The sequence below is a fragment of the Kitasatospora sp. NPDC057015 genome, from assembly GCF_042673745.1.
Lineage (GTDB): Bacteria > Actinomycetota > Actinomycetes > Streptomycetales > Streptomycetaceae > Kitasatospora.
In genome coordinates this window covers 1-44,360 of the sequence record NZ_JBHUSG010000068.1, presented here as the reverse complement: position 1 = coordinate 44,360, position 44,360 = coordinate 1, and the positions used below count along the sequence as shown (strand labels likewise).

Sequence of the window (44,360 nt, the reverse complement as noted above, 5' to 3'; positions counted from 1 at the left end):
CCACTTCCCACAATCCATCAGGAACGATCCATCCCCACTCAGCACTCCCCATGACCCATACAACGAGACCACCACCACGTAGGACACGGTCTAAGTCCGGCTACTGGAGGACAACGATGCCACGATGTCGCCAGTGACCAAGGGGTACCCATCGGACTGGGATGACGAGGGCCGTTCAGAGAGCTACGAGTCAGCGAAGCGCCGGTCGAAGCTCATCGCCGAAGTAGAGGCCCTGGCATCAGCGGCTGTTCACGAGCTCTGGCTCCAAGCCATCGATGCCGACCAGGAAGTCGTCGAGCTCATCAGCAGTCTCCCGTTGTCCCCCGAAGACGTCGCCCGGGAGATCGATAGGTCGTCCCAGGCCCAGCATCGGCAGCAGGCCCGGGAAGCCCTCATAGATCAAGTGCGCCTCGAACTTGGACGTGAGCCGCTCGTCGATCGAGCACGCCCAGACGACGCCCCCTAGGTGTACTGACCACGGAGGTTGGTGACAGGGCTCACGGCGTGGTGATCTTGAAATGAGTGAGGGCCTTCTGGCTCGGTGTGGATTGCGACATCTGCACCGACTTCAGAAAGGCCCTCATGCCACACCGTAATGCACCGCTGACCGAGACCGGCCGTCTGCGCCTGGCCCGCTGCGTGGTCGAGGACGGATGGCCGCTGCGCCGGGCCGCCGAGCGCTTCCAGGTATCGCCCACCACGGCCAAACGCTGGACGGACCGCTACCGCGCGCTCGGCGAGGCCGGAATGAGCGACCTGCCCAGCCGCCCGCACCACAGCCCGCGCCGGACCCCGACTCGTACCGAGCGCAGGATCATCAAGGTCCGCGTCCTGCGACGCTGGGGACCGGCCCGCATCGCCTACCTGCTGCAGCTCAACCCGGCCACCGGCCACCGCGTCCTGACCCGCTACCGCCTCGCCCGTCTCGCCCACCTCGACCGCGCCACCGGACGCGCAATCCGACGCTACGAGCACAACGCCCCGAGCGAGTTGGGATGGTGTCCCGCTGTGTGGTGTAGCCGATCACTGATGAGGCGTGGGCGGGCTCGCGCCCGGGGCGCACACCCACAGGGGCCTCACGCTCCCTGAGCACAGGTCGGCCACCCTGCAACTCTTCGAATTGAATGGCCAGTTCAACGAATTGAGCCGCACGGTGGCCCTGTCCCAGTCTGAACCTACGCCTGCCGGAGTCGGTACGTTCGTCGGACGGGCTCGAGCTCGTCCGCGGGGTAGCCGAGCGGCTGCTCCAGGAGTTGATCGAGGCCGAGGCCACAGCTCGGATCGGCGGCCAGTGGAACGAGCACACCGACACCCGCACCACGTTTCGCAACGGGCACCGCGACAAGACCCTGGCCACCGCAGCTGGCGACCTGGACCTGGCCATCCCCAAACTGCGAGCCGGCAGCTTCTTGCCCGCCCTGCTGGAGCGGCGCCGCCGCATCGGCCAGGCCCTCTACGCAGTCATCACGGAGGCCTATGTCCACGGCGGATCACGCGACTCGGGTGAGTTCACCGGCGCGGCTGGCGAGGATCATTCGGGCGCCGCTGGTGGCCGCGTCGCCGGTGTCTGCGGCGGGGCTGACGGCGAGGCAAGCTGCACAGACAGGCCGAGGGTTTCGGCGGCTGCTCGGTAGGTGTTGGTGCCGGCGGCGAGGTGCCCGGCTGTCGGTAGGGTTGCGGACGAGGTCGTGGTCGAGTACAGGGGCGAGCAGGACGCACGGGATCGACAGGGAGCGTGCCCGGTGCAGCACACGCAGCACCGGCGCCGGCACGTTCGGGGCGCCGGTGACTCCGGTCGCGAGCAGGGTGGGAGGTGCTGGAGAGTGCGGTGCGCGGCAGGTCGGTGAGCGCCTCGAGATCGACCAGAACAGCGGTGCGGCCCCGCGGGAAGACGTCCAGCTCCCGCGTTCCGGTGGAGGACAGGGGCTTCTGCCGGTCGCCTTGGGGAGTGCCGTCGGCGGTGGGCGGGGAGGTGGGTCGGGGTTCGGCGTTCATCAGCCCTCTTGATTGGTGGTCGGGTGAGGCCCTGGCCCGGACGGCCGCCATGGGGGCTTGCTGCGGTGGTGCTCCTGCCCGCCCGCAGCTTCAACGGGACCAGCAGGAGGTGGATCCACCCGTCGCGGAGCGATGTCGAGGGCCGCATACATGTGAGGAACCGTCAGTCGATAGGCGGTCGCCGGCCGGCGGAGGTGGCGGCGGCCCTCAGCCGAGTGCGCTGCTTCAGGAGGCGGTCGGCGGTGATGAGGGCGGCGAACGACGCGGTGGCGAGGATCCCCAGGTAGAGGGGGTGGTTCATCTCAGCGCGGTGTTGGAGGAGGTACATGGCGGCACCACCGACCTGGACTCCGAGCAAGATGCACAGCGCTCGGGATCGGTCTCTGCCGGGCATTCGGCCGGCGCTCAACGACCGAGCCTGTTCTGCCTGTTGTCGCGAGCGAGCGGCTCGGCGGTCCAGGCCGGGTCGATGTCGCTCAGGAGAGTGAGGCCGCAGAGGACCCCGACGACGGCGGCCTGGGGCTGGCTGTCGACACCCAATTGGGTGAGCAGCATCTTGGTGTAGGTGCGCATCGTGCCCGGGGCGATTCCCCATTCGGTGGTCAGCTCGGTTGTACTTCGGCCGGCGGACCAGCCGCGCAAGATCTGGGACAGACGAGGCATGAGTTGGGGCTTGACGGTGAGAGCCCCGGTCGAGTGGACCGGGGCGGTGACGATGCGCTGGGCGGTGGCCCAGGCGGCGAGGTGCAGCACGGTGCTTGTGCGGGTCCTGGCGAGGAGCCTCTTGATGGCGGCGCGGACATCGTCCGCGGCCACAGCGGCGCCGGGGCCGGCGGCGATCTGGGGGTGGCGGGCGCCGGAGGCGACGAGGGCGGCCGCATGGCCACGGCTGGCCCGGTTACCCATCATCACGGTGGAGTTGCCGAACGTCATATTTCTCCATGAATATGGATGCCTCGGGAGTTGAGGGCCGAACCCCTGGACCAAAGCCGCGCCTGAGCAATACCTCCCAATGAAGAGATTTGCGGTTCCGGAAGATGCGGTGCCATGTGCCTGGCGGGCGACCCCGGGCCCGCGGTCGAGCGAGCTGATACAACGATCACGGCAAGTGATGGCGGCCAAGGAGTTCTGACCGTGACCAGCACCGCATCGCCGCAGGGGTCCTCGACACGACGGCATCCGGCGCGGGGCGCTGCCTCGCGCCGGCGTTCGTGCGTTGGCAGACGGAGAACTCACTCGCCGATCTCGGCCACGCGGACCTCGTCTTCGTGCGCAACCCCGAACACATCGGTCAGCACCGGCCGCAGATTCACACCGCGCTGCGGGAAACCTTCGTCGTCCTGGAGGAACTGGCTCACGAAGGACGGATCGGCGGGTACGGAGTGGCGACCTGGTCCGGGCTGGAGGCCGGTGCCTTCACCGTTCCCGACCTCGTCCGCCTTGCGCAAGATGCCGCTGGGTCCGTCGATCACCACCTCACTGGCCTGCCACTCCCGGTGAGCCTCGTCATGGTTGATCCGATCACCCAGGCCCTCGACGGCAGAGCAGGGCCGCTCGCCCAGGCCGGCGGTGAGGGGATCACCACCTTCGGCTCCGCGCCCCTGTGCGGGGGAGGGCTGCCGGGCCTGATGACGTCCGAACTGGTGAACCTCGTCAGGCCGGGGTTGACCGCCGCCACGGCCGCCCTGCTGGTAGCCGCTTCCTGCCCCGGCCTGGACGTCGTGCTTCTGTCCGCGAGCAGCAGGGCGTACTGGCAGGATGCACTGGCGGCCGTCGCCAGCCCGTTGGACACCGATCGACTCAGGAGCGTGATTCGTGCAGTCGCCCCCCCGATGAGCCCACGCGCATCCGGATGGAGGCCGCGCACAGCACGGCAGCCACCCTCATGGACCTCACCTGCACCGGAAGCCCCGTATGGGGGTTTGCCGGTCACACGGTCGGCCGCCAGGCCGGCGACCGGTGGCTTCGCGTTGCCTGCTCCGCCTCGGCCCGCGCCCGCCGGCAGGGGGAAGGCATCGTCGGGGCGGAGGCTCTCGTGCCGGACGAGGTCCCTCGGCCGCGACTCCACGGAATCCTCGACTGGACGGACGAAGAGCACGCCTACCGGGCCGACCTGATCGACTACATCACCGACCCAGTCATCTCCTCCCGCCCCGACCTCGTGACCGACCCAGACATCCCCGACACCTGGTGGCAGGCCCTGCGGACGGCGACGGAGCATCTGAGCGCCGCCGAGACAACCAAGATCACCGTCCGGGACGTCTGGATCCGGGCAGCGTTCCCCCAGTACCTCGGTATCCCCGCACCCGCGAAGGTGGAACGGGTCGCCGGACACGGCGACTACCACTGGGGAAACCTCGCCGGGCCCACGCTGACCATCCTCGACTGGGAACGCTGGGGCCTCGTACCCGTCGGGTTCGACCCCGGCATGCTCCACGCGAACAGCCTGTTCGTGCAGGCCGTCGCTGCCCGGGTCCGCCACGAATTCGCTGCAGTCCTGAACAGCCCGGAAGGTCGCATCGGTGAGCTGGTGGCCATCGCCGAGATGCTCCAGGCCGTCGCGCGCGGCTGGTACCCGGAACTCGCAGTCCCCCTTGCCGACCGGGCACGGGAACTGACCGGCATCACACCGGCGGGCGATGCCGCCCCCGAACTCGTTCGATAGCAGTGGATCTTCAGCCTGCAGAGGATCACGGATGTACTCGGAACCTGAGCCCGACACCGCCGGTACTGGGTCGTCCCGCCATGGCGCAGATGGCGGGCGTCAGTAGCTGCGGAAGCAGTGGACGTTCACGGCTCGCATCCCTGCGGCATGGGCCGCTTGCATGCCTTCGGGTGAGTCTTCGTAGACGAGGCAGCGTGAGGGGTCGACGCCGAGGAGGTTCGCTGACAGGAGGAAGAGGCCCGGGTCGGGCTTGCCTCGTGGGGCGTCTTCACCGGTGATGACGTGCTCGAAGAGGTGCCGCAGACCGGTGGAGGCGAGGCCGGCGTGGACCGCTCTGTGGGCGCCGCCCGAGGCGATGGCCAGGGGTAGGCGGCCGTACAGGGACTCGGCGAGTTGGACCACCGGCGGGTAGGGGCGCAGGCCCGAGATGTTGTCGAGGATGGTTTGCAGGCACCGGGCAACAACGTCCTCGACCGGTACTGTGACTCCCGCCGCTGTGGCGAGTTCCTTGATCAGCTCAGCGCCCGAGGTGCCTATCCGGGCCGCGTAGAACGGCTCGTCCATAGTCAGGCCCCAGTGAGCGCAAGCATGCGACAGGCCGTGGTAGTTGAGTGGGTGGCTGTCGACGAGCGTTCCGTCCCAGTCGAAGAGCACCGCTTCGTAGCGGTCCAGGTCTGACGGCAGGTCGCCGTGGTCGCAGGTTCCTGATGAGGGACAGTCGCTGTCCGGCGACGCGGCGGCGAGGAGTGCCTCGCGCACAGCGTCTCCGGCTGGCTGATCATGGTTGGTCGGTGTGTTGGTGTGGTCCCGGTGGGGATGTGCCTGCATGTGAGTCTCACTGTCGTGTCGTCAGGTGTTCGCGGTCAGGTCGCGCGCGTGGCGTTGGGCGGCGGTGGGGTCGGGCGGGGTTGCGGTGACCGCGGACATGAGGCGGCCGAGGAGATGCACGGACCGGTAGACAGCCAGGTTTGCCTCGGAGTGGGGGATGCCGTGGTCGGCGAGGACGCGGACCATACGGGCGGGGCGGATGCCGAGGGCGTGAGCGGTTCGTGCGTAGTCGAGGCCGGGGTCGCCGTAGATCGCGAGTTCCCAGTCGAGGCCGGCGGTCCCGGTGGCGCTGAGCAGGAAGTTGCCAGGCTCGGGATCGTTGTGCAGGAGGCGAGGAACGGCCGGTTCGGGCAGGGGCGAGTGCGCGAGCGCCTTGGCCGTGTCGGCGGCCTCGTAGAATCCGTGGCGGGCGAGCGCATCCTGGTAGGAGACCAGGCGCGCGCGCAGGTACTCTCCCCAGCTCGCCGCCGACGGCTCGCTGAGTCGGCCGAAGCCGGGACCGGTGAGGTGGTGGACGGTCTGCAGGTAGGTGATGACGTGTCGGGCCGCCTCCTCGCCGACTCCTGCCGGCGATCCGTGCAGTCGGCGCAGGACCAGGAGTCGGCGGCCTCGGATGCGGCCGGCTCCGAGAACGGTCGGGGCCGGTATCCGTGCTTCAGCAAGCCGTTGCAGCGCGGCCTTCTCTGTGTGCGCGCGCCAGGGTTCGCGGTAGATCTTGATCACGGCGCCGGGAAGTTGGAGGAGCCGGTTGGTCGGCGGGATCGCGGCGCCGCTCATGTCCGCGGTGTCTGGTCGTCGAGGCTCGCGCGCAAGGCTGCGGTGACTGCGGCGTACGGGGTGCGAGTGCCGAAGCGCAGGCTAACGGCTGGCCGGCCGGCCAGCGCGTCGAGGACGCGGGCTCCGTGGTCGGCGAGGCGCTCGGTGCTGCTGGTGCGGATGCTGAGCCAGTCATGCACGTAGATGTCGTCGCCTGGCGACATGCACTGGGCCGCCAGCAGTTCCCGCGCAGGCCCCGATCGCGCCACCTGGAGATGGAGCTCCTCGGCGTCCTGGACGATCTGCGGGAAGACGATGAGGTCCACGGTCGCGTCCGGTGTCAGCGGGGTGCCGGTGCGTTCGTGCCATTCGGCGGGCAGGATGTGCAGCTTGCTGGCGCCGTGGAAGGTCTGCCAGTCGGTGTCGGTCGCGGGCTTGGGCCGAGTGAGGTCCCACTGCCGGGCGCCCGCGAAACCGAGTGCTTGCAGGGTGCCGCCGTTGAGCCGGATGGGGCCGGGCATGGCGACAGCCCGGGGTGCGGCATCCGACTCTGTGGTGATCATGGTGCGGTCGTTGGAGAGGAACGCGCCGCCCTGGGCTGCGGCCAGGGCCAGGGCCAGGCTGGACTTGCCGGCGCCGGAGTCGCCGACGATGAGGATGCCTCGGCCGTCGAGGGTGGCCGCCGAGGCGTGCAGGCATACCCAGCCGTCGTCTTCGGCCCGGCGGTAGCCGATCTCCCGCAGGTGCCGGGCGGCGTTCATCGTCGCGTCGGTGTCGTCGCACGTGATCACGGTGTAGCCGTCCGGGTGGCGGACGATGACCTGCGGTGCGATGCCCACGCCCGGGTCGGTCAGGAGCACCGGACCAGGGGACAGTTGGTGCCAGGCGGCGGGGGCGTGGACGTGCATCAGCACGGGGCTCGGGGAGCCGGTGGCGCGGTGGCGGACGCGCTTCGCGAGTGCGGCAACCTGGGCGTACGGCAGGGTGAGGCAGCGCATCGTCGCGGCCGGGCCGGCGGTTGTGGCGGGGCTGGGGTTCCAAAGTGGGCTAGCCGGGGTGAACAGGCTCCGTACGTAGGCCGTTGCCGCGCTGGTCGCGAGCACGTCGACGCTCAAGGCTCCGAGTTGGACGGTGGTCTTCTGGCCGCACCACGGGTCGAGGGTGGTGGCCTCGGCGTTGCCGTCGAGGAGTGCTTCGATTGCCGGTATGGCCTGGTCAGTGGCGGGCATCGGCGTCTCCGGTGGCGAGGAAGTGTTCGATCTTGCTCTGGCCGTTGCGGGTGTGCGGGATGTGGTGGTCTGTCAGTGCGGCGGCGACGGTGTCGGCGGCGTCGGCCACGGCCCGCTGGATGCGGGCGGCGGAGGGCGTGGCGGTGTCGGCGGTGAAGCAGGCCCCGTATTCGATCTCGACCTGCTGGAGGGCGCCGGGGTGCGGGGCGAGGGTGGTGGTGTCCACGGTGACGGTGGACCAGTGGCCGTCCTGGTCGGTCGGCGTGGGGAGGTCCCAGGTGGTGCGGTGGAGCCGGCCCGCGTGGATGAGGCGGGGGTGGCCGAGGGCTTCGCTGACCAGGGCGAGGGCCTGGTCGCGGGTGGCGGCGGGGCGGATGCTCTTGTGGAGCCTCCCGTCCTTGAGGACCTTGGCCTTGGCCCACCAGGTCCCGTCGGGGCGTGGGGTCAGGGCGGCGTACTCGCGTCTGCCGCCGGGTGGCAGGTAGATGTCCGAGCGCAGGATCCGCCGGTGGACGGTAGGGCCGAAGACCGGCACGCCGGTGGCGGGCAGGTGGTCGCGCAGGAGTCGGGCGACGGTGAGCGGGTTGACCGGGCCGGTGAGGGTGATCTTCGCTTCCGCCTCTGGGCCTTCGGAGGAGCGCTGGCCGGGGCGTGGGACGGGGAAGTTGACCAGCGCGCTCTGCTGGACGACTTCAGCGGCCCACGAGGCGACGCCGGCGGGATCGACGGCGGGCGGCGTAGTGCGGTGGAAGCCTGCCAGGACTGCGGCGTCCGGGTGCCACTGCACGGTGGCGAAGAAGGCGGCCTCGCCCGTCGCGTCGTCGAAGTGGCAGGCCCACAGCGGAACGCGGACCGATCCTTGCGCGGCGTTCGGCTGCGGGCTGCCGTCGGGCCGGTGCCACGCGAGGCCGCGCAGGGTGTGTTCGGCGAGGACGAGGGCGGGTCCGGGCGTCGGGTCGGCGAGCTGGGTGAAGGCGACGTCCCGGTTGTTGGGAGTGTCGGTGGTGGCTGCGACGAGGAGCACGGTGATTCCTTCCGCGCGGCTATGGTCGGGTGAGGGTGGCGCGCCACACGGAGCGCTTCCCGGGATCGCCCGGGCTGAGGTACTGAACGGCCTGCTCGCGCGGGGACAGGCCCGCGGCGTGGGTCAGGGCGAGCAGGTCTGCGGGGTCGAGGAGCGTCATGTGCTGGCCGTTGGGCAGGGCGTACACGTCGTCGCCGAGCGGGCTCAGGCACGGGTCGAGGTGGCCGGCGGTGAAGGTGTTCAGCGAGAGCGTGCCGCCGGGGGCGAGGATGCGGTGCAGCTCGAGCAGTGCGGCGGCGAGGTCCTGTCGGTGGTGGAGGTTGTGCAGGACGCCGTGGCAGAGGACGAGGTGCGCCTGCCGGTCGGCCAGGGGCAGGCTGGTGACGTTCGCTTCCGCGAAGGTGATCCGGGGCCCGGCATGCTCCTTGCGGGCCTGTTCCAGCATGCCCGGGTGCAGGTCGACGGCCAGGACCCGGTAGCCGGCGGCGGCGAGGGCGGGCAGGTTGCGGCCCGCGCCGCAGCCCGCGTCCAGCGCCCATGCGCCGTCGGGGGCCGGGTCCGCGAGAAGTTCGGCCAGGTAGGCGGGCGGGGCGAGGGCGGTGAACGTGGCGACGGTGGCCTGGTCGTTCCAGTAGGCGCCGGTGCGGGCCGGGCGTTCGCGCATCACCGCTCCTCCCGGGCGCTCAGGGTGTAGCCGGTGTGATGGGGGCGGCAGCGCAGGCTGTTCAGGCCGGCGTCGGCGAACGCCTGCTCGCACGCCTCGGGGGTACGGGTGAGGGCGGCGAAGGTGGGGCCGACCGAGGAGAGGGTGAGGACTTCGGCGAGCCGGTCGGTGAAGATGTGCTCGACCTTCTCTCCGGTGGCCAGCAGGTCCGGGTGGGAGAACGCGCAGTTGGCGAGGCTTCCCATGCGGAAGCGGTAGTCGAACAGCAGGCTGCCCAGCGGGCGCAGGTCGCCGTCGGCGAGGGCGGGCCAGGCGTCGTGCAGGAGCCGGTAGGCGATCTCGGGGCCGTAGGTGCGGCCGGTCGTAGTGAAGGCGTCGAAGTGGACGGCTTCGGCGGCGAGGCTCGCCCGCGCGTCCCAGATCACTGGGTCGTTCGGCATGCCGAGCACGATGTGGACGTCCTGGGGCAGGCCGGCTTGCAGGAGCGGCACGTGGGCTCCGGCGATGACCTGGACCGCGCCGGGTATGAGGCCGGCGGCGGCGGATCCGCCCAGGCACTGGACGGGCAGGAGGCGGTGGTCCTCGCCGTCGATCTCCTCGCCGTGGTTGAGGGCCAGAAACTTGACGAGCCGGTGGGCCGAGACGGGGCGGCCGTAGAGCTCGTTGACGGCAGCGGCCACCGCGGCGATCTGGCCGCTGCTGGATCCCAGGCCCAGGTGGGCGGGCAGGTCCGGGGCGGTGACCCGCACGCGCAGGCGCTCGCGGATGCCCAGTGCCGAGCGCATCAGCAGCGCGGCGTGCCGGGCCAGGACCGGGTGGTCGCAGTCGGGGGCGGTCTGTACGGCGGGGCCGTCCTCGACGATGACGATCTCGACGTCGCGCACGAGGTCGCAGGCGAAGAGGAGTTCGCCGGCGAGGTAGGCCCCCTGACTGGGGACGATCTTGCTGGAGTCCAGGGCCATGGCGTTGATCCGGCTCGGGTAGACCAGGCGCACCCGGGCGGTGACGGGCTCGGGCGGCGCGGTCAGGTCGTGGACAAGTGCGGAGCGTTGGGCGCCGAGGGGGAACGGCGGGAAGTCGGTGTCGATGGTGGAGGTGGTGCTCACACGGGGCTCCCGGGGTTGAGGAGGGCGCGGGCGCTTTCGGTGACGGCCAGCAGCTGGTCGAGCGCGTCGGCGGTGTAGCCGCCGCTGCCGAGGGAGCCGTCGTCGCGCACGGCCATGTTGGCTCGGGCGAGTTGGCGGTGCGGGAGGCGGAACCGCAGGAGGTCGCCGATCAGCAGGGCGGCGGCGGGCCGCAGGTGCGGGTGCTGCTGGGCGAGGCGGGCGAGTCCCGGTGCGTGCCGCGCCTTTTCGATGAGGGCGCGGTGGTGCGGGGGCAGGTAGAGGGCGTTGTCGTCGAGGTACTGCTCGTACCAGGTGGCGAGCTCGCCGGTGGCCGCCTGGCTCAGCAGCATGACGTCGAGGACGAGCAGGGGCATCTGGGCGCCGCCGGGTGCGTAGTAGGTGTGCCCGGCGATGTCCAGTGGCGGGTAGTACGGCCGCAGTTGGCCGGTGAAGTACTGCGGTGTCAGGTTGCGCTTGACGGTCAGAAGGTGGGCGGCGAAAGCTTGGAGGTGCTGGTGGACGAGGTCGGCGAGGGTGTCGGCGGCGTGCTGGTCGCGGGCCTCGGCGAGGTGGGAGCCGTGGAGGATGGCGGCGTCGAGGGCGTGGCTGGCGGCGGTGACCTCGTCGATGAACAGGTGCTCGCCGGGGGTGTCGGTGAAGGAGCGCCGCCGGGGCCCGCGGGGGTTGCGGGTGGCGTAGGAGTAGACGCTCTCGCGGGGGACCTCGTCGGCGACGGCGCCGAGGTGGCGCAGGGCCGCCTCGACGCTGCGGGGCGGGACGGTCCGGCCGGTGTGGCGGGCGAGGGAGGCGGTGAGCATGCCCAGGTCCCGCAACGCCGCCCGGGCGGGGGCGACGTCGCGGATCCGGGCGGCGTGCTGGGAGAGACGCATCGCTCGGGTGCGGAGCCAGGTGGTGTCGGCCGCGATGTTGGCCTGGGGAAGGGCCCGCATCACCGCGTCGGCGCCGAGCGGGTCGAGCGCGGCTATGGACGAGTCGAGGTCGCGGGTGAGCGTCATGGGTTCTCCCAGCGGCCCGGGGCGAGCTGCCCCGGGCGCGGTCAGTCGGAGGGCTGGTCGTCGCGGTAGGACCACACGCGGCCGGCGACGGAGCCGTCGAGGTAGTCCAGCAGGGGTTCGATCTCGGGGCGGGAGGCGGTGGAGGAGGCCAGGACCTTCCTGGCTTCGTCCAGCAGCAGAAGGACGGCGCCGGTGACCTTGCCGTCCGGGTCGTGGACGGCGATCTCCCCGTCCCAGTCGGTGCAGTCGAAGGTGAGGACCACCGTGGAGGGGTAGCGGGTGGTGGTGGTGTTGACGAGGTAGGCCAGCGGGCCGACCGTCGACAGGCGCAGGCCGGTCTCTTCGAGGACCTCGCGGATGAGGGCCTCGCCGAGGAGTTCGCCTCGTTCTACCCCGCCGCCGGGGATGGACCACATCTCCTGGCCGTCGCGCTGTTCCTGGACGAGGACGATCTGGTCGCCGCGTCGCAGCAGGGCTGCGACGACCTGGACGCCGGGGCCGGCGACGGGCGCGGGGGCCGGGGTGGTGGGCTGGGTTGCGGTCATGGCTCACTCCAGTTCGTCTTGCAGGGCTGCTGTGCACCCGGGGATCTGGGTGGGGTCGCGGCCGTGCCAGTACAGGAAGTACGAGAGGTGGATGACCAGGCGGTGGAAGGCGAGGCGCTGCTCGAACATCGGGTCCACCGGCTGGGCGCGCTGCTGCCAGTAGGCGTCCAGCAGCGTTCGGCGGTCCTCGGGTGAGGTGAGGCACCAGCGATCGATCTTGACGAAGTCGCTGGCGTCCTCCGCCGCGGTGGCGTGGTCGAAGTCGAGCAGGGCGATCTGGCCGCCGGGTCGGATGAGGATGTTATCGGGGTAAATATCCTGATGGGTATTCACCATCTGGCGTTCACACAGTCGTTCGGCCAGCAGGGTGCCGCGCAGGCGCGCGGCGTCCGCCAGGTCGTCGGGTATCAGAGCGTGTTCGCCGAGGCGGGCGAGGAGGTCGGACAGCTGGCGGCTGCGCGAAGCCGGTGTCGCCGTCGCGCCGGGGATCGGCTCGGTGTGCAGGAGCGCGATCTGGCGGCCGAGTGCCGGCCACACGTCCGGGTCGATGCCGCCGGCCTCGCGGGCTTCGGCGAACGTCCTGCCCTCGATCCACTCCTGGAGCAGGTAGGGGCCGAGGTACGGATCGTGGCCGACGTCGAGGACGCGGGGGACGGCGACGCCGCGTCCTGCGGCGTCGGTCATCGCGTCGGCCATGCGACGCAGGTGCTGTTCGCCCTCGCGGTGGTTGAGCTTGAGGAGGTAGGAGCGGCCGGAGCCGGCCAGGTGCCAGCAGGTGTTGAAGCGGCCCTGGGGCAGCGGCCGGGCGCTGAGGGTGCCGGTGCCGGGGATGAGACGGCTGGCTGCGGCGTGGTCGAGCAGGGGCGTGGTCACGGGCGGGCCCCCGCGATGGCGAGGCCGGCGGGCAGTCCGTCGCGGGTGAACACCTCGTGGACGCTCTCGGCGAAGTCGACGACCTGCTCGATGCTGAGCCGGGTCGGGTCCTGGACGTCCAGGCGGGGCAGGGCGTCGTGCAGGCGACGGCCGAGGTCCCAGGTGGCGGTCATTTCGAGGGCGTCGGTGCGGGGCTCGGCCAGCGGGGTGAGCGCCAGGTGCAGGCCGGTGTCGGTGATGCGGCCGTCGACGGTGCACAGTCCGGCGGTGGCGGAGCGGGCCGCCAGGACGGTGCCGACGGGGGTGGGGGCGAGGAGTTCGGGCAGGTAGGCGGCGCCGGTCCAGGTCCGGCCGGCCTCGATGTCGACCTCGGTGTCGAAGAACCGGTTGGGGAAGCGGCGGAACTGCTCGCGGCGCAGGTGCGGGCGGCGCGGCAGCAGCACATCGGCGTTGTGCCGGGCGGTGACCACCGTGGGCGGTGCGGCGCCGTCGGTGAGGCGGACGGTGATCTCGGCGGAGGTGTCGATGGAGAAGGAGTAGTCGTCGCTGCGGGGGCGGCGGAACCCTGCCGCCTGCTTGCCGATCTTGGCGGTGATCGCGTCGGGGAAGACCTGTAGTTCGTCGGCGCCGTGCTCGCCCAGGGCCTTGTACTCGGCGGAGCGGAAGGCGCCGTCGGGCTCGAAGTTCAGCAGGACGCGCAGCGTGCCGGGCAGCAGGATCGTGGCGTGCATCGCGCCGACCAGGGACAGCTGCTGCTGGTGGCGGTCGAGGACTTCCAGGAAGTAGTGGTCGGTGCGCACGCCGAGGAGCTCGTTGGCGAACGGGTCCTTCAGGTCGGGGGCGTAGACCCACAGGGGGCCGCCGGCCCGCGCCTTCCCGAAGGGTGCGTCCTGGATCTGCTCGTCGGTGGCCCGCCGTTGGGTGAAGGTGTGGAAGGAGTATCCGGGGACGTCGGGGTCGCGCCGGTCTTCGGGGTGGACGACGAAGTGGCGGAAGCAGTCGGTGTGGGTGCGGGTGTCGGCGACCACGTCGGAGGTGATGCTCCGGCCCGTCCCGTCTGCTGGACCTGCGGTGAGGGCTGCCGCGGTGGCGTCGGCCAGGTGCTCGGCGAAGGCGGCGATCTGCTGATCCGTCAGGGAAGCGGAGGCGTAGAAGTGGTAGAAGAGGCGCCGCTCGCCGTCCTTCTCGGGGTCGGGCAGGATGAGGGGGACGAGCCGGTAGCGCTCGCACAGTTCGGGCGGCAGCTGCCCGCCGGGGTGGCTGAAGGCGGCCGAGACGACGGGAGCATTCGGCGCAGGCACAAGTAAGGCATTGGGGTCGGCCGCTTGGATGGCGGCGGCGAGCTGGTCGCGACGTTCCAGGCAGCGGGCAGCGAGGGTGGTGTAGCCGGTGCGGCCCAGGGTGTGCAGGGTGGCCCACAGGGCTGCGGCGGTCGCACCGGGGCGTGAGCCGAGGACGGTCTCGTCCGGGATGCGGGTGTGCGGGTCGATCCGGGTGACGTGTTCGAGCAGTCCCTTGCGGACGAGGAGGGCTCCGCAGGCGTACGGCATGAGGCCGGCCTTGTGCGGGTCGACGGCCATGGAGTGCACGCCGGGGTTGCGGAAGTCGAAGGGCAGGTCGGGGGCGGTGAACGGGAAGACGAAGCCTCCGTGGGCGGCGTCCACATGGAGGAAGAAGCGGACCCGGTCGGGGTGCTGGAAGGCGAGATCGCGAAGTTGGGCGGCGATGGCGTCGACGGGGTCGGCGAAGCCGCTGTTGTAGTACCCGGCGGTGGCGACCACGATGATGCCGGTGGCGCTTTCGGCGATGGCGTCGGCGGCGGCCTGGCGGACCTGGTCAGGGGTCAGGGTCCAGGTGGGTCCGGCGGGCAGGCGCACCAGCTCCAGGTCGAGGATCTCGGCGGCCTTGCCGACCGAGGCGTGGCACAGGTCCGAGGTGATCACGTGCACCCGGTGACCCGCGCTCCGCAGCAGGTTTCGGGCGATGCGCAGGGCGGCGAGGGTGGCCTCGCTCGCGCCGCTGGTCAGGTGCCCGTCGAGGGCTCCCGCCCGGTAGAGGCCGGCGAGGGCGGCCAGGGCTTCCTTCTCCAGGCGGCGGGTGCCGGTCTTGCCCTCGCCGAAGCGGGTGTGGACGCCGACGTTGTTGGTGTTGACCGCCGACCAGTCGCCGAGCGTGCGAACGGCCTGCGGGTGCGGGGCGGCCATGGCGAAGCCGAGCCGGGTCTGTTGGGGGTCGTCCCAGGCCGGTATCTCGGAGCGGGCCTGCGCGAGGTGATGGTCGATGGATTCGGGGGTCCAGCCGGTTTCGGGGAAGTCGCTGGGCACGGCCCAGCCGGTGTCGAGATCGCCCATGGAAGGGGTCCTCCTCACAGCTCAGTGGGCGATCTCGCCCAGGTGCTCGGTCTTGGTGAAGCGCAGGTTGCGGCCGGTGAGTTGGGCGGCGCTCGCGCGCAGGGCCAGCAGCCACGGGCCGAGCGCGCTGACCGCGGGCTGCAGCAGGCTGGTGGCGACGGCCGGGGCGGGGGCGGGCTGCTGCCAGGCGGCGTCGGTCTTGCCGGGTGAGCGGAAGTCCGCCAGGAGCCGGCCGCGCAGCCGGTACGCCACGACCGGCTCGACGATCCCGGCGAGCAGGGCGGCCGCGGCCAGCGGCCGGTGTTCGCGCCTGACCGCCAGGTGGGCTGCGGCGGCGGTCATGACGACCGGTCCCAGCGCCCAGGCGGCGCCGTCGGCCAGGGCTCGGGCGGCCAGCAGCCGCTGTCCGGTGCGCGAGAGGCGGGTGGGCCGGGCAACGGCGAAGCGGTAGTCGTGGCGGGTGGCGGCGTTGGCGAAGGCGACGCTGCTGAACGCGCGGGCCATGCTCGCCACGCTCTGGTACGGCTCGACGATGTTGACCGAGGGCAGCACCGCGATCGGCTCGCCGGCCATGCTCAGACGGTGCCCGACCGCGAGGTCGTCGTGCGGCTCCTGGAAGAACCCGATGTCCTCGATCTTGTCGCGGCGCACGATCAGCCCGGAGCCAACGCCGTAGACCATCGGCCGCGCGAGCGCGGCCAGCAGGCCGCCGCCCCGGCCGGGCGCGCACCAGCGGGCCACCTTGATCCGGCGGTACTCGATGCCGACGGTGCGGCGGAAGGCCGCCAGGTCCTGGCCGGACATCACGGCGGAGCGGCGCCCGCCGGAGCCGGCGGGGAACGCGGGGAGCATCGGCTGCTGGATCATCGCGGGCCGCTCGGTCGCGGCCTGGGCGAAGTGGGCGCGCAGGCGGGCGTCGGGGACCGCGTCGGCGTCGAAGACTGCGATGTAGTCGTCGCTCGGCGGGAACAGGGTGTCCAGCGCGGCGACGGCGTGGTTGAGCTGGGAGGCCCGCCGTCCCTGGCCCGGGTAGGACACGACGTGGAACGCCTCCCGTCCCAGCAGGTCGTTGTGCGTCTTCGCCAGGTCCCGGCAGAGCTCTTCGGTGGTCTGCTGTCCGTCGGGGGTCTCGGCTGCCTCCCGCGCGGCGGTGACGACCACGATCCGCAGCTGCGGCCAATCGGCGGCCAGATCGGCGAAGTGCGCGAGCGAGCGCGGCATCACCTTCTGCTCGCGCAGCGCGGGGACGATGACTGTCAGGGCGGGCGCCCGGCCGGTCGGAGTGTGCTCGGCGCGGGCGGCCTCGGCCCGCATGGAGCGCGAGGACAGGGCCATGGACGCGGTGACGTACAGGGACCGGGCGGTGTAGGCGGCGACGAGCAGTCGGCTGGCACGGATCACGATGTCTCCTGTTCTGCGATGCCCAGTTCGCGCAGGCACCGGTCGGCGTCCTCGAAATAGCGGGGGTGTGCTTGCGGGCGGCGGGTCAGGATGCGGGCCCGGGCGGTTGGCGGCGCCCAGCCCTGCCCGCGCAGGATGGCGTAGGCGGCGGCCGGCGAGCGGTTGACCCCGGCCGCGCAGTGGCAGTACAGCCGGGCCCCGTCCTCGCGCAGCGCGAGCTCGGCGAAGGCCAGGCAGGCGGCGTACCAGGCGGCGCCCCGCGAGGCGCCGTCGTCCTCGGTGGGCGCGGAGTGCCACACGAGGTCGGGGCAGGTGGCGGCCAGCGGTGGCGCCGGGCGCGGGGTTCGGCAGTCCAGCACGTGCGTGACGCCCAGGGCGAGGAGCTCGCCGACGGCTGTGGGGCTGTCCGGTGCGGCGCCGAGCAGCAGGCCCCCGGTCACGGTGTGGGCGTCCAGGAGGAGTTCACCGGGCATGGCCGGCCCCGACGGTGGCGCGGGCGGGTGCGGTGTAGATCCGCTCGGGCGTGCCGTTGACGATCCGTCGGGCGATGTCCTGGCCCATGGTGACGGCGTGGTCCATGTTGCCGATCTCGTAGCGCCAGGTGCCGAACCGGCCGCGGGAGTAGATCCGGTGCTCCTCGAGCCACGGCTGGATGAGCGCGAGCGCCGCGTCCCTGCCGATGGTCGGTACGGGGTAGGCGTATGGGATCAGTTCCACGTGCCCGCTGATGCGCTCCGCCGTATCGGGAACGAGGCCGCAGTGGCGCAGGGCCGCGTCGCACTCCTCGACCAGGCCCGTCCGCTCCAGCAGACTGCCCGCGGGCAGGGAGGTCTCCGTCATCCAGGCCGAGTACTGGCCGGGGTCGGCGCCGGGGACGTTTGCCGGCGCGTACGCTGAGAAGTTCGTCGCGCGGTAGAACGGTGCTTCGCTGCCTGGGAAGTACAGCCACGAGCGTCGGTCGGTCGTTGGGGAGCGGTAGCCGAGGCCGACCATGGCGACGGTGGTGTGGCGCAGGGCGCGTGCCGCCTGTCGTACGTCGTCGGGTGCTCCGGCGGTCATCGCGATCAGTCTGTCGAGCGCCCCGGTGGCTACCAGCTTTCCGTAGGAGATGAGGGCGCCGTCGGCCGTCAGCAGGGTGTGGGAGGCCGCGTCGATGTGGACCACGGCCTTGCCGGTGCGGACGTCGCCGTTCAGCCGGTCGGCGAGCCGTCGCCAGATCGCGCCCGTCCCGCCGGATGCCGGGAACGCGAACTGCGCATTGGGGCCCCACGGCTGTACGAGCGAGGGACCTGCGTCCAGTGCTCGCCGCAGCTCGTCCGTGTCGCAGGGGGCGATCCGCTCGGCGATCCACGAGGCGGACATCTGGGCCAGGTCGGTGGCCCAGATCTTGTGGTTGTACGGGCCGAAGAACTCCTCCACCAGGCCGGGCCCGTAGGTCCCCGCCAGCCACGAGGCGAAATCGGCCTCAGCCGGGGCGGGGCCGTCGGCCTGGGCGGCGGCGAGATCGTCCAGGCACTCTCGGGCCCGCGCTGCGGGCAGGTGGTGCAGATGCTGCTGAAACGGGTAAGGCACCCAGCTCTCGGCGTGCCGGACGAACGAGGAGCGGTCGTGGTGAAGTAGCTCCTGCGGCGCGAACAGCTCGCCCATCAGCTCGTCGAAGCTCCGCAGCTTCGAGAACACGACGTGACCGCCCAGGTCCCAGGTGAAGCCTACCTCGTCGATCACGGAGGAGCCCAGGCCGCCGACCTCGGGCGCGGCCTCCAGCAGCAGCCAGTCGCGGTGGCCCAGCCGTTGAAGCTCGTACGCGCACGCCAGGCCGCAGGGACCACCGCCGAGGATCACCACGGGTGATGCGGGATGTTCTCGGGATCTGCTGTTGCTCACGATTCCCTCCCTGGCCGCGGACTGCTGCGGGACCGGCCTGTGCCGTCCACCCGCAGGATCAGCGGATCGCGATACGTCAGTTACATTGCGTGATGGTCTTGGGGTGGGACTGAGCCCCGGCGCCGCACTGTTGCGGGTGTTGGACTCAGATCCGCGGCAGTTGCAGCCGGTACACCTGACGCGAGCCGCCCTCGTTGAGCTGTGCGGTCGGCTCGAAGCCGAGTTCCTCGTAGAAGAGGCGGGCGCCCCGGCCGGGGTGGTCCGGCCCGAAGGTCGTCACGTCGACCGTGCACGGGGGCGAGGTGAAGGCCCGTAGGGCGGAGTCCACCAGGAGCCGACCGATGCCCTGCCCCCTGGACCTTCCGCCGACGGCCAGCCAGGTGATCTCGTAGTGCGGGTGGCGGGCCGAGAACAGCAGGCCGCCGGCGAGCGCCGATCCGGTACGTCCTTCGCCCGAACGAGCGCACAGGGCGGTGCCGCGTTCGATGTTGCGCATCAGCGCCGCCTGGAACTCCGGGGCGTCGACCAGCGGGCCGAACAGCTCCTCGACCTCTGCGGCGAGCGACATCCAGGGCGGGATGTCGGCACGGACGGCGGTCACGATCTGCATGTGCGCGGCTCCTGGTCGGCGAAGGGGCAGTGATCGAGGCCGTGCTCTGAGGAGTCCGTCCAGGTGGCGCCGCCTCGCGCCGTGGTCCTTGCCCGGGAAGGGACCGTCAGCACGCAGGGTCGCTCGTTCTTCGGCTGTCGACAGACGGATCGCCGAGTCTGAACCAGACCTGCTTACCGTGCGGCAGAGGCTTCACGTCCAGTTCGGTGGCGACGTCGGCAAGCAGGAACAGCCCCCAGCCGCCGGTCTGGCCGTCCGACGGCTGCCGCACCGTCGGCAGGCTGTCCGCGGAGTCGGTGACACCTACGAAGACCCCATCCGGCGTCTCGCGCATCTGCAGCTCGCAGTCTCCCGGGGCATGCTTGAGGACGTTGGTCAGCAGTTCGGTCACTCCCAGGACCGCGAGGTCGCTCAGCTCACTCTTGCGCCACAGCCGCAGATGAGCGCGGACGATCTCGCGCACAGGACCCATTACTTCAGGGTGAACCTCGGGCAGCACCAACCGGTACTGCGGGATTGCACGGACCGCCATGGCAGGCATCGGCCCCTCCGATCGGCAGGGTGAAGCACAGCGAACGAGGTAGCGCTCCGTACTCGCCAGAGCACCCTCCGCATGTCGAGCTCCGATGATGGACCCCCGTGGCCCGGCCGGGCAACCCCATCGGACAGGAAAGTCTTTCCTGTCAGGGATTTGGCGTATGCCGGAACTGTCCTGAGCGCTACGCTTCCTGACGACGAAGGAGGTGGTTATGTCTGTCGAGCCGACACCGCGTCGCCGGCGCCTGGGGTCTGAGTTCAGGCGTCTGCGCGAGGCGCTGGGATGGACGCAGGAAGAGGCGGCCAGCCGCCTCGGATACCGAGCGCTGTCAACGGTCAGCAAGATCGAAAAGGGCACCCAAGGGGTGACCATCCAGCAGCTGCCGCACTTCTTCGAGGTGTTCGGCGTCACCGACGAAGTCGTTCGCCAGGAACTACGGGACTTGGCGCGCAAGGCCGGCGAGCCCGACTGGTGGCAGCAGTACGAGGGCATCGTCGATGACCCACTGGGCGACTACCTCTCCCAGATCGAGACCGCCAGCAGCCTGTTCACCTTTAACCCCCTGGCGGTCCACGGCCTCCTGCAGACCCCGGACTACGCGCGGGCCGTCATCGAAGGGAGCCGGGCATGGAAGACCACCGGCGATATCGACGGCTTCATGACCGTGCGCGAGAAGCACCAGACGGCCATGCTCGAGCGCACACCTCCGTTGAGGATATGGGCGGTCCTCACCGAAGGCCTGCTCCGCCAGGAGGTCGGCGACCGCAGCGTCATGCGCACTCAGATTGAGCACCTCGCCGAACTGGCGCGCACCGACCCCAACATCACCATCCAGGTCCTGCCCTACACGGCGGGCGCACACGCGGGCATGGACGGTCCGTTCATGCTCATGTCCTTCTCCGCTGGGCGCGACATCGTCTGTATCGAGTCGATGCGCACGTCGTTGCACCTCAACCGGCCGGAGACGGTCGAGGTCTACCGCACGACCAGCGACCTCCTGAAGTCCGACGCCCTCTCACCGAAGGCGTCGCTGCCCTTCCTCGCCATGCTCGCCAAGGAAATGTCATGAACAAGAACAACCTTGACCCAACCTGGATCGAGAGCCAGCTTGCCGACGCCGAGTGGCAGACCGCCAGCAGCGGTGGGACCACCTGCATCGAGGTGGCCTTCCTCGAACAGAACTTCGTCGCCCTGCGCGATTCCAAGAACCCCCACAAGCCCCCTCACCTCTTCGACGACGCGGAATACGACGCCTTCGTCGCCGGGATCATGCGCGGCGAACTGCGGCGCCGTTGATCCACGAGCGGAGCCCATTGGCCTGACGCGGTGACCCAATACGGGGCCCTGCCGGGCCGGTGGGGTCCCCATAGCCCTGCACAGGTCACATACCGCCGCCCCTGGCTGCCTTCGCAGGGCACCTCACCATCCCGCCCGCGCGGAACCCGCTGCAGTGCTACGTGCCTGTCCCGGATTGGCGACCGCTGGCAGTTCGCCATCCACGACGCCCTGAGCGCCCTGTATGGCGGGCCCGAGGGCTGCCGCGGGGGTCCTGCACACCCCATTCGGCCGGACAGTACGTGATCAAGGTCGCTCGAACTGGGCTTCCAGCCTTGGGGCTTGCCTGTGCTACGTTCCGTAGTCCAATCGAAGACAGGTGACCCCGGCGGTGCGTCAACACCCCGGGGTCCGGCAACAGGAGTTGCAACTCCCTTGCAGGTACATCGTAGCGCCCACGCGCGCAACTTCATCGTGCTGCCCAACGCCGCCGTGCAGGACCGGCAGCTGAGCCTCGCCGCTCGCGGGCTCCTTGCCGATCTGCTGTCCCGGCCGGAGCGCTGGCGCGAGGATGCGCGGCAGATCGCCGACTCCAGCATCGACAGCCGCGCCGCGGTGCGGAAGGCTCTCAAGGAGCTGATCGCGGCGGGGTACTACCGGGTCGAGAAGGTCCGGATGCCGGACGGCACGATCCGGTCGGAAGCCCACGTCTACGACACCCCGCAGCTGCCGGGCCTGCAGGCCGCCGAGGAGCTGCTGGGCGCGGTAAAGCCGCAGGCGACACCGAGTGTGGCCCATCCGGCGTCCGGTGCGGCGGACTCCGGTGATGCTGGCGTCCATGTAGTAAAGAACCTGGACAAAGAACCCTCTCCCCCTGCCCCCGACCGTGGCGACGTGCACAGCCTTGGGTGTACCGCGCCGTCGGCGCGGCGCCCGAGGCCGGCGGGTGGGCGGGCGACACCCTCGATGGAGGACTTGGCGGGACCGCCGCGAGCGGCGGCCCTGGCGCTGTACCGGGCGCTGAAGGACCAGCCGCGCCTGCGGCTCGGGGAGGCGGAGATGGTGGAGCTGGTGCCGCTGGTGGAGCGCTGGCTGGCGGCGGGGTGCGGCCCGGCGGAACTTGCCGCCGCGCTGCTGTCCGGCCTGCCTTCGGAGATCTTCTCGCCGGTCGCCGTGGTCCGGGACCGCCTCGTGCGCAAGCTGCCGCCCGCACCTCCGCAGACGCGGTCGATCTGCGCCGGTCAGCAGCACGAATGCGTGGAGTGCCGGGTGCCGATGAGCACGCTTGGGCTGTGCAGGCGATGCTCGGGGCTCCCGGACCTGGCAGCCGCAGGCATCGGCTGCGGTGAGCCGATCACGGCAGCCGGAGCGGCGAGGGTACGGGCCGCGATGCGCGGGGCGGCCCGGGCACGGTAGACCTGCTCAGGCCGCCCGCCGCGCGGGTGCGGCGGGCGGCCTGCTGCGCCGCTTGGGCAGGTCGAGCACGCGCAGTCCGACCCGATGTGCTGATGGTCCCCCAGCGGTTTCAGGCTGTCATGTACGAGGTGTCGAGGAGTCCCTTCCAGGCGAGCGCCATGCTGAACAGGGAGCCTGCTTGCAGTTTCTCCTTGATGAGGGCGACGTCACTGGCCACGGTCCGCTGCGTCACGCCGAGGCTGCGGGCGATGGCCTCGTAGGACTTGTCAGCCGCAAGATGGCGCAGGATCAGATCCTCGCGGTCGGTGAGGAGGCCGGTTGGACCCGTGCGGTGCCAGGGATCCGCCCGTGCCCAGTCGCGGCAGAAGACCTCGGCCAGGAAGGACGCCACCCCTGGGTCCTTCACCACGTAGGCGGTCGCGCTCTCACTGGCGGTGAGGATCGAGTCCCCCGGGATGACTGCGGTGGTGCGATCGATGATCATCATGCGCTGGAAGTCCTCGTCGAGGGTCCGCACCTCCGCGCCATGCTCCGTCATCTGGCTCACCCAGTCCTGCAGCGCCGTTCCCGAGCGTGCCTCCGCGTGGTACAGGTGCCTCACCGAAACGCCGGTGCGTACGAGGTTGAGGTCGCGGCTGCGAGATTCGTCCAGGGCGTCCCTGGTCCTGCTCCTGGACGGTTGGCAGACAAGGAATTCCTCCTTGCATGTGCCGATGATCTGGTCCAGGCGTGCGTTGATGGTCCGGCTTCCCCGCAGGAACTCCAGGACGCCGGCCGCCTGGCTGTCCCGCCGGGCGTGGAAGGCCGTCCGTAGCTCGTCGAGAGCCGTACGGACCTCGGCGGCCTGGTGCATGACCGCGGCGGCGCTGGAGTAGAGCGATGCCTCCCAACGTGCCCCCACGAAGCCCGGGTCGACGAGGACGTGACCGAGATCCGCGTCCTTGCGTACCAGGCCGAGGTCGAGAAGCACCCACAGCGCTTCCTGGTCGTCACCGGTCGGCTGCCTGCCAGTTGACGCGAGCCGCATGTACAGATCTCGCGCTGTGGGATCAATTTCGACGCGAGGGGCCGAGATGCCTGACATGTCCGAATTCCAGCTTCCACTTCATGTAATTGCACCCGCACGCAGCCGGTCGGGCCTTGTAATGGCTCGGTTACGCAGCGATCCTGATCAGACGCCCCCGAACCGAGCTCGTCAAGCGTAAGCCAGATCCGGCCATGCATCTCGCTTCGGGGGAGAGAGGAACGACGCATGATCAGGCCCGGAAAAATTATCGCCGCGCTGGCCCTGATGGCCGCCGCCCTCCTGTCCGGCCCCCCCGTTGCTGCAGCACAGGCAGCAGCGACGTCTACGCAGGAAAAAATCACGGTCGAGCAGGCGGCGGTTTACCGGATGCAGGACAGCACCTGGGGCTGACCTGCATCTCCGCCCGGATGGCCGGCCACCTGCGACTGGTGGTGCGGCGGCCGCCGTCCGGGCGCATAGAGCGGCCAAGGTGCCATACCCACCCCTGCCGTCACCCCCAGTGACAGGAGGAGGGTGCGGCCCCGCCTGGCCCAGCAGTTTGGAGAACTTCACCGGATTCGTTGCCCGGTATCCGTTGAGGTCTTTAGGGTGATCACTAAATCCGTGAGAACGCTGGCGACAGGAAACGCTTGGCGAAATTTCAACGCCCTGACCCATGTTCTCTGGAGCGGATCCGAGGCTCGCCAAGAGGGGAATAACGCATGAAAATCAGCCCATCCTTCGGTGCGCGCGGAAGAGGCAAACATCCGTTGCGCCGCCGGGCGTCCAGCATGCGTACGCGTTGCGACAGCGCGCCGTGGGCCCTGCCCGACAGCCCTTGAAGCCCTTACGAGCGGGCAGAAAACGACAAAGCGCCTGGAGCGGGAACTCCAGACGCTTGCCGTGCACCGTGTTATGCGTGCAATAAAGCACCAGAGCTTGACGGCCTTGCCCTTGGACGAGTCGGGCCGACCAGCTCCTACACAGAGGAAGCTAACCATGACCCTGCTCATGAGTACAGGCCAGGAGCCGCCCGGGATCGTCGATGGTCCCGTCCGGATGTCCGACAGGACCCTCCGGGGGGATCGTCACGGAGAGTCTCCGCTCAGTGGCCCCGACCACCCGGGTCGTGCGGGTCTCCGTCTCCGAGCCCGAGAGCCTGTGGGCGGCCCGCGCGTACGGACAGGACGGGGCAGCCAGCTTCCGGCCGGACTCGACGAGGCACTGGCGCGATGGGTGGCCTACGACCAGCCTGGCCGGGACTGGCGCCTCCAGCACGACGTCGACCTCAGCACCGGAATCGTCCCCACCGGGGGCAGCATCCGCGCTCTCGCCACGGCTGGGTGCTGACATGCGAGGACGTATCCGTACGATCAAGCCGGAGATGGCCCGCTCGCGACGCCTGGCCAAGGTGTCGCTGACCGCCGAGCGCACGTTCACTCAGCTCCTGCCCTACGCCGACGACCAAGGCCGCCACCTCGACCACGCCGGCCTCATCCAGGGCGCCCTGTGGTCGCGACGCATGGGCGTGGACGACCTGCTCCACACCCCCGAGGACGTCGAGGAGGACCTGCGCCAGCTCGCGGAGGTCGGTCTCATCTGCCGCTACGCGAACCCCGAGGACGACGGCGACCTGCTGCTGCACATCCCCACCTTCCGCAAGCACCAGGTGATCAATCGGCCGACTGTCTCCCGGCTCGCCGCCTGCCCCATCCACCAAGGCGACGCCACGGCGCAGGCACAGGAGAAGCCAGCGGCGAAGACACGCAAGAAGGTCGCTGCGGTAACCAGCCTGGCCAGCCCCGCCCCGGTGAACCTGCCCCTGCCTGAGGTCACAGCCGACGAGCACGGCACCCCGGTCACCGACGCGGCTGGCGAGCCGAGCAGCGAACAACTCACTGAGCACTCCGTGCGTGGATCCAGGATCCCGGATCCTGGATCCAGTACCCCTCCGGGGGACGGCTGCGCCGAGCCCTCCCCACGTGTCGGGGACCAGCCACCCGGATGGCCCGCGGCCTCGGAGATGCACCCGCATGCCACCGGTGCCAAGGCGCTGGTCGCCGAGTACGTCGCGTCCTGCCCGTACCGGCCCACCGACCGGTTCCTGGGCCACCTCGGTGCCGAGGTCCGCCGACTGCTGGCCGCAGGCTTCCGGACCGAGCAGATCCGCTCCGGCCTGCATCTCTTCGCCGCGAACCCCAAGAGCCCAGGGGCGCTGGAGTCCTTCGTCCACGAGTCCCACCAGGCCCGCAAACGCCAAATCGCCAGGCAGTACAAGGCCTGGACGAACCCGGTCGCCGGGGCCGCCGCCTACACCGGGGAGCTGTGATGGCCGGCCGCGAACCGCGCCGCGCAGGCGGCGGCCTCCAGCAGCTCGTCGAGCGATTCGCCCGCCTCGGAGTCGATCCGTCCGTGATCGGCGTGCCCGAGCACACCGCCACGCACCGCCCCCAGCACGACGCGCTGGAGCTGGCCGCCGCCCGCATCCCGGTCCTGTTCCAGGACGCCGAGGCCGACCACCCCGAGGTCCTCGCATGGGTGGAGCACGTCACTCAGGCCGCCCGACGCGGCCCCGAGGGCATGCTCGGCATCGCCCACGCCCGTTCCCTGCTCCTGCTCGGGGAGACCGGCACCGGCAAGACGCACCAGGCGTACGGCGCGATCCGTACGCTGCTCGGCGCCGGCGTCCGGCTGCGGTGGCGCGCGGTCTCTTCCGTGTCGTTCCACGCGATGATGCGCCCCCGGCCGGGCGTCGACACCGAGCGCGAGATGCGCGCCCTGGAGACCACCCCGCTGCTGCTCCTGGACGACCTCGGCGCCGCCAAGGCGAGCGAGTTCACCGAGGAGATCACGTACCGGCTGGTCGACTACCGGTACCAGCACCGGCTGCCGACGCTGATCACCAGCAACATCACCCCCGGCGAGCTGGCCGGCTTCCTCGGCGACCGCAGCGCCAGCCGCCTGCGCCAGATGTGCCACAAGGCCATCCTCGGCGGCCCCGACCGCCGCCACGCCCCCCTTCATCACTGAACCAGCGCTCCTTCTGCGGGCCGGCATCGACGCCGAGCCCGGGAGCGCCCCTGCCCGCGCCCGCTGCCTACCTGCGGCGCGATGGAGACATCCCGAATGAACACGATCATCCGCGAGCTGGAGCTCGTCCACATCATCGGCCTCGACCGCGGGAACCAGCAATGGCGCCAGAAGGCCCTCTGCGCCGGGCACCCCCAGCCGGACGCCTGGTTTGCGCCTCCACGATTCGCCGCCCACCACCAGGCGCTCGCGCTCTGCCAGCGCTGCCCCGTCCGCAGGGAGTGCCTGGAAGACGCTGTTGAGTGCCGCGTTACTGAGGGCATCCGCGGTGGCCTGACCAGCGAAGAGATCGGCAAGCGCATCACGTTCCGTCAGGACCGGCCCGACTTCGCCCGTATCCGCGCCGTCCTGCTCGGCCAGCGGATACCGCTCACGGACCCGGAGAAGCGCGTCACCGTCCGGGTCGCCCAGATGGTCGGCATCCCCTGGGAGGTCTGGTCCCCTGCCTTGGGCATCGGCTACAAGGCCGCGCTCAAGCGCCGCCGGCATGCCGATCGTGAACTTGCGATCATTCCCGAGCACGAGCGGGGGGAGGAGTCCGCACTCGCCGACGAGTTGCGGCAGATGATCGCTGACTCGATGGCGGTGGCGGCTTGAAGTCCCGCCGCCCCAAGGTCTCACCCTGGGACATCGCGGCTGTCGCCCTGCTCGGCGCGGCCGGGTTCGCCCTCAGCTACGACGCACTGCAGCAGATGGCCCAGGCCATCCACGTCCGTGGCCAGTTGTCGTACTTGTTCCCGGTCGTGGTCGACGGCTTCATCGCCTACGGCGTCCGCGCCCTGGTCCTGCTGCGGGAGGCACCCGCGACCGCCCGCGCCTACACCTGGTCCCTCTTCGCCGGTGCCACCGGTACCAGCGTCTGGGCCAATGCCCTCCACGCCATCCGCCTGAACGACCAAGTACCCGGTCAGGCCGACACCCTACGACTCGGCGACCTCGCAGTGGGATCCCTGAGCACCATCGCACCGCTTGCCCTCGCCGGCGCAGTCCACCTCGGCATCATCGTTACCCGGCACGGAGGACAGCCGACCACAGCCGGCCCGGCCGAACCCGAGCCCACAGCCACAGCGCTCGGAACGCTCACGCGCCAACGACCCCTGCACCACGACAGGGGCGCCGCGTGGGAGCCAAGTCAGACGCCCGAGCTGGCAAGCGCAACCACTCGGACCGCTGCGGCGGAGCTGAGCGCCGGACCGGACCACGCACTAACCCAACGGTCCGCCGAGGAGAAGATCCGGCTGCACCATCAGGGAGCCCGCAGGCGCGACCGCATCCTCGCCCGGCTCCACCGCCAGCAGGTCCGGACCGCCGGTCCGTCCGCAACAACCACCCGGTCCGCACCACCACCCGGCCCCGCCGGCCCCGCCGGTCCGTCCGGTCCGGACCGCCGGTCCGCCGCCGGTCCACCCGGACCGCAGACCAACCCCGCCGGTCCGTCCGTTCCGTCCGCACCAACCACCCAAGCCACCAACCCGTCCGGTCCGTCCGGACCACCCGCCGGGCCGCCCGACCGGTCCGGACCACCCGATCCGTCCGGTCCGTCCACCGGTCTGCAGACCAACCCCACCGGACCGTCCGGACCACCCAACCGGTCCGGTCCGTCCGATCCGTCCGGCGCGACCGCACCACCACCCGGCCCCACCGGTCCGTCCGGTCCGGACCGCCGGTCCGTCGCTGGTCCACCCGGACCACGGACCAATCCCACCGGTCCGTCCGCAGCAACCGCCCGGTCCGCCGCCGGTCCAGCCGACCCCACCGGTCCGTCCGGTCCGGATCCGCAGCTGCTGGAGATCGGCCGTGCGGCAGCGAAGCTGGCCGGCCGGACCTCCCGGACCGTGGTGGCCACCGCCATCCGCCAGGCAGGCCATAGCGCTTCGAACGAGCGGGTCGGGGAAATCCTGCAGATCCTGCGCACCGACAAACCGCCGCCACGCTCTCACTGACGTTTCCTCGCCCGAACCCCCCTCCCGTCGACCACCAGGAGTACCCGTGAGCACCGCCGTTCTCGCCGACCGCGACATCGTCAGCGACTTCATGACCGTCCTCACCAGCCACCGCCACCTGCACACCGCCGAGCAGGTTGGCGACGGTCGGTGGAGGGTCCGTCGTACGGGGAGCAGTCCGACCGAACTCCTCTCCGGCGACCAGGTCGAGGAGCTGGTGATGGACCACCTGATCGCCGCATTCGCCGCCCATGGACTGGCCGACGACAGCCTCGACTTCTAGCCGGCACCGAGCACGCCCCGAGCACGAAGCACCGGCCAACCCGTTTTCTTCTCAGACGTGTTGCCACCTACGGCGGAGCGAGCTATCCCCTTGGACCGTCCTATCGGACGGTCCAAGGGCTCGCCCCCGGCCAGGGGCCGGGGGAGGTACGGAGTCGAGCCGAGCGGGGGCGCTCGACTCGACTCCGAACCTCCGGAGCCAGGGGGCTCCGGAGGCAGGAACCGACAGGAAGAACACTGATGAACGCCGCCGTCGACGCCGACGACGAGAACGTCGAGCGCCGTCCGCGCCGCCGTTACCACCAGCCACAGCAGCGCCAGCGCAAGCTCACCGTGCGATTCAGCGCCGACGAAGAAGCCGAGATCCAGCGCGCTGCCGCCGACCGCGCGCTGACCGTCGCCCGCCTCATCGCCACGAGCAGCCTGAACGCCGCCCGCAGCCTCTCCCTCGACCAAGACCCCGAAGACCGCCGTGACCGAGCCCTCGACGAACTCGCCGCCGCCCGCCACCAAGTCGCTCGCTGCGGCAACAACTTGAACCAGATCGCGCGGGAGCTCAACAGCGGCGGCCTGCCGAACCCCGCCGACCTGGTCGCCGCGCTGGCGGCCGTCCGCAGCACCATCGCCGCCATCGACACCGCCTCAGCCAAGATCGTGAAGGAGAAGTAGACGCCGTGGTGCCGAACATCGTGTGCGGCTCACGGACGTACGGACTCCTCGCCTACCTCTACGGGCCGGGCCGGCGCGACGAGCACGTCGACCCCCACTTGATCGCGTCCTGGGACGGATACGCCCCCGACCCGGGCCGCGACCCCGCCGCCAGCCTCAAGCAGCTCCAGACCGCCCTGGACATGCGCGTGGACCAGCGCGGGAAGCGCCGCGCCCTGAAGAAGCACGTCTGGCACTGCTCGCTGCGGACCTCCCCGGAGGACCGGGCGCTCAGCACCGAGGAGTGGGCCGAGGCGGCGCGCAGGGTCGTCGCCGCCGCCGGGATCGCACCGGACGGAGACCCGGACGGCTGCCGCTGGGTGGCCGTCCGCCATGCCGAGGACCACGTCCACATCGCCGCCACCATCGTGCGCGGCGACCTGCTGAAGGCGGACATCGAGAACGACTTCCGCAGAGCCCAGGCCGAGTGCCGCAAGATCGAGAAGGAGTGGGGACTACGCCAGCTCAACCCTGGCGACGGCACCGCGGCGAAGGAGCCGACCAACGCCGAGAAGCACAAGGCCGCCCGGCTGGGCCAACCGGACACCAGCCGCCAGCTGCTGCGCGACGCCGTCCGCCAGGCCCTGGCCGGCGCGTCCGACGAGGGCGAGTTCTTCGCTCGGCTGGAGACGGCCGGGGTACTGGTCAACCGCAAGGTCGGCCCGTCCGGCGACGTCCTCGGCTACAGCGTCGCCGCCGTCGGCGAACGCGACGCCGCCGGTAAGCCGGTGTTCTTCGGCGGCTACAAGCTCGGGCCGGACCTCACCCTGCCGAGGATCCGCCAGCGGCTCGCGGTGCCGCTCGGCGAACGCGCCGACGAGGAGCGCCAGCCGCAGGGCATCGACCGTACGCCAGGGCGCCGTTCGGCTCCGGCGCGCGCCCGCCTCGCCGCCTCGACGGCGATCGACGAGGCGATCGACGTGCTGGACGGCGAGGACGACGCCGCTGCCGCCGGGATCATCACCGACACCGGTGAGGTGCTCGACGCCCTCGCGGGCACCGCCATGCCCGCGCAGAAGACCCAGCTGCTGGCCGCGGCACGGGCGTACGAGCGGGCATCCCGCTCGCACATCCGTGCCGCCTCCGCCGAGACCCGCAGCGTCCGGTCGGCCGCCCGGCAGATCCTGGCCGGCGGCTACACCACCAACAAGGCGCCGGACGCCACCGCGGCGGCCACCCTGCTCGCCGCTCTGCTCCTGCTGGTGATCGCCAGCAGCCGCTGGCACGCCGAGCGCGGCCACCGCCAGCAGGCCGCCGCCGCCCGCGCCACCGCCGAGCACCTGCGGGCCGCCTACCGCCAGGCCGCGACCCGGCCGATGGCCGCACTGCGCCAGCGCGGCCGGCAGCTGCCGAGGCCGGTACGCGAGCGCCAGGAGCAGGCCGTGGCCCGGGTCGTCCCCGGCGAGGCCGGACGCAGGCTGCTGGCCGAGCCGGAGTTCGACGCGCTCGCCGCCGTCCTGGCCGAGGCCGAGGCGGCCGGGCACGACCCGGAGGCTCTCCTGGAGCAGGCCCGCTCCTGGCGGGAGCTGGGCACCGCCGACTCGGTCAGCGCCGTACTGACCTGGCGCGTACGGCGGCTGGCCGACCTTCCGGTCCCCGCCCGCTCGCAACCGCCGACCCGCGCCGCCGGTCCCGCACGGGCCGAAGCCGGATCACCTCCGGCCACGGCGACGGCCACCGCGACCAGCACCACCACCTCCGACGCACCGCGTCGCCGCTGACCCGGCCGCCGACGGACGCCACCTGGGCTCCGTCGGCGGCCGACCAACCGCCAACCCTTCACCCCGCCCCGCCCGATCCCGGAGACCGCCATGCCCAAGCCGCCCGCCATCGCACGAGCACGCCGCAGAAGCGCCGGCCGCTACCGCGCCCAGCCCGCCGCAGAGCGGGACTGGCTGCTGCGCTGCTACGTGCTGCGCGCGGCCGACGCCCTCGCCGGAGCCGTGGTGATGTACGCGGTACCGCTGCTCGTCCTCACCCTCACCAACTCCCCCGGCTGGGCAGGGCTCGCGTTCCTCCTGGAGTGGGCACCCCGGCTGGCCGCCATCGCCGGGACCGGCCCGATCATCGACCGGCGCAGCCCGCAGAGCGCCATCCTCGGCACCAGCCTGCTGCGCGCGGCCGTCGCCCTGGCCACGCTCGTCGGCCTCTCGGTCGGCGCCGGTCCGTGGCTGGTCCTGGCGTTCGGCGTGGTCTGCGGGATGCTCGCCGAGACCTCCTTCCTGGCCAACGAATCGCTCGGCGGCGAGGCCAGCCGCCGGGCCGGCGACCGGGCACACCGGGTGCAGGCCGTCCTGACCGGCATCGACCAGGCCGCCCTGTTGCTGGGCCCGCTGATCGGCGGGCTGCTGCTGCTCGCCGGTCCGGCCCTGCTGCTGGCCACCGTCGCCATCCTGTCCGCCGTCGCCGCCACCGTCGCGGCCACCGTCCGCTCGGAGCGCCCCCACCTGTACGCGGTCACCAACCCGGTGGCGGCCGGTCCGCTCACCAGCCTGACCACCGGCCTGGGCGTGCTGCGCCGCACCCCCGCGCTCGCCTGGCTCGTCGGAGCCCTGGCCAGCGTCAACCTGGCCAGCGGCCTGGTGCAGGTGTCCGCGCCGATCACGGTGACGCGCGACCTCCACCACTCCAGCGCCGCCGTCGGCCTGGTGTGGAGCATCGCCGCAGCGCTCTCACTCGCCGCGGTCGCCGTCGCACACCGAGGAATCGAACGCCACGGCCTGCTGCGCGTCGGCGCCGTCTCCGTCGCCCTGATGTGCGGCGCGACGCTGGTCAGCGCCGTGGCGCCCAACCTCGCCCTCTACGCGGGCGCAGTCGCCGTACTGATGGCCGGCGAGGGCGCCGCCACCGTCGTCCTGCGCACCGCCCGCGCTCGGCTCATCCCCCCGCGGGCCTTCGCCTCCACCCTCGCCGCCACCGTGCTGCTGGCCCTTGCGCCCCTGCCGCTGGCCGGCCTGCTCGTCGCCGTATGGCCCGCAGGCCATCTCCCGGCCCTAGTTCTCGCCACCGCCATCGCCGTCAACCTCGCCACCGGCCTCTGCTTCCGCGGGCTGCGCCGGCACCGCGACGCATGGGAGGTCACCGACGCCGACAGCGACGACCACCTCGCCACCGCTGCCTGACCGAGAACGGAAGCCTCTTGCCCTCCAACGACACCACCACCTACATCGACCACGCCGGACTGGCCCCCGCCGACTTCGCCGCCTTCGAGCAGCTGCTCGCCGCGCGACGCGAGTCTCGCCACCACGCCGATCCCCACTGGCACATGATCCTTTCCCAGCAAAGCTCATGGGGACCGCAGTGGACGTCGAGTTACGCCCTGTTCGTTCCCGCAGCCACGGCCGACCACGACAAGTCGCCGGTTGCCAAGGTGTACTTCGACGAGGAAGGCCGGGCCCTGCCCGACCATCCCGAACGCGCCGTTCGCCGTTCGCCGATCACCTCGCGGAGCAGCTGCCCGGGTGGACCGTGCGGCCCTGCCCTCTCAACCCCGGCCGGGACCTCGATGAACTCGCGGAAATGGCCTGGGGCTGGGGCAGAACCTCGTGGACCACCACCACCGCTCCGGACACCGCAGTCGCCCTCACCGGCCCGGAAGGCGAGTACCTCCTCGCGGTGCGGACCACCGCGGACGCCCCGCTGCTCGTCGGCGCCGCCCGGTTCGACGACATCCCCCCGTTCGCCTTCGGCGAGGTGGCACCGCCCGCGCCCGTGGCCGTCGCGGCCGGGGCGGGCCCGGCAGCGGCAGCGGCCACCATCAGGGACCTCGCGCCACGCTGCCGACAGGCCGAGTGGAGCACCCGCTCGGCTGCCGTCACCCACGCCGTCGAGTGCGTCCGGGACCTGGAAGCGCACGGGGTCGCCGCACCCGGCCGCCGTGGCCACGGCGGTGGCCACCGCCCGGAAGAAGCTCGCAACCGCGCCGCCTGGCGCCACGTCGAGACACTTCTCGCCCAGGCAGGACAGGTCACCGCGGGCATCCGTGCCTCGACCGGAATCGAGGACCACCTCAACCCGGTCATAGGCCCGGAGCTCAGGCGGCTCTACGCCGTCGACGCCGCCCGCCTGCAGCTCCAGGAGATCCGGACGGGCTGGAACGAAGCGATGGCGGACATCACCAAGGCCGCCACCGCCAAGGGCACGGACCCACTCCCGGTCCTGCGCCGCGCCGAGCACCTGCGCAACCACGAGGCGTGGCCGCACGTGGCGCGCCTGGCCGCCGGACCGCTGCCCGTCCTGACCGCGCACGTCGCCCCCAGGATCGGCACGCCGACGGCCAGCCGGGCAGCACGGGCCCAGGCGGCACGGGCGGGCGCCGTCGCCCGACCCGACCGGCCCCCGGCGCTCCCGGCGACGCCTGGACCGGTACAGCAGCCAGGCCCCCGGCGCCCCGCCCGCTGACCGCGAGTCCCCGACCGGACCGCCCACCGACCGATCACCACTCACCCACCGGAGAAGCCCCATCACCCCCGCCAACCTCGACTCCGACCACGGGCGCGCCGACGCCATCGGCGTCTGGTACGACACCGTCACCGACGCTCCCCACGACAGCCACCCGGCGCCGCACCCCTCCCGCAGCCGTGCCTGGAGCACGGCATGGGAAGGCGTCACCACCGAGCAGGTCCAGGCCCACCGGCACCTGCATGCCACCGACTTCGCGGCCGGCCGCACCGAGACGGTGCCGTACTTCCTCGTCCCGGCCCGCGGATGCCCGTACTGGAGCAGCCAGGAAACCGACGCGGGCGTACCGCCGGCGTGGCTGGGGCCCGTCCTGTACTCCGGCAGCCCGCACGGCCAGTACGGCGGCGCCGGGACCTCCAGCGCCCCGCTCGCCTCCCTGACCGCGAGGGCGGGCTTGGACCTCGCCGACGAACTCGGTGCCCACGCCGTCGTCTACCCGGGTCTCACCGCCGAGCAGGCCGCGAGCCTCACCGTCGCCGGCCGCCACCAGGGCGCCGCCCGGGTCCTCGACCTGGCCACCGACGTCGCGCACGTCCGCGACCTCGGAGGCGACCTGGACCTCTGGTGGAACGGGACACCCGCCGGCCACAGGCGCGACATCCGCCGCCAGTGGCGCCGCGCCACCGAGGCCGGACTTACCCTCGTCCCCCTCACCGGACAGCAGATGCTGCCCCACCTGCCCGCCTTCACCGACCTGGCCGTCGGCACTGCCGAGCGCCACGGGACCGCCCTCTACGGGCGCGATCTGTTCGAGCGCCTCGCCGAGGTACCCGGTGCGGTCCTGCTGGCCGCCCGCCACGACGGGTACCTCGTCGGCGGCCTGTACTGCTGGCTGCACTCCGGATGCCTCTACCTGTGGGCCAGCGGCATCGACTACCGGCACCCGCTGGGCCGCCACGCCTACACCTGGCTGATGACCGAGGCGCCCCGCTGGGCGATCGAGCAGGGCGCCCGCCGCATCGACGCCGGCCGCGCCAACTACCAGGCCAAGAAGCGCCTCGGCTACCAGCCGCACGTCCTGCGCACCGTCATCCACCTGCCCACCAACGCCGACACCACCGCCGACGCCCTGACCGCCCTCTCGCGCCGCCTCGGCGAACAGGCCCGCCGCCAGCACCCGGACCTGCCCTGGTGAACGCCCAGTCCCGCACCTCCCCATCTACCGAAGGAACGACTCTGACCAGCTCGCTACTTGTGATCAACTCCGGCGACCGCGCGTACCGGGAGTATTCGCTCGCCCAGATCGCCGCTCACCACCAGGTCGTCCTGATCGGCCGCAGCGGGCCGAGCTGGGAAGGCCCGTACATCGCCGACCACGAGGTCGCCGACCTGGACGACCTGGACGACCTGGTCGGTGCGGTCGACGACCTCCTCGTCAACGACGTCCGGGGCGTTCTCACCTGGGACGAGTTCTCCCAGTTCGGCGCCGCTCACGTCGCCGCCCTGCTGGGGACGCCCGGCAACTCCACCGCCACCGCCATGGCCTGCCGGGACAAGGCCGCCAGCCGGGAAGCGTTCGCCGCCTGCGTTGTGCCGTCGGCGAGGAGCACCCTGGTCACCACCCTGGAGGAGGCCGAGCAGGCCGCGGCGGCCACCGGGTACCCGCTCGTCCTCAAGCCCGCCCGCCAGGCCGGCAGCCTCGGCGTCATCAAGGCCGCGGGCCCCGGCGACCTCGCCGCCGCGTACGCCCACGCCGCCCAGGCCGCCCAGGACGACGAGGGCGCCGACGTCCTGGTGGAGGAGTACCTGGACGGACCGGAGATCTCGGTGGAGTGCGTCACCGTCCAGGGCGTCACCACCCCGGTGGCGGTCACCCGCAAGCAGCTCGGTCCGGAGCCGTTCTTCGAGGAGGTCGGCCACTCCGTCGAGGCGGGCGACCCGCTCCTGGCCATCGCCGGTCCCGTCGCCGTCGCGGCGCTGAACGCCCTCGGCTTCACCACCGGTGTCAGCCACGTCGAGATGCGCCTGACCGACACCGGCCCGCGTCTGATCGAGGTGAACGGCCGGTTGGGCGGAGACCTGATCCCGCACCTGGTACGGGAGGCCACCGGCATCGACCTGCCGCTCGCCGCCGCCGACATCGCCCTCGGCCTGGAGCCGGACCTCGTTCCGACCCGGCGCCGGGCAGCGGCGATCAGCCTGGTCTACGCCCCCGCCACCGGCCGCCTGACCCGCGCCGACGCCGACCCCGCGCTCGGCAGCGAGCCCTGGCTGGAGCGCCTGGTGTGGGAGAAGCAGGCCGGCGACCACGTGGCACTGCCGCCCGACGGCGACCTCGGCACCGCCCGCGTCGCGCACATCGTCGCCACCGGCACCACCGCCGAGATCTGCCTGCAGCACCTCGCCGACGCCACCGGCACCCTCGACATCACGGTCAGCTGACCGAACGGCGGGGCCGGGGCCGCCGCAGCGTGCGGCCCCGACCCCGCCGGTACACCTGCCCTGGTTACGGACGGATGCGTGCGCGCCACTCCTGGGTCCGGCGCTCGTTGTCCTCGGAGATCCGGGCGGCCTGGGCGAGGACCCGGTCCACGTCCTTCGCCGAGTAGCCGGTGACCTCCAGCTCGCTCCCGCGCAGGCGCAGGACGACCCGCTTGTCCGCGTGCCGGTGGGCGAGCGCCTGCACGACGGCGCTGCATGGAGGGCCAGATGGTCGGGCTCATGCCGACGAGGAGCGCCACCAGGATCCCGGGCGTCTCCGCGCTGAACTCGAGCTTGCGGCCCACCGTCTCGCCCTCGGCCCGCAGCTCGGCCCGGACCTCCTCCTCGGCGGCGACGCTCACCCGCAGGACCAGCTCGCTGAGGTCGCCGGGGTCCAGCGAGATGACCAGCGAGGTGGTGACCTCGGGGCACGCTGCCCGCGCTTCCGCGCTGGCGTCGGCCGCTGCGGCGATCCGCTCCAGGAGCGCGGCGCGCCCCCGGAGTTCGGCGGCGACGGCGCGAGCAGACACGCCGCGGGCCGGGTCCTCGACCGCTTGCTGGAGCCGCACGAGCCCCGCCATCGTGAGGCCGATCTGCCGGTCGGAGTCGACCAGGAGCCGCTCGTGGCCCTTCAGCGGGTCGGCGGAAAGGGCGGTCTGGCGTCGCCTGAGCGATTCGCCGCAGGCCGGGCTGCAGTAGACCCGGGGCCGGCCCCGGGTACCCGGCGGTCGCTCCCGAAGAGTCCCCGCGCAGCTCGGGCAGTACCTGGCCATGTCAGTCCTTCCAGTAGGAGAAAACTGACCGTAGCGGCCGGGTTGTGGGGAAATACGCCGGGTAATTCAGCCTGCCCGTCTCCTGCGGATACGGCCGACGAGCATTGGCGCAGGACGGTGGACTACCCGCACTCACGACTTGCGCCAGCAGGTGACGGCCTCCACTGAGACGGCCGATTCGACTCTGGCCCGCCGAACCGGCTGCGGTCACAGCCCTGCTGCGGAAGAATCGTCGCGTCCCGCTGCTTCGGGCAGTCCGAACTCTTGGAGGCCGCATATGATGCCCGCGCGGGATCGCGTCGCCGTCGTGTTCGTTCACGGATTCTTCTCAGGTCCCCATACCTGGGATCCGCTGGTGAACCTCCTGAAGACGGACGAGGAGCTGGGGTTCGCCGACCTGTACCCGTTCCAGTACAGCTCGCCGAAGCTGCGGCTTCGGCCGGACCGGCGCATTCCCGATTTCAACGACCTCGCGGATCGGCTGAGGACGTTCCTGGAACTCAAGGCGGACCGATACGAGCGCTTCGTACTGGTGGCGCACAGCCAGGGCGGACTCGTGGTCCAGCGGTTCCTGGCCCGGATGATCGCCGACACCAGGGGCCCCGACCTCGCCTCGATCAAATCCGTCGTGCTGTTGGCCTGCCCGAACGAGGGCTCGGACTTCGCACTGTCCCTGCGTGTCCGGTTTCTGCGCAACCCGCAGGAACGGCAGCTGCGACCGCTTCACGAGCAGGTGAAGGACGCCCAGCGGACGGTGCTTGCCAAGATCGTCTACGCCACGGAACTGGGACCGGGGTCGTGCCCGATCCCGTTCCATGTCTACGGCGGAACCGAGGACAACATCGTCCGCAGGAGTTCCGCCCAGAGCGGGTTCCCCCAGCCCCGGATGCTCGCCGGCGACCACAGCGGCATCATTCGGCCCGCAACCCGGGACGCCGACGTGTACCAGGCGCTGCGGGCCCACTTGCTGGCTGCCTCCCAGGCCCCCGGCCCGCAGGCAGCCGTGCCTGTTGCCAGCCACCCGCATCCTGGCGACCGGGACAAGGCGCAGCGGCTCCTCCGCGTCCTGGACCCTCACGCGCCGTGGCTTCGGGGGCTGCGGATGCAGAACTTCTACACGCACTCCGGCCGGGTGGACCGCCTCTTCGACGAGGCCGTCACCGAGCTGGGGAGCGATCCGATCCGGTACGTCGACCCGGCCCTGCACGAGGCGGATGCCGCCTGCCTTCAGGCAGCGCAGAACTTGAACTGGGCGACGGAAGGTCTCTTCGCGGACCTGCTCGCCCCCAACGCACTGGACGGGCTGACTCATCCGCAGGACGGCTATGTGCTGCGTCCGGGGCCGCACAAGTCCGGCGCGACCGAGAACAGCTTGCACAAGCTGCGGGTGGTGTTCTTCGAGAGGTACGACACTCTCGTGTGCCTGCTCAACGAGAGGTCCCTGCTCACACCGTGACGGGGCGTTGGAGTCGATGTGCTCCGGATCACGTCGGAATAAGCGGACATTAGGGAACCAATCGTGCTTCTCGGAGCATTTACTCCCGTACACCACGAGAGGGGCTCCTTGAACACTCCTGACGGCCGCGACCCCGAGACTCCCCGGTACACCCACTTCCACTTCGGCGAGGCTCCCCAGCCCGCGCCGGAGCCGGCCGCCGTCCTCGCTGTTCCCCACCCTGCCGCCCTGCGCCCGCGCGGCATCGTCATCACCTGCGCCGCTTGCGGCGCCGGCCGCGACTGGCTCCTGATCCAGGTCGGCGACCTCGTCTTCGTCCGCTGCCGCTGTGCGCACGAGTGGCAGGAGCACGACCTCGGTGCCGGCGAGGTCGACGGCGCCCGCATCCCCGGCGGCCCCGAGAGGGAGTGGGACAGCTTCGAGCACCTGTACGCCGGCCTCGGCTTCGACGGCCTGTTCCGCATGACTTACCTCGGGTGACGGGCGAACGGTGCCCGCAGGCGCAGCCGGCCGGGCCGCCAGCGCGCCGAGCCCTTCGGCTGACTGTCCCGCCGGAGCACTGACTCCGGCGGACGGCCAGCCGCCTTCGAGACCGCCTGGGTGTCCGAGGCCCTGACCGTTGCCCGTCCGCTGCATCCCGCGGCGGTAGCATCGCGTCGGGTCTCGAACACGCGACGTGATGATGGCAGCCGGCCAGGCGAGAGGGCAGTGATGCAGCGGATCGGTCTCTATTACCCGTACGTGCACTTCCGCGACGACGCCTGGGTGAAGGCCGCAGCACTGTACTGCCCGAAGCTGGCCCGGGTCGTGCCCTCGGGCTTTCCGGTCGCCGACCCCGACAGCATCAAGGCGCTGCGCGGCGAGCTGGACTTCATCATCGACCAGGACCCGCGGCAAGCTGCGGCGGCCATCGCACCGGCATTCATCCAGGCGGTCCGCGACCACCAGGACGCCCTGCCCGGGCGCTACCGAGCGGCCCTGGAGCGGCCGTTCACCCGCCTTCGGGTCAACTCCCCACCCACCGCACCGGGCGAACCGCTGCGGGACCGGCCCCTGGCCGGTCTGTATCCGGGCGAGGTCAGCCAGGAGCTGACCGAGGTGCTGCAGGAGACCGACCTGGCCAGGATGCCCCCCCGAAGGCTCGACCCCGGACACAACCCCATCAGCTGGCTGGCCATGGATCCGGCCATCGCCTGGATCTACAAGTGCGCCCTCACCGAGGAACTGGCCCGCCAGACCGGCTACACCCCGACCACCGACCAGGTCAGCGCCCACGCCGCAGCACGGAACTGGACGAGCGAGAACATCGCCGCCGCACTGCTCGGCAGGGCCCCCGCCGCTCTGGAGACGGACGTGTCGGCAAGGATCGGGTTGATGGCCGTGCAGTGCGTTCTGCCATCAGGGCTGCGCAACGTACCCATCGAGAAGATCATCGAACTGCGGCGCACCCATGGTCAGGAGTTCACCGCCTTCGCCGAGGGCATCGACAGGACCGTTGCCGAGCTGCGCGAGAGCACCGCCGGCGTCACCGACCGCGGCGCCTTCGAGCAGCACCTCCAACTCACCTTCGACACCAACATCGCGCAGCCTCTGGACAAGCTGCGCAGCGCGATGGCCGGGCTCAACATGACGGTCTTCACCAGCGCCCTCGGCTTCCAGGCGCCCGCGGTCGGCGCCGCCGTTGGCCTGTGGGCCGGCACCGCCCCGGTCGCCGTGACCGGCCTGGCCGTGCTGGGCGTCACCGTGCGCCAGACGGTGGCTGGCCTCCGTAAGGAGCAGATGGGCAGTTCCCCGGTGGGCTACCTCCTGCGGGCCGAACGCAACCTGAAGCCCAGCACGCTGGTGGGCCGCGTAGGACGCAGCGCGCGCCGCGCAGTCGGCACCGGCATCTGAGCTGACCGGCGCCCAGAGCCTGAAGGGTGTCTGGAGCCGAAACACGTCGGGCCCGCACCGCTTGCGCGGTGCGGGCCCGACGTGTGCCTTCGGTCAGTTGGCGGTTTAGCGGACCATGCCGTTGACGGAGTCGACCGGGGCGACAAGGCCGGCACGGAAGAGGCGCAGCAGGCTCAGATCGACGGGGCCGGGGCGGCGACCCAGGTGCCGGGCGAGGTTGCGGTCGCTGCACGGGTTCTCGGCGAGGCGCAGGCGGTGCAGGACATCAGCGTCGGTGATCTCGTCCCAGAGCGAGGACACCAGCCGCAGGTTGATGACGGCGAGCCCTGTGATCAGCAGCTCCCCGCTGGCCACGGAGCTGTACCGCAGGGCGTCGTACACGACGACGACTGCGAAGGTCATGGCGGTCGAGGCGCTTGCGGTGGCCCACGCGAGTACGGCCGTCTTGACGGCGCGGGAGCGGATGCGGGGTCGGGGGCGGGCGGAAGGCTTCACGGCTTCTCCAGAACGACGAAGGAACGAGGGCGTCCGGCCGGAGGGCGTGGGTCGGGCCACGCCCTCCGGCGTCCGATGGCTAGTCGGACGGGCCGCCCTGCTGGGGCATCCGCGCGGTTGCAGTTGCCGCCAGTGCGGCGCTCTGGAGCCGGTGGAGCTTGATCTGGAGAGCGATCTGCTGGCAGCAGGTCAGGGCGAGCGTGGCGCTCAGGAGCCCGAGGTGGAGAACGGCGCAGACGGCGGCGGTGGCGGCGGTCGACACGGCGCCGACGATGGCCATGTAGTGGACCGAGGCGAAGAGGCTGACGAGCTTGGTGTCCGGGGCGGTGGAGCTGGTGGTGATGGTGGATCCCTTCGCGGGTGCTCAGCGGGCGGGGCGCTCGTACAGGGCGGTGAGGAGGTCGAGCACCAGCTCGACAGGGGCGTCACGGTCGAAGGTTGCCTTCCACCCGGGGTGGCGGCTGGTGCCCGTGACGGCGATGGTCCAGGTGTCGGCGTTCGGGTCGTCGGGCGCGTAGCCGAGGTAGACGCGGGTGTCGGGGCTGGCCGCATGGAGGCTGCCGCGAGGATCGATGACCCAGCTCCAGCTACGGGCCGCCAAGAAGTCGGAGATCAGGTAGGGGCTGCCGGGGCCGACGAGCCAGGCCCGGTGCTCGATGCTGGCGCCCGGCTTGAGTCCGGGGACGGTGGGAGCGGTGATCGCCACGGTCACGACGCTTCGCCTTCCTGTTCGGGGGAAGCGTCCATATTTGCTTGGTTTCGACCGGTTCGCGTAGTGATATCCGTCTGCCGGAGGCGAACACCAGGGCAGAACGCAGAGCACCCCTGCAGGCGAGCAAAAAGCCCACCAGCAGGGGTGCGAGGAGTCCGGCTATACAGGTGTCCTGTCTCGATGAACCCGGCGTCTCAGCGTGTTTTGCGGATGGCGTCGGTGGCGGCCTTGGCGATGGCGGCGGGGGCACTGGAGGGCCGGGGCAGGTGGAGCAGGGTGGTCCCCGGCAGGTGGCGGGATTCCGCGGTGAGGGTGAGCTGGAGTACCGCGCAGCCGGCGGCGGCGAGGCGCTTGATGCGGGTGACGGCTTGAGCGGTTTCGTCGCGGGCGTACTGGGCGTCAGTAACGACAACGAGGAGACGGCCGGTGCCGGGGCGGCTGAGGTCGAGGCCGTGGTCGAGTGCATCGATGGCGTCGGCGAGGTTGTGGCTGCCACCGCTGGCGTTGAACGTCGTCACGCGCTCTGGTGCTCGGTGGGTGGGCCGGGTCAGTGCGGTCAGATGCGCGTCGTAGGCGATGGTGGCGGTGCGGGAGTCGGGGCCGGTCATGGCCGCTGCGCGGGCCACGATCCAGGCAGCGGATGCGACGGGCCCGCAGGCGGCCGACATGGAGCCGGAGACGTCCACGGCGATCCCCGCCCGCAGCGGTGGGGTGGGTGAGTTGCGGCAGTGGGTGGCGGTGAACGGCTCTGCGGTGGGCATCGATCCGGCGGCGCGTTGGGCGTCGCGGGCGAGGGCCGCGCGCATGTTGAGGCGGCCGGGCGGGGTGGGGCTGGTGGTCCGCTCCTCGGTCCGTTCCCGATAGGCCGCTGCGCGACGCGCGCGACTCAGGCGCGCGGCGGCACTCTGCTCGGCTGCGGTGGGCCTGCGGGTGCCGGTGACCGGGTTGCTGGAGGGCATCGGTGTGCCGTCGGGGCTGACGGTGGCGCTGCGCGAGTTGAAGACCGACTTGGCGGTGGCGGCGGCCTTGCGTCGCTGGCCGGCCTGCTGGGCGCGGTCCTGGGTCCGTGCTTGGGCTTGCGAGGCCATGGCGTTGTTCGCGGCGGCCTGTGCCGCGAGGTCGGCGGCGTCGGTGGCGGCCATGCTGTCCATGACGACCACCACGGCGTCGGACAGCAGATCAGTGAGGTCCTCCGGCACGGGCAGAGCGGGGGAAGCGGTGTCCAGGGCGTCGCACCAGTCCTGGGCGTGCGCGAGCATAGTCGTGGCGTCGTGGTCGTCGACCTGATGGGCTGCGGTCCAGATGCCGCTGAGGGTGGCCAGCAGGTCGGTGCCCAGGACCTTCTCGCACAGGTCGGCGACGGCCCGGGTCTCGCCAGCGTCGAGGATGCCGACGTCCCGACGGCCGAGGATCAGGGCCGCCGCGCCGGCGGCGTGCTCGACGCCCTGGAGGGTGGGGTTGGCGATGTCGGGCATGACCAGGGTCCGGGCACTGGTGCGCAGGTACGTGCGGTCGGTGGGCCGCCTGACCAGGTGGGCGCCCTCGGCGCGGCTCTCCTCCAGCAGGAGCGCGGCCTCGACGACGCGCGGGTCCGCGCCGGGCGGCTGCCGCCAGACGGAGTGGGCGGCGTGAGCGGCCTCGTGGACGAACACTCCCCAGGCAGCGGGATAGCGCTCCTCGTCACCCACGATCCGCGGACGGACCTCATGGGCCTGAAGGGGGGCGAACAGGCCGGCGTCGAACTCGATCTCCCCCAGACCGGGGAAGTAGCCGGCCGGTGCGCCGCTGCGGGTGCCGGGGCGGCAGGTGACGAGCAGGTCCTGGCGGCCGGACAGGGCGACCAGCCGGTCGCCGAGCTCGGCTCCCACGCGCAGCCACGCGGCCGGGGAGGAACGGGGCGGTGCGGGCCGGGCGCCGTCGTCGTCCCAGCGCGCGAGGTCGTCGTCGGGCGTGGTGGCGGAGGGTTGGACGTGGTGGTGGGTGCTCATCGCTGGCGGCCCCGGTGCGCGGCTGCGGTGCTGCCCGGGGGCTGCCGGGCGGCCGAGGCGGTCGAGGCGGAGAGCTGGTTGCCGAGGGTGAGGGGCGCGATCTGCTTGACGCCGGCGATCTTCTTGACGGCGTCGGCGACGGCGTCGCGGTCCTCCAGGGGAGCGATGCCGACCAGGTTCGCGAGCGCGGCCTTGGTGCCGAGGACGGCCTCCGTTTTCTGGTAGCTGAGCAGCTCGCGCAGCTGGGGGGCCCAGCCCAGTTCACCCAGCTCGACCTGGCGGGCGAGGTGTCGGGCGACCCGGACCACCCGGGCATCGATCCGCAGCGCCAGGGCGAGGTCGTAGTCGGTACCGACCTGGATCTGTACGCTGAACCGGCTCGCCAGCGCCTCGGTCAAGATCGCTCCGTGGACGTTGGGGTTGTGGCCCGCCACCACGTAGAAGCCCTTCTCGGCCTTGATGGTCTCGCCCTTGTGGGCCTTGACCTGGATCTGGCGGCGCCCGTCCATCGCCGGGTAGAGCGCTGCCAGGACCTTCGGTGAGATCAGGGTGGCGTCGTCGATCAGCAGGGGCCGACCCTCGGTCATCGCGGTGATGACCGGGCCGTACTGGAAGGTGTAGCCTCCGCCGTCGGCCTGCGTGTACTCGCCGATCAGGTCGCCGACGGTGGTGTCGCCGTCGCCAGCGACGGTGATCAGGTCGTCGAACGCCGCCTCGACCAAGCTCGTCTTGCCGGTGCCCGGGGGGCCGTAGAGCAGCACCGGCACGTTGGCGTCGCGTAGGCGATTCAGCGCCTCAACGTCGGGCAGGTCGGCCAGCTCTCGGGGGTGGTAGAGCTGGCCCCCCGCACGGCGGATCGGGCCGCCCGGCTTGGACGCGGGCGCTGCGGGAGCGGTCGTGCGGGCCGTGGCCGCGGCGGCGCGGGGAGAGTGCGTTCCCGGCGGACTGATCGCCGC

General features: G+C 71.4%; 46 protein-coding genes and 1 pseudogene. 22 read left to right on the top strand and 25 right to left on the bottom strand.

The window, feature by feature from the left end:
• Positions 1-133: 133 nt before the first annotated feature.
• From ACFTWP_RS38150 to ACFTWP_RS38140, 3 genes and pseudogenes are all read left to right on the top strand, one after another.
• Complete coding sequence (locus tag ACFTWP_RS38150; RefSeq protein ID WP_380269729.1) at positions 134-466, top strand: hypothetical protein; 333 nt, start codon at positions 134-136, stop codon at positions 464-466.
• 116 nt (positions 467-582) lie between these two features.
• Positions 583-993: pseudogene (locus ACFTWP_RS38145) on the top strand (helix-turn-helix domain-containing protein); the annotation flags it as partial.
• Between the two features lie 260 nt (positions 994-1,253).
• On the top strand, positions 1,254-1,634 hold the full coding sequence (locus ACFTWP_RS38140) for a transposase (RefSeq protein WP_380269728.1): 381 nt from the start codon (positions 1,254-1,256) through the stop codon (positions 1,632-1,634).
• Positions 1,635-2,158: 524 nt separating this feature from the next.
• Here the strand turns inward: ACFTWP_RS38140 and ACFTWP_RS38135 are convergent.
• The 3 genes from ACFTWP_RS38135 to ACFTWP_RS38125 form a co-directional block, all read right to left on the bottom strand.
• Complete coding sequence (locus ACFTWP_RS38135) at positions 2,159-2,323, bottom strand: hypothetical protein (protein ID WP_380269727.1); 165 nt, start codon at positions 2,321-2,323, stop codon at positions 2,159-2,161.
• Between the two features lie 77 nt (positions 2,324-2,400).
• Positions 2,401-2,928, bottom strand: a complete 528-nt coding sequence (locus ACFTWP_RS38130; protein WP_380269726.1) for a helix-turn-helix transcriptional regulator — start codon at positions 2,926-2,928, stop codon at positions 2,401-2,403.
• A 299-nt stretch (positions 2,929-3,227) separates the two neighbouring features.
• Positions 3,228-3,470 (bottom strand): hypothetical protein, encoded by a 243-nt coding sequence (locus tag ACFTWP_RS38125; protein ID WP_380269725.1) that lies wholly within the window; start codon positions 3,468-3,470, stop codon positions 3,228-3,230.
• Between the two features lie 560 nt (positions 3,471-4,030).
• Between ACFTWP_RS38125 and ACFTWP_RS38120 the strand changes: the two genes are divergently transcribed.
• Positions 4,031-4,660 carry a phosphotransferase gene (locus ACFTWP_RS38120; protein WP_380269724.1) on the top strand — a complete coding sequence of 210 codons (630 nt, stop codon included), beginning with the start codon at positions 4,031-4,033 and terminating at the stop codon, positions 4,658-4,660.
• Positions 4,661-4,759: 99 nt separating this feature from the next.
• Here the strand turns inward: ACFTWP_RS38120 and ACFTWP_RS38115 are convergent, their stop codons facing one another.
• From ACFTWP_RS38115 to ACFTWP_RS38045, 15 genes are all read right to left on the bottom strand, one after another.
• Entirely contained in the window at positions 4,760-5,419 is a 660-nt protein-coding gene (locus tag ACFTWP_RS38115) for an HAD family hydrolase (RefSeq protein ID WP_380269722.1), read from the bottom strand.
• A gap of 90 nt (positions 5,420-5,509) precedes the next feature.
• Positions 5,510-6,265, bottom strand: a complete 756-nt coding sequence (locus ACFTWP_RS38110; RefSeq protein WP_380269721.1) for a phosphotransferase family protein — start codon at positions 6,263-6,265, stop codon at positions 5,510-5,512.
• A complete protein-coding gene (locus tag ACFTWP_RS38105) occupies positions 6,262-7,473 on the bottom strand; it encodes a hypothetical protein (RefSeq protein WP_380269720.1) in 1,212 nt (403 codons plus the stop codon). Before ACFTWP_RS38105 ends, ACFTWP_RS38110 begins: the two co-directional genes overlap by 4 nt.
• The gene (locus ACFTWP_RS38100; protein WP_380269719.1) at positions 7,460-8,497 is read right to left on the bottom strand and encodes a hypothetical protein; all 1,038 of its coding nucleotides are present in this window, start codon (positions 8,495-8,497) and stop codon (positions 7,460-7,462) included. Before ACFTWP_RS38100 ends, ACFTWP_RS38105 begins: the two co-directional genes overlap by 14 nt.
• 19 nt (positions 8,498-8,516) lie before the next feature.
• On the bottom strand, positions 8,517-9,161 hold the full coding sequence (locus tag ACFTWP_RS38095) for a class I SAM-dependent methyltransferase (RefSeq protein ID WP_380269718.1): 645 nt from the start codon (positions 9,159-9,161) through the stop codon (positions 8,517-8,519).
• A complete protein-coding gene (locus ACFTWP_RS38090; protein ID WP_380269717.1) occupies positions 9,161-10,267 on the bottom strand; it encodes a hypothetical protein in 1,107 nt (368 codons plus the stop codon). Before ACFTWP_RS38090 ends, ACFTWP_RS38095 begins: the two co-directional genes overlap by 1 nt.
• Positions 10,264-11,283 carry a monodechloroaminopyrrolnitrin synthase PrnB family protein gene (locus tag ACFTWP_RS38085; RefSeq protein WP_380269716.1) on the bottom strand — a complete coding sequence of 340 codons (1,020 nt, stop codon included), beginning with the start codon at positions 11,281-11,283 and terminating at the stop codon, positions 10,264-10,266. The genes ACFTWP_RS38090 and ACFTWP_RS38085 overlap by 4 nt, the downstream gene beginning before the upstream one ends.
• A gap of 41 nt (positions 11,284-11,324) precedes the next feature.
• Positions 11,325-11,828 carry an NUDIX domain-containing protein gene (locus ACFTWP_RS38080; RefSeq protein ID WP_380269715.1) on the bottom strand — a complete coding sequence of 168 codons (504 nt, stop codon included), beginning with the start codon at positions 11,826-11,828 and terminating at the stop codon, positions 11,325-11,327.
• 3 nt (positions 11,829-11,831) lie between these two features.
• Positions 11,832-12,701 carry a phosphotransferase family protein gene (locus tag ACFTWP_RS38075; RefSeq protein WP_380269714.1) on the bottom strand — a complete coding sequence of 290 codons (870 nt, stop codon included), beginning with the start codon at positions 12,699-12,701 and terminating at the stop codon, positions 11,832-11,834.
• A complete protein-coding gene (locus ACFTWP_RS38070; protein WP_380269713.1) occupies positions 12,698-15,052 on the bottom strand; it encodes a pyridoxal phosphate-dependent decarboxylase family protein in 2,355 nt (784 codons plus the stop codon). Before ACFTWP_RS38070 ends, ACFTWP_RS38075 begins: the two co-directional genes overlap by 4 nt.
• Positions 15,053-15,073: 21 nt before the next feature.
• On the bottom strand, positions 15,074-16,453 hold the full coding sequence (locus ACFTWP_RS38065) for a glycosyltransferase (protein WP_380269712.1): 1,380 nt from the start codon (positions 16,451-16,453) through the stop codon (positions 15,074-15,076).
• Positions 16,450-16,926 (bottom strand): hypothetical protein, encoded by a 477-nt coding sequence (locus ACFTWP_RS38060; protein ID WP_380269711.1) that lies wholly within the window; start codon positions 16,924-16,926, stop codon positions 16,450-16,452. Before ACFTWP_RS38060 ends, ACFTWP_RS38065 begins: the two co-directional genes overlap by 4 nt.
• Positions 16,916-18,337, bottom strand: a complete 1,422-nt coding sequence (locus ACFTWP_RS38055; RefSeq protein WP_380269710.1) for a protoporphyrinogen/coproporphyrinogen oxidase — start codon at positions 18,335-18,337, stop codon at positions 16,916-16,918. Before ACFTWP_RS38055 ends, ACFTWP_RS38060 begins: the two co-directional genes overlap by 11 nt.
• 145 nt (positions 18,338-18,482) lie before the next feature.
• Positions 18,483-18,947: a GNAT family N-acetyltransferase gene (locus tag ACFTWP_RS38050; protein ID WP_380269709.1), complete on the bottom strand. Its 465-nt coding sequence runs from the start codon at positions 18,945-18,947 to the stop codon at positions 18,483-18,485.
• A gap of 106 nt (positions 18,948-19,053) precedes the next feature.
• Entirely contained in the window at positions 19,054-19,488 is a 435-nt protein-coding gene (locus ACFTWP_RS38045; protein ID WP_380269708.1) for an ATP-binding protein, read from the bottom strand.
• Between the two features lie 208 nt (positions 19,489-19,696).
• Between ACFTWP_RS38045 and ACFTWP_RS38040 the strand changes: the two genes are divergently transcribed.
• The 3 genes from ACFTWP_RS38040 (at position 19,697) to ACFTWP_RS38030 (ending at position 22,176) form a co-directional block, all read left to right on the top strand.
• Complete coding sequence (locus ACFTWP_RS38040; RefSeq protein ID WP_380269707.1) at positions 19,697-20,554, top strand: helix-turn-helix domain-containing protein; 858 nt, start codon at positions 19,697-19,699, stop codon at positions 20,552-20,554.
• A complete protein-coding gene (locus ACFTWP_RS38035) occupies positions 20,551-20,781 on the top strand; it encodes a DUF397 domain-containing protein (RefSeq protein WP_380269706.1) in 231 nt (76 codons plus the stop codon). Before ACFTWP_RS38040 ends, ACFTWP_RS38035 begins: the two co-directional genes overlap by 4 nt.
• Before the next feature lie 414 nt (positions 20,782-21,195).
• Positions 21,196-22,176 carry a hypothetical protein gene (locus ACFTWP_RS38030; protein ID WP_380269705.1) on the top strand — a complete coding sequence of 327 codons (981 nt, stop codon included), beginning with the start codon at positions 21,196-21,198 and terminating at the stop codon, positions 22,174-22,176.
• A gap of 109 nt (positions 22,177-22,285) precedes the next feature.
• Here ACFTWP_RS38030 and ACFTWP_RS38025 read toward each other — a convergent pair whose 3' ends face one another.
• The gene (locus ACFTWP_RS38025; RefSeq protein ID WP_380269704.1) at positions 22,286-23,260 is read right to left on the bottom strand and encodes a LuxR C-terminal-related transcriptional regulator; all 975 of its coding nucleotides are present in this window, start codon (positions 23,258-23,260) and stop codon (positions 22,286-22,288) included.
• A 168-nt stretch (positions 23,261-23,428) separates the two neighbouring features.
• On the opposite strand from ACFTWP_RS38025, the gene ACFTWP_RS38020 reads away from it, so the two are divergent.
• From ACFTWP_RS38020 to ACFTWP_RS37965, 12 genes are all read left to right on the top strand, one after another.
• On the top strand, positions 23,429-23,593 hold the full coding sequence (locus tag ACFTWP_RS38020; RefSeq protein WP_380269702.1) for a hypothetical protein: 165 nt from the start codon (positions 23,429-23,431) through the stop codon (positions 23,591-23,593).
• Positions 23,594-24,533: 940 nt separating this feature from the next.
• The gene (locus ACFTWP_RS38015) at positions 24,534-25,511 is read left to right on the top strand and encodes a hypothetical protein (protein WP_380269701.1); all 978 of its coding nucleotides are present in this window, start codon (positions 24,534-24,536) and stop codon (positions 25,509-25,511) included.
• Complete coding sequence (locus tag ACFTWP_RS38010) at positions 25,511-26,212, top strand: ATP-binding protein (protein ID WP_380269700.1); 702 nt, start codon at positions 25,511-25,513, stop codon at positions 26,210-26,212. The genes ACFTWP_RS38015 and ACFTWP_RS38010 overlap by 1 nt, the downstream gene beginning before the upstream one ends.
• Before the next feature lie 96 nt (positions 26,213-26,308).
• A complete protein-coding gene (locus tag ACFTWP_RS38005) occupies positions 26,309-26,869 on the top strand; it encodes a WhiB family transcriptional regulator (RefSeq protein ID WP_380269699.1) in 561 nt (186 codons plus the stop codon).
• Positions 26,866-28,215: a DUF2637 domain-containing protein gene (locus ACFTWP_RS38000; protein ID WP_380269698.1), complete on the top strand. Its 1,350-nt coding sequence runs from the start codon at positions 26,866-26,868 to the stop codon at positions 28,213-28,215. Before ACFTWP_RS38005 ends, ACFTWP_RS38000 begins: the two co-directional genes overlap by 4 nt.
• Before the next feature lie 46 nt (positions 28,216-28,261).
• The gene (locus ACFTWP_RS37995; RefSeq protein ID WP_380269697.1) at positions 28,262-28,498 is read left to right on the top strand and encodes a hypothetical protein; all 237 of its coding nucleotides are present in this window, start codon (positions 28,262-28,264) and stop codon (positions 28,496-28,498) included.
• A 239-nt stretch (positions 28,499-28,737) separates the two neighbouring features.
• Complete coding sequence (locus tag ACFTWP_RS37990) at positions 28,738-29,166, top strand: plasmid mobilization protein (RefSeq protein ID WP_380269696.1); 429 nt, start codon at positions 28,738-28,740, stop codon at positions 29,164-29,166.
• Between the two features lie 5 nt (positions 29,167-29,171).
• On the top strand, positions 29,172-30,926 hold the full coding sequence (locus tag ACFTWP_RS37985) for a relaxase/mobilization nuclease domain-containing protein (RefSeq protein ID WP_380269694.1): 1,755 nt from the start codon (positions 29,172-29,174) through the stop codon (positions 30,924-30,926).
• A 90-nt stretch (positions 30,927-31,016) separates the two neighbouring features.
• Positions 31,017-32,327: an MFS transporter gene (locus ACFTWP_RS37980; RefSeq protein WP_380269693.1), complete on the top strand. Its 1,311-nt coding sequence runs from the start codon at positions 31,017-31,019 to the stop codon at positions 32,325-32,327.
• A gap of 397 nt (positions 32,328-32,724) precedes the next feature.
• Positions 32,725-33,606: a hypothetical protein gene (locus tag ACFTWP_RS37975; protein WP_380269692.1), complete on the top strand. Its 882-nt coding sequence runs from the start codon at positions 32,725-32,727 to the stop codon at positions 33,604-33,606.
• A 277-nt stretch (positions 33,607-33,883) separates the two neighbouring features.
• Positions 33,884-34,801, top strand: coding sequence for a GNAT family N-acetyltransferase (locus tag ACFTWP_RS37970; protein WP_380269691.1), 918 nt, complete (start codon positions 33,884-33,886; stop codon positions 34,799-34,801).
• A complete protein-coding gene (locus tag ACFTWP_RS37965) occupies positions 34,798-36,048 on the top strand; it encodes an ATP-grasp domain-containing protein (RefSeq protein WP_380269689.1) in 1,251 nt (416 codons plus the stop codon). Before ACFTWP_RS37970 ends, ACFTWP_RS37965 begins: the two co-directional genes overlap by 4 nt.
• A 64-nt stretch (positions 36,049-36,112) precedes the next feature.
• Here the strand turns inward: ACFTWP_RS37965 and ACFTWP_RS37960 are convergent, their stop codons facing one another.
• Positions 36,113-36,292 (bottom strand): hypothetical protein, encoded by a 180-nt coding sequence (locus ACFTWP_RS37960; protein WP_380269688.1) that lies wholly within the window; start codon positions 36,290-36,292, stop codon positions 36,113-36,115.
• An 845-nt stretch (positions 36,293-37,137) separates the two neighbouring features.
• On the opposite strand from ACFTWP_RS37960, the gene ACFTWP_RS37955 reads away from it, so the two are divergent.
• The 3 genes from ACFTWP_RS37955 (at position 37,138) to ACFTWP_RS37945 (ending at position 40,209) form a co-directional block, all read left to right on the top strand.
• A complete protein-coding gene (locus ACFTWP_RS37955) occupies positions 37,138-38,316 on the top strand; it encodes an esterase/lipase family protein (protein WP_380269687.1) in 1,179 nt (392 codons plus the stop codon).
• A 108-nt stretch (positions 38,317-38,424) separates the two neighbouring features.
• Positions 38,425-38,796: a hypothetical protein gene (locus ACFTWP_RS37950; RefSeq protein WP_380269686.1), complete on the top strand. Its 372-nt coding sequence runs from the start codon at positions 38,425-38,427 to the stop codon at positions 38,794-38,796.
• A 231-nt stretch (positions 38,797-39,027) separates the two neighbouring features.
• Positions 39,028-40,209 (top strand): DUF6236 family protein, encoded by a 1,182-nt coding sequence (locus ACFTWP_RS37945; RefSeq protein ID WP_380269685.1) that lies wholly within the window; start codon positions 39,028-39,030, stop codon positions 40,207-40,209.
• A 105-nt stretch (positions 40,210-40,314) separates the two neighbouring features.
• Here the strand turns inward: ACFTWP_RS37945 and ACFTWP_RS37940 are convergent, their stop codons facing one another.
• The 5 genes from ACFTWP_RS37940 to ACFTWP_RS37920 form a co-directional block, all read right to left on the bottom strand.
• Entirely contained in the window at positions 40,315-40,611 is a 297-nt protein-coding gene (locus ACFTWP_RS37940; protein ID WP_380269684.1) for a hypothetical protein, read from the bottom strand.
• Between the two features lie 172 nt (positions 40,612-40,783).
• Entirely contained in the window at positions 40,784-40,984 is a 201-nt protein-coding gene (locus ACFTWP_RS37935) for a hypothetical protein (RefSeq protein ID WP_380269683.1), read from the bottom strand.
• An 84-nt stretch (positions 40,985-41,068) separates the two neighbouring features.
• Positions 41,069-41,416 carry a DUF317 domain-containing protein gene (locus ACFTWP_RS37930; protein ID WP_380269682.1) on the bottom strand — a complete coding sequence of 116 codons (348 nt, stop codon included), beginning with the start codon at positions 41,414-41,416 and terminating at the stop codon, positions 41,069-41,071.
• Positions 41,417-41,610: 194 nt separating this feature from the next.
• Complete coding sequence (locus ACFTWP_RS37925) at positions 41,611-43,404, bottom strand: hypothetical protein (protein WP_380269681.1); 1,794 nt, start codon at positions 43,402-43,404, stop codon at positions 41,611-41,613.
• Positions 43,401-44,360 (bottom strand): AAA family ATPase (locus ACFTWP_RS37920; RefSeq protein ID WP_380269680.1); only part of this gene is annotated, 960 nt, incomplete at its 5' end. The genes ACFTWP_RS37920 and ACFTWP_RS37925, both read right to left, overlap by 4 nt.

Excerpts from the sequence above, each read along its gene's own strand:
- ACFTWP_RS37980 (WP_380269693.1), top strand. The coding sequence starts at position 31,017 with ATGCCCAAGCCGCCCGCCATCGCACGAGCACGCCGCAGAAGCGCCGGC.
- ACFTWP_RS38060 (WP_380269711.1), bottom strand. The coding sequence starts at position 16,926 with ATGCCCGGTGAACTCCTCCTGGACGCCCACACCGTGACCGGGGGCCTG.
- ACFTWP_RS37945 (WP_380269685.1), top strand. The coding sequence starts at position 39,028 with ATGCAGCGGATCGGTCTCTATTACCCGTACGTGCACTTCCGCGACGAC.
- ACFTWP_RS38095 (WP_380269718.1), bottom strand. The coding sequence starts at position 9,161 with ATGCGCGAACGCCCGGCCCGCACCGGCGCCTACTGGAACGACCAGGCC.
- ACFTWP_RS38035 (WP_380269706.1), top strand. The coding sequence starts at position 20,551 with ATGAACAAGAACAACCTTGACCCAACCTGGATCGAGAGCCAGCTTGCC.
- ACFTWP_RS37935 (WP_380269683.1), bottom strand. The coding sequence starts at position 40,984 with ATGGCCATCGTCGGCGCCGTGTCGACCGCCGCCACCGCCGCCGTCTGC.
- ACFTWP_RS38080 (WP_380269715.1), bottom strand. The coding sequence starts at position 11,828 with ATGACCGCAACCCAGCCCACCACCCCGGCCCCCGCGCCCGTCGCCGGC.
- ACFTWP_RS37925 (WP_380269681.1), bottom strand. The coding sequence starts at position 43,404 with ATGAGCACCCACCACCACGTCCAACCCTCCGCCACCACGCCCGACGAC.
- ACFTWP_RS38130 (WP_380269726.1), bottom strand. The coding sequence starts at position 2,928 with ATGACGTTCGGCAACTCCACCGTGATGATGGGTAACCGGGCCAGCCGT.
- ACFTWP_RS38085 (WP_380269716.1), bottom strand. The coding sequence starts at position 11,283 with ATGACGCTCACCCGCGACCTCGACTCGTCCATAGCCGCGCTCGACCCG.
- ACFTWP_RS38070 (WP_380269713.1), bottom strand. The coding sequence starts at position 15,052 with ATGGGCGATCTCGACACCGGCTGGGCCGTGCCCAGCGACTTCCCCGAA.
- ACFTWP_RS37975 (WP_380269692.1), top strand. The coding sequence starts at position 32,725 with ATGGCCTGGGGCTGGGGCAGAACCTCGTGGACCACCACCACCGCTCCG.
- ACFTWP_RS38045 (WP_380269708.1), bottom strand. The coding sequence starts at position 19,488 with ATGCCTGCCATGGCGGTCCGTGCAATCCCGCAGTACCGGTTGGTGCTG.
- ACFTWP_RS38105 (WP_380269720.1), bottom strand. The coding sequence starts at position 7,473 with ATGCCCGCCACTGACCAGGCCATACCGGCAATCGAAGCACTCCTCGAC.
- ACFTWP_RS38005 (WP_380269699.1), top strand. The coding sequence starts at position 26,309 with ATGAACACGATCATCCGCGAGCTGGAGCTCGTCCACATCATCGGCCTC.
- ACFTWP_RS38110 (WP_380269721.1), bottom strand. The coding sequence starts at position 6,265 with ATGAGCGGCGCCGCGATCCCGCCGACCAACCGGCTCCTCCAACTTCCC.
- ACFTWP_RS38015 (WP_380269701.1), top strand. The coding sequence starts at position 24,534 with ATGCGAGGACGTATCCGTACGATCAAGCCGGAGATGGCCCGCTCGCGA.
- ACFTWP_RS38025 (WP_380269704.1), bottom strand. The coding sequence starts at position 23,260 with ATGTCAGGCATCTCGGCCCCTCGCGTCGAAATTGATCCCACAGCGCGA.
- ACFTWP_RS38010 (WP_380269700.1), top strand. The coding sequence starts at position 25,511 with ATGGCCGGCCGCGAACCGCGCCGCGCAGGCGGCGGCCTCCAGCAGCTC.
- ACFTWP_RS38040 (WP_380269707.1), top strand. The coding sequence starts at position 19,697 with ATGTCTGTCGAGCCGACACCGCGTCGCCGGCGCCTGGGGTCTGAGTTC.
- ACFTWP_RS38050 (WP_380269709.1), bottom strand. The coding sequence starts at position 18,947 with ATGCAGATCGTGACCGCCGTCCGTGCCGACATCCCGCCCTGGATGTCG.
- ACFTWP_RS37940 (WP_380269684.1), bottom strand. The coding sequence starts at position 40,611 with ATGACCTTCGCAGTCGTCGTCGTGTACGACGCCCTGCGGTACAGCTCC.
- ACFTWP_RS38135 (WP_380269727.1), bottom strand. The coding sequence starts at position 2,323 with ATGTACCTCCTCCAACACCGCGCTGAGATGAACCACCCCCTCTACCTG.
- ACFTWP_RS37955 (WP_380269687.1), top strand. The coding sequence starts at position 37,138 with ATGATGCCCGCGCGGGATCGCGTCGCCGTCGTGTTCGTTCACGGATTC.
- ACFTWP_RS37990 (WP_380269696.1), top strand. The coding sequence starts at position 28,738 with ATGAACGCCGCCGTCGACGCCGACGACGAGAACGTCGAGCGCCGTCCG.
- ACFTWP_RS38020 (WP_380269702.1), top strand. The coding sequence starts at position 23,429 with ATGATCAGGCCCGGAAAAATTATCGCCGCGCTGGCCCTGATGGCCGCC.